51 protein-coding genes, 2 tRNA genes, 3 rRNA genes and 1 pseudogene (2 of these 57 cut by a window edge) are annotated in these 57,671 nt (G+C 28.1%); 37 read left to right on the top strand and 20 right to left on the bottom strand.

Annotation, left to right across the window (positions count from 1 at the left end; translation table 11 throughout):
* The 9 genes in view from ACBT_RS01835 to ACBT_RS01795 are tightly spaced (at most 9 nt apart) and all read left to right on the top strand, a layout consistent with a single transcriptional unit that may run on beyond the window.
* On the top strand, positions 1-2,221 hold the 3' portion of the coding sequence (locus ACBT_RS01835) for an NADH-quinone oxidoreductase subunit G (RefSeq protein ID WP_084031365.1). 110 nt of this gene lie to the left of the window's left edge; the window shows 2,221 of its 2,331 coding nt (coding positions 111-2,331); its start codon lies off the left edge, out of view; its stop codon occupies positions 2,219-2,221.
* Position 2,222: 1 nt separating this feature from the next.
* Positions 2,223-3,212 carry an NADH-quinone oxidoreductase subunit NuoH gene (gene nuoH / locus ACBT_RS01830; RefSeq protein ID WP_024775822.1) on the top strand — a complete coding sequence of 330 codons (990 nt, stop codon included), beginning with the start codon at positions 2,223-2,225 and terminating at the stop codon, positions 3,210-3,212.
* Positions 3,213-3,221: 9 nt separating this feature from the next.
* On the top strand, positions 3,222-3,815 hold the full coding sequence (nuoI, locus tag ACBT_RS01825) for an NADH-quinone oxidoreductase subunit NuoI (RefSeq protein ID WP_034218787.1): 594 nt from the start codon (positions 3,222-3,224) through the stop codon (positions 3,813-3,815).
* A gap of 8 nt (positions 3,816-3,823) precedes the next feature.
* Entirely contained in the window at positions 3,824-4,405 is a 582-nt protein-coding gene (locus ACBT_RS01820) for an NADH-quinone oxidoreductase subunit J (RefSeq protein WP_024775824.1), read from the top strand.
* Positions 4,402-4,701, top strand: a complete 300-nt coding sequence (gene nuoK, locus ACBT_RS01815; RefSeq protein WP_024775825.1) for an NADH-quinone oxidoreductase subunit NuoK — start codon at positions 4,402-4,404, stop codon at positions 4,699-4,701. Before ACBT_RS01820 ends, nuoK begins: the two co-directional genes overlap by 4 nt.
* Position 4,702: 1 nt before the next feature.
* Positions 4,703-6,556, top strand: coding sequence for an NADH-quinone oxidoreductase subunit L (gene nuoL, locus ACBT_RS01810; protein WP_024775826.1), 1,854 nt, complete (start codon positions 4,703-4,705; stop codon positions 6,554-6,556).
* Between the two features lie 9 nt (positions 6,557-6,565).
* On the top strand, positions 6,566-8,095 hold the full coding sequence (locus ACBT_RS01805) for an NADH-quinone oxidoreductase subunit M (protein ID WP_024775827.1): 1,530 nt from the start codon (positions 6,566-6,568) through the stop codon (positions 8,093-8,095).
* On the top strand, positions 8,088-9,587 hold the full coding sequence (gene nuoN / locus ACBT_RS01800; protein ID WP_024775828.1) for an NADH-quinone oxidoreductase subunit NuoN: 1,500 nt from the start codon (positions 8,088-8,090) through the stop codon (positions 9,585-9,587). The genes ACBT_RS01805 and nuoN overlap by 8 nt, the downstream gene beginning before the upstream one ends.
* Positions 9,587-10,075: a transglycosylase SLT domain-containing protein gene (locus tag ACBT_RS01795; protein WP_024775829.1), complete on the top strand. Its 489-nt coding sequence runs from the start codon at positions 9,587-9,589 to the stop codon at positions 10,073-10,075. Before nuoN ends, ACBT_RS01795 begins: the two co-directional genes overlap by 1 nt.
* On the opposite strand, the gene ACBT_RS01790 is transcribed toward ACBT_RS01795, so the two are convergent.
* Complete coding sequence (locus tag ACBT_RS01790) at positions 10,070-10,333, bottom strand: HP0495 family protein (protein WP_024775830.1); 264 nt, start codon at positions 10,331-10,333, stop codon at positions 10,070-10,072. The two genes, ACBT_RS01795 and ACBT_RS01790, sit on opposite strands and share 6 nt — an antisense overlap.
* Positions 10,330-10,800: a cyclic pyranopterin monophosphate synthase MoaC gene (moaC, locus tag ACBT_RS01785; protein WP_024775831.1), complete on the bottom strand. Its 471-nt coding sequence runs from the start codon at positions 10,798-10,800 to the stop codon at positions 10,330-10,332. Before moaC ends, ACBT_RS01790 begins: the two co-directional genes overlap by 4 nt.
* Before the next feature lie 115 nt (positions 10,801-10,915).
* Here moaC and rpsU point away from each other — a divergent pair, with 115 nt between their 5' ends.
* From rpsU to ACBT_RS01755, 6 genes are all read left to right on the top strand, one after another.
* Positions 10,916-11,128: a 30S ribosomal protein S21 gene (gene rpsU / locus ACBT_RS01780; RefSeq protein ID WP_024775832.1), complete on the top strand. Its 213-nt coding sequence runs from the start codon at positions 10,916-10,918 to the stop codon at positions 11,126-11,128.
* A 106-nt stretch (positions 11,129-11,234) separates the two neighbouring features.
* Complete coding sequence (locus ACBT_RS01775) at positions 11,235-12,101, top strand: menaquinone biosynthesis family protein (RefSeq protein ID WP_024775833.1); 867 nt, start codon at positions 11,235-11,237, stop codon at positions 12,099-12,101.
* Entirely contained in the window at positions 12,098-12,877 is a 780-nt protein-coding gene (locus ACBT_RS01770; RefSeq protein WP_024775834.1) for a UDP-N-acetylmuramate dehydrogenase, read from the top strand. Before ACBT_RS01775 ends, ACBT_RS01770 begins: the two co-directional genes overlap by 4 nt.
* A 74-nt stretch (positions 12,878-12,951) precedes the next feature.
* A complete protein-coding gene (gene topA, locus ACBT_RS01765; RefSeq protein ID WP_024775835.1) occupies positions 12,952-15,285 on the top strand; it encodes a type I DNA topoisomerase in 2,334 nt (777 codons plus the stop codon).
* A complete protein-coding gene (locus ACBT_RS01760) occupies positions 15,286-15,798 on the top strand; it encodes a metallophosphoesterase family protein (protein ID WP_024775836.1) in 513 nt (170 codons plus the stop codon).
* Positions 15,788-16,636 (top strand): biotin synthase, encoded by an 849-nt coding sequence (locus ACBT_RS01755; protein WP_024775837.1) that lies wholly within the window; start codon positions 15,788-15,790, stop codon positions 16,634-16,636. Before ACBT_RS01760 ends, ACBT_RS01755 begins: the two co-directional genes overlap by 11 nt.
* A gap of 21 nt (positions 16,637-16,657) precedes the next feature.
* On the opposite strand, the gene ACBT_RS01750 is transcribed toward ACBT_RS01755, so the two are convergent.
* The 5 genes from ACBT_RS01750 to ACBT_RS01730 all read right to left on the bottom strand — a co-directional run bounded on the left by ACBT_RS01750 (position 16,658) and on the right by ACBT_RS01730 (position 20,389).
* Complete coding sequence (locus ACBT_RS01750) at positions 16,658-17,356, bottom strand: AMIN domain-containing protein (RefSeq protein WP_024775838.1); 699 nt, start codon at positions 17,354-17,356, stop codon at positions 16,658-16,660.
* Positions 17,353-17,562, bottom strand: a complete 210-nt coding sequence (locus ACBT_RS01745) for a septum formation initiator (RefSeq protein ID WP_228130318.1) — start codon at positions 17,560-17,562, stop codon at positions 17,353-17,355. Before ACBT_RS01745 ends, ACBT_RS01750 begins: the two co-directional genes overlap by 4 nt.
* Before the next feature lie 32 nt (positions 17,563-17,594).
* Positions 17,595-18,872 (bottom strand): phosphopyruvate hydratase, encoded by a 1,278-nt coding sequence (eno, locus tag ACBT_RS01740; RefSeq protein ID WP_024775840.1) that lies wholly within the window; start codon positions 18,870-18,872, stop codon positions 17,595-17,597.
* Positions 18,873-19,042: 170 nt separating this feature from the next.
* Positions 19,043-20,092, bottom strand: a complete 1,050-nt coding sequence (gene recA / locus ACBT_RS01735; RefSeq protein WP_024775841.1) for a recombinase RecA — start codon at positions 20,090-20,092, stop codon at positions 19,043-19,045.
* A gap of 87 nt (positions 20,093-20,179) precedes the next feature.
* Positions 20,180-20,389, bottom strand: coding sequence for a hypothetical protein (locus tag ACBT_RS01730; protein ID WP_024775842.1), 210 nt, complete (start codon positions 20,387-20,389; stop codon positions 20,180-20,182).
* A gap of 104 nt (positions 20,390-20,493) precedes the next feature.
* On the opposite strand from ACBT_RS01730, the gene ACBT_RS01725 reads away from it, so the two are divergent.
* The 17 genes from ACBT_RS01725 to ACBT_RS01645 all read left to right on the top strand — a co-directional run bounded on the left by ACBT_RS01725 (position 20,494) and on the right by ACBT_RS01645 (position 37,971).
* Positions 20,494-21,684 carry a UDP-N-acetylglucosamine 4,6-dehydratase gene (locus ACBT_RS01725; protein ID WP_024775843.1) on the top strand — a complete coding sequence of 397 codons (1,191 nt, stop codon included), beginning with the start codon at positions 20,494-20,496 and terminating at the stop codon, positions 21,682-21,684.
* A gap of 1 nt (position 21,685) precedes the next feature.
* Positions 21,686-22,822 carry a LegC family aminotransferase gene (locus ACBT_RS01720; protein WP_034218803.1) on the top strand — a complete coding sequence of 379 codons (1,137 nt, stop codon included), beginning with the start codon at positions 21,686-21,688 and terminating at the stop codon, positions 22,820-22,822.
* Entirely contained in the window at positions 22,822-23,397 is a 576-nt protein-coding gene (locus ACBT_RS01715; RefSeq protein ID WP_024775845.1) for a NeuD/PglB/VioB family sugar acetyltransferase, read from the top strand. Before ACBT_RS01720 ends, ACBT_RS01715 begins: the two co-directional genes overlap by 1 nt.
* Positions 23,394-24,392 carry an N-acetylneuraminate synthase gene (gene neuB / locus ACBT_RS01710; protein ID WP_024775846.1) on the top strand — a complete coding sequence of 333 codons (999 nt, stop codon included), beginning with the start codon at positions 23,394-23,396 and terminating at the stop codon, positions 24,390-24,392. The genes ACBT_RS01715 and neuB overlap by 4 nt, the downstream gene beginning before the upstream one ends.
* Positions 24,389-25,438, top strand: coding sequence for a PDDEXK nuclease domain-containing protein (locus ACBT_RS01705; protein WP_024775847.1), 1,050 nt, complete (start codon positions 24,389-24,391; stop codon positions 25,436-25,438). The genes neuB and ACBT_RS01705 overlap by 4 nt, the downstream gene beginning before the upstream one ends.
* Before the next feature lie 78 nt (positions 25,439-25,516).
* On the top strand, positions 25,517-26,239 hold the full coding sequence (locus tag ACBT_RS01700; RefSeq protein ID WP_024775848.1) for a class I SAM-dependent methyltransferase: 723 nt from the start codon (positions 25,517-25,519) through the stop codon (positions 26,237-26,239).
* Between the two features lie 10 nt (positions 26,240-26,249).
* Positions 26,250-27,152, top strand: coding sequence for an NAD-dependent epimerase/dehydratase family protein (locus tag ACBT_RS01695; protein ID WP_024775849.1), 903 nt, complete (start codon positions 26,250-26,252; stop codon positions 27,150-27,152).
* Positions 27,139-28,260, top strand: a complete 1,122-nt coding sequence (locus tag ACBT_RS01690) for a DegT/DnrJ/EryC1/StrS family aminotransferase (protein WP_024775850.1) — start codon at positions 27,139-27,141, stop codon at positions 28,258-28,260. Before ACBT_RS01695 ends, ACBT_RS01690 begins: the two co-directional genes overlap by 14 nt.
* Positions 28,257-29,294 (top strand): ATP-grasp domain-containing protein, encoded by a 1,038-nt coding sequence (locus tag ACBT_RS01685; protein ID WP_024775851.1) that lies wholly within the window; start codon positions 28,257-28,259, stop codon positions 29,292-29,294. The genes ACBT_RS01690 and ACBT_RS01685 overlap by 4 nt, the downstream gene beginning before the upstream one ends.
* A gap of 3 nt (positions 29,295-29,297) precedes the next feature.
* Positions 29,298-29,948 carry an HAD family hydrolase gene (locus ACBT_RS01680; protein ID WP_024775852.1) on the top strand — a complete coding sequence of 217 codons (651 nt, stop codon included), beginning with the start codon at positions 29,298-29,300 and terminating at the stop codon, positions 29,946-29,948.
* Positions 29,945-31,111 (top strand): UDP-N-acetylglucosamine 2-epimerase, encoded by a 1,167-nt coding sequence (neuC, locus tag ACBT_RS01675; protein WP_024775853.1) that lies wholly within the window; start codon positions 29,945-29,947, stop codon positions 31,109-31,111. The genes ACBT_RS01680 and neuC overlap by 4 nt, the downstream gene beginning before the upstream one ends.
* Entirely contained in the window at positions 31,108-31,767 is a 660-nt protein-coding gene (locus ACBT_RS01670) for a PIG-L deacetylase family protein (protein WP_024775854.1), read from the top strand. The genes neuC and ACBT_RS01670 overlap by 4 nt, the downstream gene beginning before the upstream one ends.
* Positions 31,764-32,810 carry a nucleotidyltransferase family protein gene (locus ACBT_RS01665; protein WP_024775855.1) on the top strand — a complete coding sequence of 349 codons (1,047 nt, stop codon included), beginning with the start codon at positions 31,764-31,766 and terminating at the stop codon, positions 32,808-32,810. The genes ACBT_RS01670 and ACBT_RS01665 overlap by 4 nt, the downstream gene beginning before the upstream one ends.
* A complete protein-coding gene (locus ACBT_RS01660) occupies positions 32,811-33,719 on the top strand; it encodes a Gfo/Idh/MocA family oxidoreductase (protein WP_024775856.1) in 909 nt (302 codons plus the stop codon). It begins immediately after the preceding gene.
* Positions 33,716-34,420 carry an acylneuraminate cytidylyltransferase family protein gene (locus ACBT_RS01655; RefSeq protein WP_024775857.1) on the top strand — a complete coding sequence of 235 codons (705 nt, stop codon included), beginning with the start codon at positions 33,716-33,718 and terminating at the stop codon, positions 34,418-34,420. Before ACBT_RS01660 ends, ACBT_RS01655 begins: the two co-directional genes overlap by 4 nt.
* Positions 34,413-35,183, top strand: coding sequence for an oxidoreductase (locus ACBT_RS01650; RefSeq protein ID WP_024775858.1), 771 nt, complete (start codon positions 34,413-34,415; stop codon positions 35,181-35,183). Before ACBT_RS01655 ends, ACBT_RS01650 begins: the two co-directional genes overlap by 8 nt.
* Before the next feature lie 751 nt (positions 35,184-35,934).
* Positions 35,935-37,971 carry a motility associated factor glycosyltransferase family protein gene (locus ACBT_RS01645; RefSeq protein ID WP_024775859.1) on the top strand — a complete coding sequence of 679 codons (2,037 nt, stop codon included), beginning with the start codon at positions 35,935-35,937 and terminating at the stop codon, positions 37,969-37,971.
* Between the two features lie 109 nt (positions 37,972-38,080).
* On the opposite strand, the gene ACBT_RS01640 is transcribed toward ACBT_RS01645, so the two are convergent.
* The 6 genes from ACBT_RS01640 to ACBT_RS01615 all read right to left on the bottom strand — a co-directional run bounded on the left by ACBT_RS01640 (position 38,081) and on the right by ACBT_RS01615 (position 44,708).
* On the bottom strand, positions 38,081-38,923 hold the full coding sequence (locus ACBT_RS01640) for a flagellin (protein ID WP_024775860.1): 843 nt from the start codon (positions 38,921-38,923) through the stop codon (positions 38,081-38,083).
* Between the two features lie 434 nt (positions 38,924-39,357).
* A 5S ribosomal RNA gene (gene rrf / locus ACBT_RS01635) occupies positions 39,358-39,473 on the bottom strand.
* A gap of 166 nt (positions 39,474-39,639) precedes the next feature.
* Positions 39,640-42,553 (bottom strand): 23S ribosomal RNA (locus ACBT_RS01630).
* 371 nt (positions 42,554-42,924) lie between these two features.
* Positions 42,925-43,000: transfer RNA gene (locus tag ACBT_RS01625), tRNA-Ala, on the bottom strand.
* A 10-nt stretch (positions 43,001-43,010) separates the two neighbouring features.
* Positions 43,011-43,087, bottom strand: a tRNA-Ile gene (locus tag ACBT_RS01620).
* Between the two features lie 103 nt (positions 43,088-43,190).
* Positions 43,191-44,708 (bottom strand): 16S ribosomal RNA (locus tag ACBT_RS01615).
* The 16S, 23S and 5S rRNA genes sit together here with 2 tRNA genes alongside, the layout of an rRNA operon.
* Positions 44,709-45,635: 927 nt before the next feature.
* On the opposite strand from ACBT_RS01615, the gene ACBT_RS01610 reads away from it, so the two are divergent.
* From ACBT_RS01610 to ACBT_RS01600, 3 genes and pseudogenes are all read left to right on the top strand, one after another.
* Positions 45,636-45,878: a helix-turn-helix domain-containing protein gene (locus ACBT_RS01610; protein WP_034218383.1), complete on the top strand. Its 243-nt coding sequence runs from the start codon at positions 45,636-45,638 to the stop codon at positions 45,876-45,878.
* Positions 45,879-45,881: 3 nt separating this feature from the next.
* Positions 45,882-46,120, top strand: a pseudogene (locus ACBT_RS01605) (HipA N-terminal domain-containing protein); the annotation flags it as partial.
* A gap of 18 nt (positions 46,121-46,138) precedes the next feature.
* Complete coding sequence (locus ACBT_RS01600; RefSeq protein ID WP_407647541.1) at positions 46,139-46,618, top strand: HipA domain-containing protein; 480 nt, start codon at positions 46,139-46,141, stop codon at positions 46,616-46,618.
* A 485-nt stretch (positions 46,619-47,103) separates the two neighbouring features.
* Here ACBT_RS01600 and ACBT_RS01595 read toward each other — a convergent pair whose 3' ends face one another.
* The 3 genes from ACBT_RS01595 to ACBT_RS01585 form a co-directional block, all read right to left on the bottom strand.
* Entirely contained in the window at positions 47,104-47,481 is a 378-nt protein-coding gene (locus ACBT_RS01595; protein ID WP_024774265.1) for a hypothetical protein, read from the bottom strand.
* A gap of 1 nt (position 47,482) precedes the next feature.
* A complete protein-coding gene (locus tag ACBT_RS01590) occupies positions 47,483-48,763 on the bottom strand; it encodes a type II toxin-antitoxin system HipA family toxin (protein ID WP_024774264.1) in 1,281 nt (426 codons plus the stop codon).
* A gap of 206 nt (positions 48,764-48,969) precedes the next feature.
* On the bottom strand, positions 48,970-49,317 hold the full coding sequence (locus ACBT_RS01585; protein ID WP_024774263.1) for a hypothetical protein: 348 nt from the start codon (positions 49,315-49,317) through the stop codon (positions 48,970-48,972).
* A 226-nt stretch (positions 49,318-49,543) separates the two neighbouring features.
* Here ACBT_RS01585 and ACBT_RS01580 point away from each other — a divergent pair, with 226 nt between their 5' ends.
* The gene (locus ACBT_RS01580; RefSeq protein WP_024774262.1) at positions 49,544-49,810 is read left to right on the top strand and encodes a PH domain-containing protein; all 267 of its coding nucleotides are present in this window, start codon (positions 49,544-49,546) and stop codon (positions 49,808-49,810) included.
* 57 nt (positions 49,811-49,867) lie between these two features.
* On the opposite strand, the gene ACBT_RS01575 is transcribed toward ACBT_RS01580, so the two are convergent.
* From ACBT_RS01575 to ACBT_RS01560, 4 genes are all read right to left on the bottom strand, one after another.
* A complete protein-coding gene (locus tag ACBT_RS01575) occupies positions 49,868-51,193 on the bottom strand; it encodes a DnaB-like helicase C-terminal domain-containing protein (RefSeq protein WP_024774261.1) in 1,326 nt (441 codons plus the stop codon).
* A 14-nt stretch (positions 51,194-51,207) separates the two neighbouring features.
* Positions 51,208-52,719, bottom strand: coding sequence for a replication initiation protein (locus ACBT_RS01570; protein WP_024774260.1), 1,512 nt, complete (start codon positions 52,717-52,719; stop codon positions 51,208-51,210).
* A gap of 1,909 nt (positions 52,720-54,628) precedes the next feature.
* Positions 54,629-55,645 (bottom strand): ParB/RepB/Spo0J family partition protein, encoded by a 1,017-nt coding sequence (locus ACBT_RS01565; RefSeq protein WP_024774259.1) that lies wholly within the window; start codon positions 55,643-55,645, stop codon positions 54,629-54,631.
* A 12-nt stretch (positions 55,646-55,657) separates the two neighbouring features.
* Positions 55,658-56,572 carry a ParA family protein gene (locus ACBT_RS01560; RefSeq protein WP_024774258.1) on the bottom strand — a complete coding sequence of 305 codons (915 nt, stop codon included), beginning with the start codon at positions 56,570-56,572 and terminating at the stop codon, positions 55,658-55,660.
* A gap of 244 nt (positions 56,573-56,816) precedes the next feature.
* Here ACBT_RS01560 and ACBT_RS01555 point away from each other — a divergent pair, with 244 nt between their 5' ends.
* Positions 56,817-57,671, top strand: partial view of a RecQ family ATP-dependent DNA helicase gene (locus ACBT_RS01555; protein WP_024774257.1) — the 5' portion only. 3,945 nt of this gene lie beyond the right edge of the window; only the first 855 of its 4,800 coding nucleotides appear in the window; the start codon lies at positions 56,817-56,819; its stop codon lies off the right edge, out of view.

Here is a 57,671-nt window from a genome sequence, read left to right as displayed (position 1 = left end):
TTATTTAAACTCATGTTCTGCAACCTTGGCTTGTAGGCTTTGTTTGGTTGAAGTAGATGGGAAACAAGTATATGCTTGTAATGCAAAAGCAAAAGAAAATATACAAATAGTTACAAGTAATCCTAGTATTGAAAAAGAGCGAAATGCAATAATGCAAGTTTATTGTGTAAATCACCCTTTACAGTGTGGAGTTTGCGATAAAAGTGGAGAGTGTGAACTTCAAAACTATACTTTATATATGCAAGTAACAGAACAAAATTACTCTATAAAAGATACTCATAAACCAAAACAACATTGGGGAGTTATGAACTACGACCCAGCTTTGTGTATAGTTTGTGAAAGATGCGTAACAGTTTGTAGTGATATTATTGGCTCAAATTCTTTAAGCACTACAAAAAGAGGTGGAAACGAACTTGATAAAAATCTAAAAGAGAGCATGCCAAAAGATGCTTATGCTATGTGGAATAAACTAAATAAATCACTCATAGCACATAATAGTGATTCTTGTATTAGCTGTGGAGAGTGTATTGCTGTTTGTCCAACAGGTGCTATGATTAGTAACAATTTCCAATACACTTCAAACGCTTGGGAACTAGAGAAAATTCCAGCAGCAAATCCTTTTTATAGTGATTGTTCATTTATGTATTATGAAGTTAAACAAACAAGTATTGATGATACCCGCAAGAGAGTATATAGAGTAACAAATGAGTTTCATTTTCAAGAACTTTGTGGAGCAGTTAGGTTTTGTTTTGATTATGAAAATAAAGATGCAGTAAAAAATGAAGTTGCTTTTAACAATATAATAAATGCTTTAAAAAAAGCAAAAAATATAATTTTCAACTCATATATTACAAATGAAGAGGCATTTATTCTTCAAGAAATTTCAAATTTTACGAAAGCAAAACTAGTAAACAATGAAGCAAAACTATATAAAGAATTTTTAGAAAACTATTCAAAAACAGCTGGTGAATCTTTATACAATGGTTCACTAGAGAGTATAAAAAATAGTGAATTTATAATAAGTATTGGAAGTTTTTTAAAAACAGATGCTCCAAGTATCAAAAATGCTATAAACAATAGTGTAAAAGTAAATAAAGCAAATGCACTATTTTTTCATCCCTTAGTTGATACAAATTTAGAATTAATTGGAAAAAAAGGAAAAAATACAGAGTTCATCTATCATAAACCAAATATGCAAGAGTATATTTTTATTCTTTTATTAAAAAAATATGCCTTTAATCTTCCAAGTAAATTTGAAAATTTGATAGATTTTGAAGACTCTTTTTTACTTCAAAAATTAGAAAAAGATGAAAGTTTTATTGAACTATTAAACAATTTTAGCAACGATAAAAAGAACTTCACTTTAGTTATTGGTGAAGATGTTATCACTCATAAAAATAGAGAGTTTTTAGCAAAAATTATTGGATTAATTGCAAAATACACAAACTTCAAAGTTTTAATAATTCCACCAAAAACAAATAGTTTAGGAGTATCATTAATTTGTAATTTAGAAGATAAAGTTAATGGTTTTAGTATTGGATACAATGAATTAGCAGATTTTACGATAGCTTCATTTGGGAAAAAAGATTTAGATATGCCAACACTTCTTGAACAAGAAGGAACTTTTACAAATTTAGATAAAAGAGTAGTTCCTACAAATGCTGCTTTAAAATATAATGGTTACACTTTAAATGATATTGCAAATGCTATTTTAAATAAAGATATAGAACATACTATTGAATATACAAAAACTCTTCCTACAAACAAAGGTTTCAAAGAAGTAGAATTTGATGATTTACCAAATAAGTTTTTAAATAGTGGTTTTGAAGATAGAGGTTACTTACTAAATAGTTTTAATGTAATTTATGAAAATAAAATAGAATTGCCTCAAATAGAAGAGAAAGTTTTAAATGAAAATGAGATTTTTATATATAGAAAAAATCCTCTAAATCAAGTAAATGAGTTTACAAGTGTCTCAAAAGAGTTCAAAGATAATATAGAAGATGGTATTTTCTTTTCAAAAGAAAAGTTTTCAGATTTAAATCTTGAAAAAGATTCAAAAGTTGAAGTTTCTACAAAAAATAAAACTCTTATTTTAAATGCTTACATAGATAATCAATTATCTGGGAATATTCCTTATGTTTCTACTTTTCTGAAAAATGAGAACAGAGAGTTGTTTTTAGAAGATAGATATGAAATAGCAAAGATAAGAAAGGTTTAAAATGGAAGCAATTATCATTGAAACTATCATAAAAATCTTTGTTGTTCTTGCTGTTTTTGGATTTTTGGCAGCTTTTACAACATATATAGAAAGAAAGATTTTAGCATTTTTTCAACGAAGAGTAGGACCAAATATTGTTGGTCCATTTGGAATATTTCAACTTCTAGCAGATGGAATTAAACTCTTTACAAAAGAGGATGTAGTCCCAGCAAATGCCAATAAAACTATTTTTATGATTGCTCCATTAATTACAGTTTCTACAGCGTTTATTGCTATGAGTGCTGTTCCATTTTTACCTGAATTTACAATATTTTCACATACAGTAAAACCTATAATAAGCGATATAAATGTTGGTCTTTTATTTGTTTTAGCTGTCTCTTCAGCGGGTCACTATGGAGCACTTCTTGGTGGTATGAGTAGTGCTTCAAAATGGGCATTACTTGGAGGAGCAAGAACTACAATTCAGCTTTTATCTTATGAAGTAATTTCAGGACTTGCTTTAATTTCTCCACTGATGATGATAGGAAGTTTATCTTTAATTGATATAAACAACTACCAAAGTGAAGGCTTATTTTCTTGGGTTGTATTTTCACAACCAATAGCTTTTATTATGTTCGTAATTTCTGGATTTGCACAAACAAATAGAACTCCTTTTGATTTACTAGAGCATGAAGCTGAATTGGTCGCAGGATATGCAACAGAGTATTCAGGACTTAGATGGGGTATGTTTTTTATAGGAGAATATGCAAATTTATATACTATATCTTTCTTAATTGCTTTAATTTTTCTAGGTGGATTTAATCCTCTTTGGATTATTCCAGGAGGAATTGCAATAGTTTTAAAAGTTATGCTTTTAATTTTTGTATTTTTATGGACAAGAGCAACTTGGCCACATATTAGACCAGATCAATTAATGTGGCTTTGCTGGAAAATTTTAATGCCTTTAGCATTTTTAAATATTTTGATAACGGGCTTTGCCCTTATGTTTTAGGAAATTATGATGAATGAAAAAAATTACAAAATTGTAGTAGAAGATGATTATCCTAAGTCAAATTGGGATATTTTCAAGCAAATTATAAAAAGATCACTTAAAGGTGAACTTCTTGTTGGTCTTAAAATAACTATTGGAATATTTTATAGAACTCTATTTAAAAATGAAAGTGCAACTGTACACTATCCAAAAGAAAAACTTCCCTTGAGTCCAAGATATAGAGCAGTTCATAAACTTCTAAGACTTTTGGAGTCTGAAAATGAAAGATGCATTGGTTGTGGACTTTGCGAAAAAATATGTATCTCAAAATGTATAAAAATGGATACAAGAATTGATGAAAATTCAAGAAAAGAAGTTCTAGAGTACACAATAAACATGGGAAGATGTATTTTTTGTGGATATTGTGCAGAAGTTTGCCCTGAATTAGCAATTGTTCATGGACAAAGATATGAAAATGCTAGTGAACAAAGAGCTCATTTTACTCTAAAAGAAGATATTTTAACTCCTAAAAATAGTTTAAAATGGCAAATAGAGTATGATGGTTTTGGAAGCGTTTCAAAAGATGCTGATAAAAAAATCAAAAAAACTCCACTATCTTATTAGGATGAAAAATGTTTGAAATAGTAGCCTTTACTCTTTTTTCAATTTTAACAATATCTATGTTTTTAATTACAGTTTTAACAAATAATACTTTATATGCTCTAAGCTCACTTGCAGCTGGAATGATTTTTATCTCTGGGTTTTTCTTTTTACTTGATGCTGAATTTTTAGGAGTTGTTCAAATAGTTGTTTATAGTGGAGCTGTTATGGCTTTATATGCTTTTGGAATGATGTTTTTTGACACACTTAGTGAAGTCGAAGAAAAAATCAATAATCCTAGGCTGACATTCTTTCTATCTGGAGTTATTGCATTAATTGTTGTAATTATATTAATAGCCCCTATTTTAGGACAAAATATAGAAGCTCAAAATCCAGTAAATAATGAAGTTTCAAACAGTGTAAATATTGGAATGACTCTATTTACTAAATACCTTTTACCTTTTGAAATGGCTGCACTTATGCTTTTAATTGCAATGATTGGAGCGATTGTTCTAGCAAGTAAAAAAATGAATATCTCTTTTTCAGAACTAGAAGAAAAAGATATTGACAAGCTTCTAGAAGATAAAGAAGCTTCTAAGAGAGGTGAAATATGAGTTTAAACTACTACTTAATTCTAAGTGCTCTACTATTTTTTATTGGAGTTTTTGGAGTAATTAGAAGAAAAAATCTATTAATGCTTTTCTTTTCAACAGAGATAATGTTGAACGCAGTAAATATAGGTTTTGTGGCTATTTCAAAATATTACAATGACCTTGGTGGTCAAATGTTTGCATTTTTTATAATAGCAGTTGCTGCTAGTGAAGTTGCTATTGGACTTGGTCTTTTAATTCTATGGTATAAAAAATCTGGCTCTTTAAATCTTGATGATTTAGCAAAAATGAGAGGATAAGATGGAGAATTTTTTATATATAGCACTCTTTTCACCACTCATAGCTACTCTATTCTCAGCTTTATTTGCTTTTTCAAAACCATTAAAATTTATTGGTTTTTTAAACTCTACTCTTATTTTAATCTCAATGATTTCAAGTTTTTATCTATTTTCTTATATTTATGAAAATGATTTTGCTATAGAGATTTTTTTATTTGATTGGATAACTATTGGAAATTTAGATTTATCATTTTCATTTAACCTAGACCATGTTAGTGTTGTTATGCTTTTGGTGGTTACTATTGTTTCAACAATGGTTCACTTTTACTCTATTTGGTATATGGAAGATGATATTGGTTTTAATAGATTTTTTAGCTATTTATCTCTTTTTGTTTTCTCAATGCTTGTACTAATATTAGCTGATAATTTTGCTGTTTTATTTATTGGTTGGGAAGGTGTAGGAGTTTGTTCTTATCTTCTAATAGGATTTTATTATAAAAAAATCAAAGCCTCTAAAGCTTCTAATGAAGCATTTATTGTAAATAGAATTGGTGATATGGGATTAATGATTGCAATGTTTTTAATCTATTGGAATATAGGAAGTTTAAATTTTGATATAGTTTTTAAAACTATATCTTATTTAGATAACTTTACCGTTCTTTTAATTGGAATTTCTCTTTTTGTAGCTGCTATGGGAAAATCTGCTCAATTTCCTCTTCATACTTGGCTTGCCAATGCTATGGAAGGTCCAACTCCAGTTTCTGCATTAATTCATGCAGCAACGATGGTAACAGCAGGTGTTTATCTAATCATAAGATGCAATGAAATATATTTTTTAATTCCAAATCTAAGTTTTATAATTGCTTGTTTAGGCTCTTTTGTTGCAATATTTGCAGCTTCTATGGCTTTAGTAAACAATGATTTAAAAAGAATAATAGCTTACTCAACTCTATCTCAATTAGGTTATATGTTCGCAGCTGTTGGAGTTGGTGCATATAGTATTGCCCTATTTCACTTATTTACACATGCATTTTTTAAATCGGCTCTATTTTTAGGAGCAGGAAATGTAATGCATGCAACAAATGGAAATTTGGATATTAGAAAAATGGGGAATTTATACCCTAAAATGAAAGCAACTGCAATTATAATGATTATCTCATCACTAGCATTAAGTGCTATTTTCCCATTAGCTGGATTTTTCTCAAAAGATAAAATTTTAGAAAGTGTTTATAATCAAAACTACTTAATTTTATATATTACATTAGTAATCACAGCATTTCTAACAGCTTTTTACTCTTTTAGATTAATTATGAGAGTGTTTTTTGTAAAAGCAAATTATGATGAAAAAAATTCAAATATTCATGAAGCAAAAAGTTTAGCTATATTTTCTATTCTACCACTATTATTTTTAACAATAATTTCTGGATGGAGTTCAAAATATTTTGAAGAGTTTGTAACAAGGCTACTTCCTGCTTTTACAATAAATTTAAATCATGAACAAATTTGGATTTTAATTTTAATTGCTAGTTTTACATCAATATTTGGGATTTTATTTGCAATTCTTAAATACAAAAATAGCCAAACAAAAGAAGAAAATATAGGAATCATCAAAAATATTTTACTAAAAGAGTATTTTATTCCAAAAATTTATAAGGCTTTTATAGTAAAACCTTACTATAGATTTTCAGTTCTTTTAAATAGATATATAGAGATAAAATTAATAGATAATACAATAGATAAAATCGGTTACTTTGTATATAATTTAGGTGCAAAACTAAGACCTATTCAATCTGGAAATTTATCAACATCACTAAGACTTATGATATTTGGGCTTTTATCAGCTCTTTTATTTATCATAGTTTTATTAGTTTATTAAAGGTTTTTTATGGAACATATTTTAACAATGCTTATATTTTTTCCAGCAGTCGCAGCCATTTTAGGATTTTTAATAGATAAAGACTCTATGAGACAATTTGCAATAGTGGTTACTTTTGTTGAGTTTGTTTTATCTATGATTTTATATTACAACTTTGATGTAAATAGTGCTGATGTTCAATTTATGGTAAATATCCCAATAATTAGCTCTTATGGAATTAACTATTTAATAGGAGTCGATGGAATCTCTTTATTTTTAATAATTATGATTACATTTATGACGATGATTGCTGTTATTGGCTTGACTGAAAAAAGAGATGTAAAAAACCTCATCATTACTATGTTATTTTTAGAGATGACAATGGTTGGAGTTTTTGCAGCATTTGACGTCATCTTATTTTATATATTTTGGGAACTTACTATTATTCCAATGTTTTATATTATTGGGTTTTGGGGTTACAACAAAAGACTTTATGCAGCCGTAAAATTCTTTTTATATACATTTACAGGTTCACTAATAATGCTTGTAGGAATACTATACTTTGGTTATGTTTACTATCAAGCAACTGGTGTTTGGAGCTTTGCTTTATATGATTGGATGAATATAAACTTACCTTTTGATTTACAACTTTGGCTTTTTATAGCTTTTTTCTTTGGATTTGCTGTAAAAATGCCAATGTTTCCATTTCATACGTGGCTACCTTTAGCTCATGGACAAGCACCAACAATTGGTTCAATTGTTTTAGCGGCAATTTTATTAAAAATGGAAACTTATGGATTTATTAGATTTTCTTTAGGACTTTTCCCTGATGCTAGTGTATATTTTGTTCCTTTACTAGCAACATTAGGAATAATTGCAATAATCTACACTGCGATGATAGCTTATGCTCAAGAAGATATGAAACAACTAATTGCGTATTCATCAATTTCACATATGGGAATTATTACAATTGGAGTATTTGCTTTAAATGTTGAAGGGGTTTCTGGAGCTGTTTTTCTAATGATTGGACATGGTATTGTATCTGGAGCTTTATTTATGTGTGTTGGACTTTTATATGATAGAACTGGGACAAAACTAATCAAAAAATTTGGTGGTTTAGCTTCTAATATGCCTTTATTTGCAACACTTTACTTAATTGTTCTTATGGCATCTATTGGCCTTCCTTTAACAGTTGGATTTGTAGGAGAATTTTTATCACTTTTAGGATTTTTCAAATACTCTCCTATTCTAGCATCAATTGCAGTTTTAACAATAGTTTTAAGTGCAGTTTATATGCTAAATATGTATAAACAATCATTTTTTGGAAGATTAAAAATTATAAATATGAGTCTAAAAGATATTTATGGAAGAGAACTTGTAGCATTAGGCTCTTTAGTTATTTTGATTATCTTTTTAGGAATTTATCCAAAAATAATTCTAGACCCATTAAATGTTTCAGTTACAAATCACCTACAAATTATGGAGAGTAAAGCTATAAAAATTGAGACAAAAGATAAATTAAATGAACTAAACTCTATAAAAGGAGCTTTAAATGAGTGAAATTAATATTAGTTTAGACTCTTTAAATTTAAACTCTATTGCTCCTATGGCAATAGCTATTATTGGTGCATTGAGTATTATTTTAACTGATATTTTTAATAAAAATAAACATAAATCTTTATATGTATTTTTAGTTGTTCTATTTTTAGTTTTTGATTTATTTACACTAATTGCATATAACGCAGACAAAAGGGGTATGTTTGATTTAATACTTCTTGATGGGGTATCAATACTAGCTCAAATAATTATCATATTAAGTGCTATTATATTTATTTTTTTTGCTATGTCAAAACTTAGATTCCAAGAATATAGAATGGCTGAATATTTTGCTTTATATCTTTTTGTAATAGCCTCTTTCCAATTTATGGTTAGTAGTGATTCTTTAATTTTGATTTTTATAGCACTTGAAAGTTCATCTTTAGCTCTTTATGTATTAATTGCAATGCATAATAAAATGGCTAGTTTAGAAGCAAGTATAAAATATTTTACAATGGGTTCAATTGGTGGAGCTTGCTTTGTATTTGCAAGTATGCTTTTATATGCAGTTACAGGAACACTTGAACTTGATGGAATTGCAACAGTTATTACAGCTGAAGGTTTTTTAACAAAAGATAACTTTTCAAACTATATTTTAGTTTTAAGTGCATTTTGTTTTATGTTAGTATCTTTGGGATTTAAGCTATCACTTTTCCCATTCCATGTTTGGGTTCCAGATGTTTACCAAGGTTCAACTTCAGTAATGGCAGGATTTTTATCGATAGTTCCAAAAATGGCTGTATTTATTGTGGCTTTAAGATTTTTTGAAATATTCATACAAGTTGATGACAAAATAATAAACGCCCTGCTTTATACTATTGTGGTTTTAACAATGACTATTCCAAATCTAATAGCTCTACATCAAACTGATGTAAAAAGAATGCTAGCATATTCATCTATTGCAAATACAGGTATGGCAATGGCTACATTAGTAATAACAACACACCAAGCAACGGTTACTTTATTTTTGTATTGGATACTATTTGCAATAACAAATATGGGTGCTTTTGGAATGCTTTGGATAAATAGGGGAAAAGGTTTTACAGATTACACTTCTCCATATCATTTTAAACATTTTAGTGGATTTGTTAAAGTATCTCCAGCAACTGCTTTAATTCTTGGAATGTTCCTTTTTTCTCTTGCAGGACTTCCTCCTTTTTCACTATTTTGGGCAAAAATGTATTTAATTGGAAGTGCAATAAATGCAGACCAAATAGCATTAGCAATTATTATTGTAATAAACTCTGTTATTGCAGCTTTTTACTATTTAAGACCTGTTGGGGCAATGTTTTTAAAAGATCCCGATGAATTTACAAAAAAAGAGTTTATGCAAAATGCGACAAATGTTACAAGATCTATAATAGCTTTAGTTGTTATTCTTTCAATAATCTCTATATTATTAATTGAACCACTTTTAGGTATAATTGAACACTATTTAAAGGATTCTCTATTTTAATGGCAAGGTTTATAGTTTTATTTTTAATATTTTTGAATTTTAGTTTTGCAAACTCTTTAGGGCTTACAAAAACTGATTTAGTAATTTTAAATAAAATAAAATCCTTAGCAGATGAACCTATAATGAAATATTCTTTGATGGCCATTGCAATAAAAGAGTCAAGTGTTGGAAAAAATATGGCTAATTTTTCAAGTAATGACTTTGGGCTTTTCCAATCAAACATAAAAACTGTTTTAAGTAGACAGTATATAAAAGACACTCCACAAAATAGAAAATATTACGCACTAAAACTTATGAATAATGTCGGATTTGCAACTGCAAATGCAATTATTGAGTTAGAATATTGGAGAGAAGTGCATAAAGATAACTGGATTAAAATATGGTCAAGCTACAATACAGGCTTTTCATATAGAAGTGACACAGGTTATCTTTATGCAAAATCTATTTTAGAAATTACAAAGAAATTAAAACAAGAATATGGTTTATAAAACCATTTTTATCTCTTCATGTTCTCCTAAAAGTCTAAAAAGTTCTGTTCTATCATCATCATTGTGAACAAGAAGTTTTAGATTGTAACTTTTGAATTTTCCTTTTGCACTTGTTTTTGAAGGATTTATTGAATATTCTCTTTCATAAATCACTTCTTTTACACATTTTTTAATATTACAAGTCTCTAAAACTACAAGTTTATATTCCCAAGAACAAGGATAATTTAACTCTAATTTTTTATCACTTAAATCTATCATCTTTTAAAATCTCCACTTTTACCACCACTTTTTTCTTCAAGTTGTATATTTGAAATAACCATTGATTTATCAATAGCTTTCACCATATCATAAATTGTAAGAAGTCCAACGCTAACACCAGTTAATGCTTCCATTTCAACTCCAGTTTGACCATTTAATTTAGCTGTTACAAAAAGTTTAAAACTGTATTCAGAAGAAATCTCTTCAATTTCGCAATTAATTCCAGTCAATAACAAAGGATGACACATTGGAATTAAATCACTAGTTTTTTTTGTTCCCATAATAGCAGCAATAACTGCAGTCTGAAGAACCGGTCCTTTCTTCACAATATTCCCTATAATAGCTTCATAAGCCTCTTTACTCATTGTAATTTTACCACTTGCAACAGCAACTCTTTTTGTATCATTTTTATCTGAAACATCAACCATTTTAGGTCTATTATTATTATCAAGATGTGTTAAATTCAAAGCTTATCCTTACTAAAATTTATATTTTATTCTATATAAATGTAGGTTAAATAGATATTAAGAATAGTTTAAATATAATCCGATCCTAAATTTTAAAAGAAAGAGGGTGATTTTAGTGCCAGGCATTAAAGTTAAAGATAACGAATCTTTTGACGAAGCGTATAGAAGATTTAAAAAACAATGCGACAGAAACCTAATCGTTACTGAAGCAAGAGCTAGAAGATATTTTGAACCAATGACTGAAATCAGAAAAAAACAAAAAATTTCTGCTAGAAAGAAAATGTTAAAAAAACTATACATGTTAAGAAGATACGAGTCAAGATTATAAGATTTGTTATTTCCAAACAAAAAAGCCCAGACCTTTTGGTTTGGGCTTTTTTTATTTTAAAGCCAATCTTGATACAATCCTCACAAGAAAATTTAAAGGATAAGAATTGAAAAAAATTAGTGTTGCTCACTCACCAGATGCTGATGATATTTTTATGTATTACGCTATAAAATTTGGTTGGATAGATATAAATGAAACTAAATTTGAAAATATCGCTGCTGATATAGAGACACTAAATCAAGCTACTTTAAAAGGTATTTATGACATTTGTGCAATCTCATTTGCCTTATACCCTTTTGTAAAAGATGATTATGCTCTACTAAAAACTGCTGTTTCATTTGGTGAAGGCTATGGTCCAAAACTAATTAAAAGAAAAAATAGTACTCTAAAAAGAAATTTCAAAGTAGCTTTAAGTGGAGAATTCACTACAAACGCCTTACTTTTTAAAATCGCATATCCTGATGCAAGAATTACTTATATGAATTTCTTAGATATTGAAAAAGCTGTAATTGATGGTGTTGTTGATGCTGGAGTTTTAATTCATGAATCTATTTTAACTTATAGTAATGAATTAGAGGTTGAAAAAGAGATTTGGGATATTTGGGTAGGTCTATGCGATGGTGAAAAGTTACCACTTCCACTTGGAGGAATGTGTCTTCGTCGTTCAATTCCACTTCATGATGCAATAAAATATGAAAAAGCTTTAATAAAAGCTGTTGATGTTGCAAATAAAAATAGAAAAACTTTAGCACCTATGCTACTTGAAAAAGGTTTAATTAGAGTTGATGCATCAACTTTAGATAAATATTTAGACCTTTATGCAAATGATAATTCTGTAAAACTGAGTGAAATTCAATATAAAGCAATAGATAAATTATTTGAATTAGGTTATAAACATGGACATTATCAAAATTTAATTAAATCAGAAGATTTTTTAATTCCTGAAAATTATGAAGAGTTAAGAGCTAGATGAATTACAAAACAGTTGACTTTAAAAGATACTCATCTATTCACATAGGTCCAATAAAAAATGTTTTTATAATAGATGAAATAGGCGATTTTAAAGATTTCCAAATAATAGGAAGAGCCAATAACTTATTAATATCTTCAAATTGTAAAAAAAAATTTGCTATTTTAGGTGAAAGCTTTGATTATATAAAAGAAGAAAATGGTCTTTTATATGTTGGTTGCGCAACAAGTAGTGGAAAACTTCTAACTTATACTAGAAAAAATGACATAGCAAATTTAGAATTCCTAGCAAAACTTCCTGGAAATATTGGTGGGCTAGTTAAAATGAATGCTGGATTAAAATCTTGGGAAATTTTTAACTATTTACATAGTATTAAAACAAAAGATGGCTATATTGAAAAAAAAGATTTGGATTTTTCTTATAGACACACAAATATTGATTCAATCATTTTTGAAGCTGTTTTTCATATTGAAAAAGGTTTTAGCAAAGATATGCAAAATGAATTTGTAAAAATGAGAGATAATCAACCACAAATTGCTAGTGCTGGAAGTTGCTTTAAAAATCCAAAAGGTGATTTTGCTGGAAGATTAATAGAAGCAGTTGGATTAAAAGGTCACAGAATTGGTGATATGGAGTTTTCAAATACTCATGCAAATTTTTTAGTAAACCATGGAAATGGTACTTTCGAAGATGCGATACATCTAATTGATTTAGCAAAGAAAAAAGTAAAAGAAGAATTCAATATAGATTTAGAAGAAGAAATTATTATATTCAAATAAAATAATTTTTTTATCTCTTTAATAAAATTATGTTAGAATGCAAACTCTTAAAAAAAGGTTAGAAGGTAGTATCAGTGAAAAATTTAGTAATAGTGGAATCTCCAGCGAAAGCCAAAACAATATCAAAATTCTTAGGTTCTGATTATGTAGTTATGGCTTCTATGGGACACGTAAGAGATTTACCAAAATCAACTTTAGGCTTTGACCCTGAAGATAATTTCAAACCAAATTATCAAGTGAGTACAGACAAAAAAAAGGTCATAGCTGATTTAAAAAAACAAATCTCGAAAGATACAACTATATACCTAGCAGCCGATGAAGATAGAGAGGGAGAAGCTATTGCATGGCATTTAATTCCTGCTCTAAAAATTGAAAAAAATCCAATAAAAAGAATAGTTTTTCACGAAATTACAAAAGATGCAATACTTAAAGCATTAGAAAATCCAAGAGATGTTGACCAAAATCTAGTAGATGCTCAACAAGCAAGAAGAATTTTAGATAGAGCAGTTGGATATGAACTTTCACCACTTTTATGGAAAAAAGTAAGATATGGTCTTAGTGCAGGACGTGTTCAAAGTGTTGCTGTAAAAATAATAGTAGATAGAGAAAATGAAATTAGAGCCTTTGTTCCAGAAGAGTATTGGAGAATAAAAGCTGATTTTATAAATCCAGAGTTATCTAGTGAATTAGCAAAAAAAGATGGAAAAAACATCAAAGTTAGAAATGAAAAAGAGGCTAGAGAAATTGAAGCTTCTTTAAATAGTGGAAATTTTACTTTAGTAGACATTGAAGAAAAAGATAGTCTAAGGAATCCTGCTGCTCCATTTACAACTTCAACTCTTCAGCAAGAGGCATCTAGAAAACTTGGTCTTAGTGTTGCTCAAACAATGATGATAGCACAACAACTATATGAAGGAAATACAGCAAATATTCCAAATCATACAGGTGGTTTAATCACTTATATGAGAACTGACTCTTTAAACTTATCAACAGTTGCTACAACTGCAGCTAAAAAAGTTATTGAAGAGGAGTATGGAAAAGATTACTCTTTAACAAAACCAAGAAGTTTTAAATCAACTGCAAAAGGTGCTCAAGAGGCTCACGAAGCAATAAGACCAGTTGATATGAGTCTAAAACCAACTATGGTTAAAGATTATTTAGATCCTTCTCAATACAGACTTTATAGTTTAATTTGGAAAAGAACAATTGCAACTCAAATGGCTCAAGCTAAAATTGCAAATACAACATATAAAATAGAAGCTGGAAAAAATAAAGAGTTTGAATTTCAAACAAAAGGTCAAAGAATTATTTTTGCCGGATTTATGAAAGCTTATACAGAAGGAAGTGATAATCCAGAAGCTGCACTTGATAGCACTGAGAAAATCCTTCCAAATATAAAAGTTGGAACAATTTTAGAATTAGGAAATTTATCAAGTGAACAAAATTTCACAAAACCACCTTCAAGATATACTGAAGCTTCTTTGGTAAAAAAACTTGAAAGTGAGGGAATCGGAAGACCTTCAACTTATGCTCCTACAATTTCAACTATTCAAGCAAGAGAGTATGTTGTAAAAACAGAAGATAAAAAGCTAGCTCCAACTCAAACGGGAGAGATTGTAAATAGTTTTTTAACTGATCACTTCTCAAATATTATTGATTTAGGATTTACTGCAAAAATTGAAGAACAATTTGATGACATCGCAGAAGGTAAAAAAGCTTGGGTTGATGTAATGAAAAATTTTTATGGAGACTTTAAAGAGACTATAAAAGATAAAGAAGAAAACATTAGTAAATCTGACTACTCTCAAGTAAGAGAATTAGGAATTGATCCAAAATCTGGAAAACCTGTAAGTGCAAGAGTTGGAAGATTTGGACCATTTGTTCAAATTGGAACAAAAGATGATGAAGAAAAACCTAAATTCGTAGCAATTCCTGATAATTTAAATATGGACTCAATAACACTAGATGAAGCTCTATTTTTATTTAATTTACCTAGAGTAGTTGGCGTTGATAATGAAGGAAATGAAATAAAAGCAAATATTGGAAGATTTGGTCCATATTTACAAGTAAAATCAAAATACTATTCACTAAAAACTGATGACCCATACACGGTAGATGAAACAAGAGCAAAAGAGATTATCAGTGAAATAGATGAGGCAAAAAGTAAAGCTTTAATTAAAGAGTTTGCTAAAGAAAAAATACAAATTTTAAATGGTACTTATGGTGCTTATATAAAACAAGGTAGAAAAAATTTCAAAATTCCAAAAACAAAAGAAGCTGAAAATTTAACTTTAGAAGAGTGTTTAGATATTATTGAAAAAGATAGTAAAACATCTAAAAAACCTGCTAGAAAAACAGCAGCAAAATCAACTACTACGAAAAAAACTACAAAAGCTAAAAAAGAGTAGATGAATATAGGATTGATCTCAGACAGTCACCATAAAATAGAATATTTAAAAGCTTGTATAGATTTTTTAAAGCAAGATGGCTGTGAATATCTAATCCATGCTGGAGATATATGTTCTTTAGAAGGTTTAAATATTTTAAAAGATTCAAATTTAAAATATATTGCTATTTTTGGAAATAATGATAGAAATCTTTTTGAATATAGTTCTAATTTTAATATAAAAACTGAACCATATTACTTCAAGATAAAAGATATTAGTTTCAAGCTCATGCACATTCCAAACTATTTGGTTCCTGACTCAAATATTGTAATTTTTGGTCACACTCATAAATTTCATTGTGAATATATAAATAAGACACTATTTTTAAATTCAGGTGAAGTGTGTGCTAGAGAAAAACCAATTATTGAGTGTGCAAAACTTGAAATTAATACAAATCAATATATAATCACACACTATTTTAAAAATACAAATGAAAATAATTTTATGAAAGAAGAGTTTAAATATGAGCAATAATCAAATATATTTATGTGCAATATCAAATATTGAGAGTGGTACTTGCAACGAAGATTGTAAATTTTGTACACAAAGTGTTAAGTACAAAGCAAATATCGAAAGATATAGAAGAAAAGAAATTGAACAAATAGTTGAAGAAGCAAAAAGAGCAAGAGCAAATAAAGCTGTTGGATTTTGTCTTGTTACTGCTGGAACAGGATTAGATGATAAGAGATTGGATTATGTATGTAGAGCTGCTGATGCTGTAAGCAAAGCTGTTCCTGATATTTCAATTATTGCATGTAATGGTTTAGCAACTTTTGAACAATTAAAAGAGCTTAAAAAACATGGTGTTGAAAACTACAATCACAATCTAGAAACAGCTAGAGAGTTCTATAACACAATTTGTACAACTCACTCATGGGATGATAGATATAACACTTGTCTTGATGCAAAGAAAGCTGGTCTACATTTATGTACTGGTGGTATTTTTGGTCTTGGAGAAACTCAAGAAAATAGAATTTCTATGCTTGAAGCAATTGCAAGTTTAGAACCAATGTCTGTTCCTATTAATTTTTTCCATCCAAATGAAGCATTACCAATTGTAAAAAATCCTTTATCAAAAGAAGAAGCATTTAAATTAGTTGAATTATCAAGAAGTTATTTACCAAATCAGATGCTTATGATTGCAGGGGGAAGAGAACTTATGTTTGGTGATGAACAATATAATGTTTTTAAACATGGAGCAAATGCTATAGTAGTTGGAGATTATTTAACAACTGGTGGAGCTAGTGCAGAAGATGATATAAAAGCTGTAACTGCTTTAGGTTATGAAATAGCTGTTGCTTGTCATCAATAAATAACTAGAGAATTTCTCTAGTTACTTTTTAGTTATTGAAATTATTGAATCATTGTAGTCAAAATTGTAACTACTTGGTTTAGAAGCCAATTCAATCACTATTCTATAAAAACCATTTGCTGCATGATTTCCTGTAGATATAGCTTTAAAATTAGCCGAATTTAAACTATGTTTATTTGCAGTAAAGTTCTTTTTACCTTTAAAATCTATTACTAATTTATTTTCATTGTTGATTGAAAACTTTTTTGAAACTGCATCTTGAGTAGCAATTAAAAGCTTATTATCATTGTAGTCTACTTTTATAAAAGGTAAAATATTTTTTGAAATAAGTGTTTCATCTGTAGCAGCATCAGCTCTAGGTTTTACATATACAACTTGTTCTGGCTCTTTAGTTAGCTCTTTTTTAACAAGTGCTTTTGCTTTTTGCTCTGCTTCATACTTAGTTTTTAACATCAAAGAGTCAACCTCTTTTTTAGAGTAAGATTTTTCCTGAACTTGCGCAGGAGCTCTTTGTTCAGATTCTTGTTCTGGATTTTTTAATTTATTTTGATAATCTCTTATAAATTGTTCTTCTTCTAAATCTGTTACATTTTTCACTTTTGGAGGAGATTCAATAACTTTTCCAGTCTTCTCTTCATATAAAATAAAAGGGTTTTCTCTAGCTTGTAGGCTTATAGATAAAAAGGCTGCTATAGTTGTAGATAGTAATAGAGTTCTCATTCTTCTGGCTCCAAATTTTTTAGTTCAAAATACTCTTTTTGTAAATAGGCATTCTCTTTTTGCAGTCTTAAAATTTCGTTTTCTAAATACTCTTTTTTATATTTTAAAGAGTTATATGTCTGCAAAGAGTTATCACCAAAAAGAACATTTGTTACATAATATGAAAAATATATTGTTGCTAATAGTGATAAAATCACTACTAGCACAAAAATTCCTAAACCACTTCTTTTTTTCTTCATTATTTTTTAGAAAATGGCTCTTTCCCTAAATACTCCGCATATCCAATTTCTGAACCAATTTCAAGTAATCTATTGTATTTTGCAATTCTATCACTTCTTGCTGTACTTCCAGTTTTGATTTGTCCACAATTTAATGCAACTGCAAAATCAGCAATAAATGCATCTTCACTCTCACCACTTCTGTGACTCATAATACAGTTGTAGTTATTTCTTTGAGCAAGCCTAATTGTTTGCATTGTTTCACTTACACTTCCAATTTGGTTTGGCTTAATTAATACTGCATTGGCAATACCTTTTTTAATACCTTCAGCCACAATTGCAGCATTTGTTACAAATAAATCATCTCCAACTAATTGAACTTTATTTCCTAATCTTTGAGTTAATGTTTGCCAACCATCCCAGTCATCTTCACTTAATCCATCTTCAATTGAAACGATTGGATATTTAGAACATAACTCTTCATAGTATGCAACCAGTTCAGAACTACTTAATTCTCTATTTTCACCTTTAAGTACATATTTACCTGCATCATTTATTAACTCACTTGCAGCTACATCAAGTGCAATAGAAATCTGCTCACCAGCTTTATATCCAGCTTTTTCAATAGCTTCCATAATAACTGCTATTGGCTCTTCATTTGATTTTAAATTTGGTGCAAATCCACCCTCATCTCCAACTGCAGTACTTTCACCCATTTTATCAATGATTTTTTTAAGATTTTGGTAAATCTCAGCAACTGCTCTTAGACCTTCATTAAAATTTTCAATTCCAGTTGGCATAATCATATACTCTTGGAAATCAACTGAATTATTTGCGTGCTCTCCACCATTAATTATATTAAACATAGGAACAGGCATAGTCATAGCATTTGCCCCACCTAAATATCTATAAAGTGGCATATTAAGAGAAGCTGCAGCAGCTCTTGCAGTAGCCATAGAAACACCTAGAACAGCATTTGCTCCCAAGTTAGAATAATTATGAGTTCCATCTAACTCTTTCATTATTGCATCTACTTCAGCTTGATTAAATGGGCTTTGTCCAATTAATTCATCTGCAATTCTAGTGTTTACATTTTCAACTGCTTTTAAAACACCTTTCCCCATAAATCTATTATCACCATCTCTTAGTTCTAAAGCTTCTCTTTTTCCAGTACTTGCACCACTTGGAACTATTGCACTAGCTTTTGTACCGTCACTTAAGATTACTGTTGCTCTTACTGTTGGATTTCCTCTTGAATCCATTACTTCATCAGCATAAACATTATCTATATATACCACTTAGGTCTCCTAAATTTATAATTTGCTTTGATTATATCTAAAAAAAATTTGTTGTTTGCTTTTGTGAAAAAAATATTTAATTTATGTAGTTTGACATAGGGAATAATTCCCATAGTCAATTTAAAATATTAGGTAAAAAAGTTTTATTTGAATAAATTCAAATTATTTAATCAATCATCCAGTCCAGAAATATCATCAGCATCATCACTTCCACCTGTAATAATTGCATCATTTATTCCCATAGAATTTAAAATTTTATCCTCTATCTCTTTAGCAATTGCTGGATTATCTCTTAAAAATAGTTTTGAATTTTCTCTACCTTGTCCTATTTTAGTATCACCATAACTAAACCAAGCACCTGCTTTATCAATAATATCAAGTTTAACACCATAATCAACAAGTTCTCCAGTTTTTGAAATACCCTCTCCAAACATAATATCAAACTCAGCTTGTTTAAATGGAGCAGCAACTTTATTTTTTACTACTTTTACTTTTACTCTATTCCCTATAGAATTTTCACCTTGTTTAAGTGTTGCGATTCTTCTAATATCAAGTCTAACTGAAGAATAGAATTTAAGAGCATTTCCACCTGTTGTTGTTTCTGGGCTTCCATATCCAGTCATACCTATTTTCATTCTTATTTGATTAATGAAAATTACTGTACAGTTCATTTTACTTAAAAGACCTGTTACTTTTCGTAATGCTTTACTCATAAGTCTTGCTTGAACTCCAACTTGTTGGTCATCCATATCCCCATCTATTTCAACTTTTGGAGTTAGTGCTGCAACAGAATCCACAACTACTAAATCAACAGCTCCACTTCTAATAACTGTTTCAAGAATCTCTAAAGCTTGTTCTCCAAAATCTGGTTGAGAAACAAGTAAATTATCTGTATCAACTCCTATGTCTTTCGCATATTTTACATCCAGTGCATGTTCTGCATCAATAAATGCACAAACTCCACCAGCTTTTTGAGCTTCAGCAATAGCATGTAAAGTTAAAGTTGTTTTCCCTGAACTTTCCGGTCCATATATTTCAATAACTCTTCCTTTTGGTAATCCACCAACACCAAGAGCCAAATCAAGTCCTAAAGAGCCAGTACTTATTACTTCAGTTGGGATTACTTCCTTATCCCCAAGTCTTATCAATGTACCTTTTCCAAAAGCTTTATCTATTTGTTTTATTGCAAGTTCAAGTGATTTTTTTTGATTTTCATCCATAAATTTTTACCTCGTCTTTTATTTTATATTGGAATCTTAGCAGAATTTTTCATAAGGACTGAAAAGTATTGCAAATTGTAATATTTTTTATTTAAAAATATTTTCAACCCCTTTTTTTTCAATATTTTCAACAACCTCAATTGATTTTATATGAGAATTTACTCTTTTTTGCATAGTGTGAGTTTTTATATGCTTTGCTAAAATTTTTGTATATTTCTTGTAATTTCTTGAATCTTTCTCGAAAGTTGCAAGTTTTTTTTGTATTTTCAGTATGTCTTGTGGAATTGTGTTTTGCATATTTACCTCAAAATATTATTATTTTATTATTACATATAATTTGTTAAAATGCAAAGTAAACAAAATGCAGATATAATTCAAAACTTTAAAAATGGAACTATTTGATGGATAATTTATTAAATCTAATTGGGCGAATGGAAGAACTCTTTTTAAGAGATATACAAACTCATGAAAAAGAGCTTTCAAATATAGTTTCAAACTCAACATTTTTAGTTATTGGTGGAGCAGGAAGCATTGGTCAAGCAGTAACAAAAGAGATATTCAAAAGAAATCCTAGAAAACTTCATGTTGTTGATATAAGTGAAAATAATATGGTTGAGCTTGTTAGAGATGTAAGAAGTAGTTTCGGATATATTGATGGAGATTTTCAAACATTTGCTTTAGATATTGGAAGTAGCGAATATGATGCATTTATAAAATCTGATGGAAAATATGATTATGTGCTAAATTTATCAGCACTTAAACATGTAAGAAGTGAAAAAGATCCTTTTACTCTTATGCGAATGATTGAAACAAATATTTTTAATACAGATAAGACATTGGAACAATCAATTGAAAATCGAACTAAAAAATATTTTTGCGTAAGCACAGATAAAGCTGCAAATCCAGTAAATATGATGGGTGCTAGTAAAAGAATTATGGAAATGTTTGTAAACAGACGTTCAAAACAAATAGATGTTTCAATGGCAAGGTTTGCAAATGTTGCTTTTAGTGATGGTAGTTTACTTCATGGATTTAATCAAAGAATTCAAAAAAATCAACCAATAGTTGCTCCAAATGATATAAAAAGATATTTTGTAACTCCTCAAGAGTCTGGTGAGCTTTGTCTTATGTCTTGTATTTTTGGTGAGGATAGAGATATTTTTTTTCCAAAACTTAGTGAAAATCTGCATCTAATTACTTTTGCTGATATTGCAGTAAAATATCTTAAAAATTTAGGATATGAGCCATATTTATGTAAAGATGAAGATGAAGCAAGAGAATTGGCAAAAACTTTACCCTCTAAAGGAAAATGGCCTTGTCTATTTACTGCTAGTGATACAACAGGTGAAAAAGATTTTGAAGAGTTTTTTACAGATAAAGAAGTTTTAGATATGAGTAGATTTGAAAATCTTGGCGTGATTAAGAATGAAGCAATATATGATGAAAAACTTTTAAATGATTTTGAAAATACAATTAAAAAATATAAACAAAATTTATATTGGACGAAAGATGATATTGTAAAAGAGTTTTTTAAAATGATTCCAGATTTTGGACACAAAGAAACAGGTAAATATCTTGATGGGAAAATGTAATATGCAAAATATAGTTAATTTTATAAAACAGACTTTCAAAACAAATGAATTTATACCTTTACATGAACCAAGATTTATAGGCAATGAAAAAAAATATTTAAATGATTGTATAGACTCTACATTTGTATCAAGTGTTGGAAAATATGTAGATACATTTGAAAAAGAGTTCGCTAAAACTGTAGGAAGTAAATATGCAATAGCTACTGTAAATGGAACAGCTGCACTTCATATATCTCTAATTTTAGCAAATGTAAAAACAGATAATGAAGTTATCACACAACCTCTTACATTTATAGCTACTTGTAATGCTATCTCATATATTGGAGCAAAACCTATATTTGTAGATGTGGATCTAGATACAATGGGTTTAAGTCCAGATTCTTTAAAAAACTTTCTAGAGCAAAATTGTGAAATTATAAATAATCAATGTGTTAACAAAACAACAAAAAAATTGATAAAAGCTTGTATTCCTATGCATACTTTTGGACATCCATGCAGAATTGAAGAGATTAAAAACATTTGTGATATTTGGAATATTACTTTAGTTGAAGACGGAGCTGAAAGCTTAGGCTCTTTTTATAAACATAAACATACTGGAACTTTTGGAAAAATTGGAGCATTTTCTTTTAATGGAAATAAGATCATAACTTCAGGTGGTGGTGGAGTAATTGTTACTGATGATGAAGTATTAGCAAAAAGAGCAAAACATATCACAACAACTGCAAAAATTCCTCATCCTTATGAATATGTACATGATGAAATAGCTTATAATTATAGATTACCAAATATAAATGCTGCCTTACTTGTAGCTCAACTTGAGCAATTAGAAAAATTCTTAGCTTTAAAAAGAGATTTAGCAGTAAAATATGAGGAATTTTTTACATCGAATAAGATAGATTTTATAACTGAACCAAAAGATTCAAAATCAAACTATTGGCTTCAAGCAGTTTTATTAGAAGATTTAAAGCAAAAAGATGAGTTTTTAGAATTTACAAATAAAAATGGTGTAATGACAAGACCTATTTGGAAACTTATGAATGAACTTGAAATGTATAAAGATTGCCAAAAAGCAGATTTAAAAAATGCAAAATATCTTGAAGAAAGAGTTGTAAATATTCCTAGTTCGGTGATTTTATAATGAAAGAAAAAATAGTTCTTATTGGTGGTGGGGGACATTGCCATAGTGTTATTGATGTTATTGAACAAACAAATAGATATGAGATAGTTGGAATAGTAGATACCAAAGAAAATATTGGTAAAAAAATTTTAGACTATGAAATAATTGCTTGTGATGATGATTTGGAAACTATCTTTAAAACTTGTAGAAAAGCAGTTATTACAATAGGGCATATAAAAACAAATGAATTAAGAAAAAAGTTATTTGGAAAAGCAAAAAATATAGGATTTGATTTTCCAACTATCATTTCACCACTTGCTTATGTTTCAAAACATTCATTTATAGATGAAGGAACAGTTATTATGCATCATGCTCTTGTAAATGCAAATGTAAAAATAGGAAAAAATTGTATAATTAATAGTAAATCCTTAATAGAGCACGATTGTATTATAGAAGACAACTGTCATATCTCAACTGCTAGTGTAATAAATGGTGGTGTAGTTGTAAAAGAAGATACATTTGTTGGAAGTAATTCTGTTTCAAAAGAACATATAGAAATAAATGGATTTATAAAAGCTGGGGGTTTAGCTAAGTGAAAAAAGTATTTATAATAGCAGAGGCTGGAGTTAACCATAATGGGAGTATTGAACTTGCAAAAAAGCTTATAGATGTAGCTAGTGAAAGTGGTGCAGATGCTGTAAAGTTTCAAACATTTAAAGCTGAAAAGCTTGTATCAAAAAATGCACAAAAAGCAGATTATCAAAAACAAACTACTGACAAATTAGAGTCTCAATTTGATATGATAAAAAAACTTGAACTAGATGTAAATACACATAAAGAACTTATCTCTTATTGTAAATCAAAAAATATCATGTTTTTATCTACTCCATTTGATCATGATAGTATCGAATTACTAAACGATTTAGGATTAGAAATATTCAAAATACCAAGTGGAGAAATTACAAATTTACCATATCTTAGACATATTGGAAGATTAGATAAAAAAGTAATACTTTCAACTGGAATGGCAAATATTGGAGAGATTGAAGATGCTTTGAATATATTAATAAATGCTGGAACAAAAAAAGAGAATATCATAGTTTTACATGCAAATACAGAATACCCAACTCCTATGGAAGATGTAAATTTAAAAGCAATGGTAACAATAGGAAATACCTTTGATATAGCTTTTGGATATAGTGACCATACTTTGGGAATAGAAGTTGATATAGCTGCTGTTGCTTTGGGTGCCTATTGTATAGAAAAACATTTTACTTTAGATAAAACTATGGAAGGACCAGACCATAAAGCTTCTTTAGAACCAGACGAACTAAAAGCTATGGTAAAAGCTATTCGAAATATAGAATTAGCTCTAGGAAGTAGTATTAAAAAACCATCTAAGAGTGAATCAAAGAATAAATCAATAGCTAGAAAATCAATAGTTGCAAAATGTGATATTAAAAAAGGTGAGATTTTATGCGAAAATAATCTTGCGATAAAAAGACCAGGAAATGGAATAAGTCCTATGAGATGGGATGAAATTGTTGGAACAATCGCTACTAAAGATTATAAAGAAGATGAGTTAATATGAAAGAATTAATAGACAATAAAATTTTAGTAGAAGACCTAAAAACTATTATATTAGCTACAAAAGAGCAAGTAGCTATTAGTGTAAATTCATCTTTGACTCTACTTTATTGGAATATTGGTAAAAAAATAGAAGAAGACATACTTAAAAACTCAAGAGCCAATTATGGAGAACAAATTGTGCATTCAGTGAGTACACAATTAACTCAAGAGTTTGGAAGAGGTTATTCTAAGAGAAATGTTATAAATATGATTAGATTTTATAAAATTTTTAATGATGAAAAGATAGTGCATTCGCTGAGTACACAATTAACTTGGACTCATTTAAAAACTTTAATTTATATAGAAGATGAGCTAAAAAGAACATTTTATATAGAAATGACAAAACTTTATAAATGGAGTACAAGAACACTAAATGATAGAATAGATTCAATGCTTTATGAACGAACAGTATTATCAAAAAAACCAGATGAATTAATATCTTATGAGATAGAAAAATTAAAAGAAGGTGTTGTAACTCCAAATATTATTTTAAAAGACCCATATATTTTAGATTTTTTAGAGTTAAACGATAGGTATTTAGAAAAAGATTTAGAAGATGCGATTTTAAGAGATATTGAAAATTTTATATTAGAACTTGGAAATGGCTTTAGTTTTATAGCACGACAAAAAAGAGTTCAAATAGGAAATGATGATTTTTATATAGATTTACTTTTTTATAATCGTAAACTAAAAAGATTGATAGCTATTGATTTAAAACTTGGTAAATTTAAAGCAGAGTACAAAGGACAAATGGAACTTTATTTGAAATATTTGGAAAAACATGAAAAAGAAGATGATGAAAACAGACCTTTAGGAATAATACTTTGTAGTGATAAAAATGAAGAACAAATAGAACTGCTAGAACTAGGAGAAAGCGATATTCATATAGCAAAATATCTTACAGTTTTACCTCCAAAAGATAAGTTTGAAAAACGACTTCATAGAGCAATAGAAAATGCAAAGCAGAAGTATAAAATAAAAAATTATAAAGAAGATGAGTTGATATGAAAAGAAAAGTTTGTGTAGTAACAGGAACAAGAGCTTAATATTTAATATATTAAACAAATTTAAAAGGAGTAAGAAAGAATGATTGAGATAAAAAAAGACAAATGGGAAGAGAGTTATGAACGAGGAGAAAATTTTATATACTACCCAAAAGAGGAAGTTGTTAAATTTTTAAATAGATTTGTTAAAAAAAGAAAGTCTACTGATGAATTTGTAAATTTATTAAACCTTAATGAACCATTAAAAGCTTTAGATTTTGGATGTGGTATTGGAAGAACGACTATATTATTAAGAGAATTTTGTATAGACAGTTATGGTATTGATATATCTCAAAATGCTATAGATGAAGCTATAAAATTAGGAAAACATTTTGGTTACGATTTAAAACAATCTGTAACAGTTTATGATGGTAATAAAATTCCATTTAGTGATAATTTTTTTGATTTTACAATTTCAGAAGGGGTTATGGACAGTATGACTTTTGAATTAGCAAAAAACTTAATTCTAGAGGTTGATAGGGTTACAAAAAAATATTTTTTTTTAAGTTTAATATCATCTGATAGTATTACTTTTATCAATAATCTAGAAGTAAATAGAGAATTTGTAGATGAGATAGAAGTTAACTCGGAACATGAGAATGGTACTATTCAATCTTTTTTTAATATTGAAAAAATAGAAGAATTAATAAAAAATACTAATTTTAAAATAAAATGGTGTGAAAAACACATTATCCAAAATATTATCACGAATAACAATCATGGAAGATATTATTTAGTGTTAGAAAAAACTAATAACTTATGTTGAGAAAATAAAAATGGCAATCTTAGTAGTAGGTGGTAGTGGTTTTGTTGGTAGTTCTTTAGTAAATTATTTATTATCTAAAAATTTAAAAGTTTTTGTTTACATTCATAATAGCTTTGGATTTTTAGAAGGAATTGAACATAATAATTTAAAATATATTAAAAATTTTAATGAATTATTTTTTGAAAAAGTTGAAATAAATACAATTTATCATGCGGGATCAAAGTTACCATCAGGAGCTCAGACTTATGAAGAATTTTATAAATCAAATGTTGAATTAACTTTAAAAATTATTGATTTAGCAAAAAAATTAAATGTTAAGCAATTTATTTATCTTTCAACAGGTAGCATTTTTTCAAAACTTGAAGACAATACAATATTCAATGAAGATATGACTCCAAATCCATCTAATTATTATGGACTAACAAAATATATTTCTGAAAAACTTTTGTTTATAGAGTTTGAAAAAACTGACATTCAAGTATCTATAATTAGGTTTCCATCAATATTTGGAAAAAATGACTCAGAAGGAATTGTAAAATTATTTCATAACAAGTCTACTAATAATGAAAATATTGAATTATACAGTAGAGGTGAAAGATATAGAAATTTAATATATATTGATAGCGTAGTTGATATTCTATATAAAGTTTATAAAAATAGACAAAAATTATCTAAATATGAAATTTTTATGGCAGGAAGTAGTAATTCTTTAACATTAGTTGATGTAGCAAAAGAGATTATAGAATTAACAAATAGTAACTCTAAAATAGTGTTAGTTGATAAATTTCCACCATTAGACTTTGATGTAATTATAGATACTACAAAAGCTCAAAAATTATTAAATTTTAAGCCTTTAAAAATAGAAGATGGATTAAAAAAATATATAGAGGATATGAAAAATGAAAAAATATAATACAGCATTTCCATATTTTCCAAAAGATGACATTGAAGAAATTTTAAAAGATACAAGAGAAATGTTAAATGGAAATAAAATGCTTACTATGGGTGAGAATGTTCAAAAGTTTGAAAAAGACTTTTCTGCATATTGTCAAACTAACTATGCAGTAGCTACAAATTCTTGTACTAGTGCTTTGGAGATTGCTTTATCTAGTCTAAATTTGACTAGTGAAGATGAAGTAATCGTCCCTGTTCAAACTTTTGTAGCGACTGGTTCTTGTGTTTTGAAAAATGGTGCAAAAATTGTTTTTTGTGATGTTGATGATGATTTTTTACTTGATTTTGAGTTTATGAAAAAACTTATTAATAAAAATACAAAAGCAGTTATAATAGTACATTTTGCAGGGATGATAAGTACAAATATAATAAGAATTAAAGAGTATTTAAAAGAAAGAAATATCATACTTGTTGAAGATGATGCACATGCTCACGGTGCAACTTTTGGAGACTTAAAAGCTGGAAATATTGGAGATATTGGTTGTTTCTCGTTTTATTCTACAAAAATAATGACTACTGGTGAAGGTGGAATGATAACAACGAATAATCAAGAGATTTATGAAAAATGTGCAAGCCTAAGAAACAGAGGAATGGATATAAACTACAAAGGTGAATTATTTATAAATCTAGGTTCAAATCATAGATTTACAGAATTTCAAGGCCTTTTAGGAATTTATCAATTAAAAAGGGTAGAAGAATTTTTAGAACATAGAAATAAAATAGCAAATATTTACAAAAATGAATTATCAAATTTGATAGATAAAGGTATTGTTCGTTTGCAAGTTCCTGCACAAAATAGTAGACATTCTTATTGGAGATTTATAATCTTTTTGAATAATCATGATAGAGATGAAATTATTCAAAAATTAAATGCTTTAAATATAAAAGCTGATGCACCATATTTTCCGCTATTACATAATCAGCCTCTATTTGAAAATATCGAAAAAGAAAATATGCAAAATGCTGAAAGGTTGTCAAAAACTCATATATCCTTGCCTATACATATGTTAATAAGTGAAGAGGATTCTATAATTATTGCAAAAAAATTAAAAGAGGTTCTAGTATGAAAAAAATAAATTTGTTAGTAACAACTGTTGGTGGTATGACTAGCCCTGATATATTAAAAGCATTTAGGAATACGAAAGATTATTTAATCAATATCATAGGTGTTGATGCATTTGAGTTTGCAGTTGGTAGAAACTTTGTTGATATTTTTGAAGTTTCACCAAATAGTACCGTGGACGAACTTGGATTTGTTGATTTTGTTGAAACTTTAGTAAAAAAACACAACATAGATATTATTTTACCTTGTGGAAATGAAGATAATTTGGCTATTTCTAAATATATAGATAAAATCTCTTGTAAAGTTATTGTTGGGCAGTATGAAGATTTGATAAAAGCTTACGATAAGGGAAAAGTTTATGAAGAGTTAAAAGAAAATATTCCAGAACATTGCCCTAAGTATTTTATTGTAAACAATTATCAAGATTTTATTGAATCAGTAAAAAAAATAGGCTATCCAAATAAAAAAGTTGTGATAAAACCTAGATTTGGAAGAGGAGGAAGAGGTGTTTATATTCTTAGTGATAAATTTGATTTTGAAAATATTTTTAAATCAAAACCTATAAATGAATATCCTTTTGAATTTTTCAATAATATTCTTAAAAATCAAAATAATTTTGATGATTTGATTGTAATGGAATATCTACAAGATCCATATTATAGTATCTATTCTATTTGTAAAGATGGAGAAAATTTTTTTACTATAAATCATACTAGAGAATGGGGTAATGCTTCTCAAACTTTCAGAGGTAAAGTTTATTATGATGAAAAAATAGAAGAACTTGCTTCAAAAATTATTAAAAAATTTAATTTATCTTATACCAATAATATGGAATTAGCTACAACAGATGATGGTAGAATTGTACTTTTTGATTTAAATCCAAGAATTGGAGCAAGCAGTGGAATTGATAAAGACATAGGTTTTAATTTTCCATTAGAAACTTTAAAACTTGCATTGGGAGATAAACTTGAAATAGATAAATCTAAATTTAAAATTTCAAAAACATTTGTTAGATATTTTGATCAAGTTTGGTTGTAATGTATGGTTAAAGCAGTTATATTTGATTTAGATAATACTCTTTATGATGAAAATTCATATTTCCTAAAGGTTTTTGAAGAATTCTCAAGGATTTATCATATAGACTTTAATTTATTTAAAAATATTTTTGATGATAGATTTATATTAGGGAGTAGAGATATTTTTACTGATATTTTGAAAGAAATAGATTTTTATTCACAAGAGAAGCAAAAACAACTATTTGAATTGTATAAGAGTATTGATTGTAATTTGAAATTGTATAGTGAAGCTTATGAATTAATAAATTATTTAAATAATAAAAATATAAATATTGCAATTATAACAAATGGGGTATTAGAAGCACAAAAAAATAAAGTTAGAGTTTTAGATATAGAAAGAATTACAAATAAAATAGTTTATGCAAGAGAGTTTGGGAAAGAGTTTGAAAAACCACATGAAAAACCATATATACAAACTTTAAAACTTTTAAATGTTAAAAAAGAAGATGTTCTTTTTATAGGAGACCATCCTTATACAGACATTATTGGAGCAACAAAAGTTGGAATAAAAGCTTTGAGATTTATGAATGGTTATGCTTCAAATATTGAGTTTCCACATAATTATAATATTAATAGCTTACTAGAAGTAAAGAATTTTTTGGGAGAAAATAAATGAAAAAAAAGATATTAGCAGTAACTGGAATTCGTTCTGAATATGATATTTTATATCCTGTTTTAAAAGAGTTACAAAATAGTAAAAACTTTGATTTAAAAATTGTTGTTACTGGTGCTCACCTTTCTGATTGGCATGGATTTACTTTAGAAAAAATAGAAGAAGATGGTTTTGAAATAGTTGAAAAAATTGATTATTTACTTATGACAAATAGAAAAACTCAAAGATCCAAAGGAGTAGGACTATTAATAGAAGGACTTACTCAAACTGTTGATAGGGAAAAACCAGATTTTTTAATTTTTGTTGGAGATAGAGAAGAAAGTATAGCAACTTGTGTTGTTGGTAATTATATGGATGTTTTAGTTGCCCATATTGGAGGAGGAGATCCTGTTTATGGAAATTCTGATGATCCAATAAGAATAGCTTGTAGTAAACTTGCTCATATTCATTTTGCTACAGCAAATACTTATGCAGAAAATATAAAAAAATTAGGTGAAGAAGAGTTTAGAATCTGTTTTAGTGGAAATCCTGCACTTAATAATATTTTAGAAACAAAAATAATTGATAGAAATGAGTTAAGTGATTTTCTAAAGATTGACATCGCCAATAATGAATATATAGTTGTTTTAAAGCATCCATTATCATCGGAAGTTAAAGATAGCTATGAACAAATGAATATATCAATGAAAGCAATCAGTGAATTTGCTATCGAGAAAAAAATTAAAGTAATAGGTATTTATCCAAATACAGATCCGGGTTCTTATGATATTTTAAAAGCTATAGATGATAATTGTAATGAAAACATAAAATTTTATAAAACTTTACCAAGAGAAATATTTGTTAATTTAATGAGAAATGCAAAAGTTTTAGTTGGTAATTCAAGTATGGGTATATTAGAAGCACCACTTTATAAATTGCCAGTTGTAAATATAGGAAATAGACAAAAAGGTAGGTTAAATGCTGGAAACGTTGAATTTGTAGGATATGATAAAATTATAATTAAGAATGCTATTAATAAAGCTTTTTACGATGAAGACTATAGAGAATTTGTAAAAAATTTAATAAATCCTTATGGAGATGGCTACGCTCACAAAAAAATTGTTAGTTTTTTAGATGAAATTAATTTAAATGATGAAAAATGGTATACGAAAAGAAAACTAATATGAAAAACAAAATTCTAGTAATAGCAGTTCATCCAGATGATGAAACATTGGGCTGTGGTGGAACATTACTTAAGCATAAAGCAAATGGAGATGAAATACATTGGCTTATATGTACAACCATAGATAAAAATCATAACTATTATGAAACAAGAGAAAAAGAGATTGACGAAGTATCAAAACTATATAATTTTGATAGTGTGCATAATTTAAGATTAAAAACTATGCAAGTAGATGAATATAGTATGAGTGAACTTGTAGGAAAAATCTCACAAGTGATAAATGAAGTTAAACCAAATATTATATATCTTCCATTTAAAGGTGATGTTCATAGCGATCATAGAAAAATATTTGAAGCAAGTTATAGTTGTACTAAATCATTTAGATACCCATTTGTCAAAAAAATATATATGATAGAAACTTTAAGTGAAACAGAGTTTGCCCCAAGCACTAAAGAAGATAGTTTTATTCCAAATGTATTTGTAGATATAAGTGAATACTTTGATAAGAAAATTGAGATTATGAAAGTTTTTCAAAGTGAAATAGCAGAACATCCATTTCCACGAAGTGAAAGAAATCTAAGAGCATTAGCAACACTTAGAGGTGCTACTTGTGGTTATGAATATGCTGAAAGTTTTGTGCTTTTAAAGGAAATCTTATGAAAAACATAGAAAATATAAAATTAAAACAAAATTCAACAATAAAAGAAGCATTGGAAATAATAGATAAAGGTTCGATGCAAATAGCATTAGTAGTTGATGAAAATGATAAATTGTTAGGTACTTTAACTGATGGAGATATTAGAAGAGGGCTTCTAAAAAATTATACTTTAGATGATACAATAAATGATTTATATTTTAAGAAACCTATTACATCTTTAAATACCGAGTCAAAAGATAAAATTATACAAAAAGCTATAAAAAATCAAATTTATCAAATTCCAATTATAGATAAAAATAATATTTTAGTTGATATAGTAAATTTATCAACTTTACTTAAAACTACAAATAAGAGAAATAGAGTTATTTTAATGGCAGGAGGACTTGGTACAAGATTAAGACCACTTACAGAGGATATTCCAAAACCAATGTTAAAAGTTGGAAATAAGCCTATTTTAGAAACAATTATTAAAAATTTTGCAAGTCATGGATTTGTTAATATTACAATTAGCTTAAACTATAAAGGTGATATTATAAAAAACTATTTTAAAGATGGAAGTGATTTTGGTGTAAATATAGATTATATTAAAGAAAATACAAGGCTTGGCACAGCTGGAGCTTTGAGCCTTTTAAAAGATAAACCAAATGAGCCTTTTTTTGTAATGAATGGAGATTTATTAACTGATGTAAATTTTTCAAATTTATTAGATTTTCACTCCTTTGCAAATGCAAACGCTACCATGTGTGTAAGAGAGTATGAGTATCAAATTCCGTATGGAGTAGTAGAAACAATTAATGATAAAATAATTTCAATAGTAGAAAAACCAATAAAAAAATTCTTTGTAAATGCAGGAATTTATGTATTATCTCCAAATATTTTTGAATTTATTCCAAAAAATGAGTTTTTTGACATGCCAACACTTTTTAATATATTGATAGAAAGAAAAAGAAAAATTTTATCTTTTCCTATTCACGAATATTGGTTAGATATTGGAAGAATGGAAGAATATAAAAAAGCAAATGAAGAATATGGATTGGTATTTTAATTGAAAGTTTTAGTTATAGGCTTTGGCTCAATTGGAAAAAGACATTATGACATTTTATCTAAACTATTTGGAGTTCAAAATATAGATTTGGTTACTAAACAAAATATTGAAAATAAAATTTGTTATAAAAATTTAGAAGTTGTAGATAAAATAAACCAATATGACTATTTTGTAATAGCATCAGAAACAAACAAACATTTCGAACAATTAAAATATTTAGAAGAAAATGTAAAAAATAAATTAATTTTTTGTGAAAAACCTCTATTCGAATCAAAAAAAGATTTAAGAATAATAAATAATAAAATATTTGTTGGTTATGTTCTTAGATTTCATCCATTACTTGAAAAATTAAAAGACTTGTTAAAAGATGAAAATATTATTTTAGCAAATGCAAAATGTGGACAATACTTACCATTTTGGAGACCAAATACAAATTATAAAGATTGTTATAGTGCAAAAAAAGAAGATGGTGGTGGAGTATTATTAGATTTAAGTCATGAAATTGATTATATTCAATGGTTATGTGGGCAAATAAATGAGATAAAAAGCTATCAGGTGAAAATTTCCGATTTAGAGATAAATTCTGATGATTTAACTATGTTAATTGGAAAGACATACAAAGATATTTTGGTAAACATTTCAATAGATTATATAAGTAAAAATACTCATAGAAGATTATTTGTTGAAACTTTTGAACATACTTATGAGTTAGATTTTATATCAGCTAAATTAACTAAAAAAAATAAAACTGGACTTGAAGAAATATATAGTTTTTCAAATTTGGAAAGAAACTATATGTTTGAAAAAATGCATTTAGATATTTTTAATCTACAAAAAAATATCTGTACTTTTAAAGAAGCTTTAGAAGTAATGGATACTATATCAACTATACAGGAGCAAAACAGATGAGTAATATCTTATGTACAATTTGTGCAAGAGGTGGTTCAAAAGGTGTTAAAAATAAAAATATCAAAGAATTAAATGGAAAACCGCTTATTGCTTATACTATAGAACAGGCAAAAGATTCAGGTCTTTTTGAACATATTGTAATTAGTACAGATAGTGATGATATCGCAAATGTAGCAAAACAATATGGAGCAGAGGTTTTTTTTAAAAGAAGTGAAGAAATGGCAAGTGATACTGCAGGTAAACTTGATGTTATAAAAGATGCTTTTAAAAGAAGTGAAGAACACTATAATAAAACTTTTGATTATTTGATTGATTTAGATGCAACTGCACCTCTTAGAAGTGTAGAAGATATAATAAACTCTTTTAAACAGTTTAAAGAAAATGACAATGATAATTTAATAACAGCAATGCCTAGTAGAAGAAGTCCATATTTTAATTTAGTTGAGCAAGATAAAGATGGAAAAGTATATTTATCAAAAAAACTTGATAATTCAATTGTAAGAAGACAAGATGCTCCAAAAAGCTATGATATGAATGCTTCAATTTATATTTGGAAAAGAGATATTATTTTAAATAAAGACTCTCTATTCTTAGAAAATACTGGGCTTTATGTTATGCCAGAAGAAAGATCAATAGATATAGATAATGAACTTGATTTTAAATTTGTAGAATTTCTAATGAAGGAAAAAAATAATGCTTAAAGAAAAAGTTGTAGTAATTACAGGTGGAGCAGGTCTTATAGGAAAAGAATTTGTAAAAGCTGTTGTTGAAAATGGTGGCATAGCAATAATAGCAGATATAAATAAAGAAATAGGATTAAAAGTAAAAGACGATTTATCAAAAGAGTTAAATACTATAAATATAGATTTTATAAAACTTGATATTACTTCAAAAAGTTCTTTAAATAATTGTATAGATTCTTTAAATGATAAATATCAAAGAATTGATGCTTTAGTAAACAATGCTTATCCTAGAAATAAAAACTATGGAAGACATTTTTTCGATGTTGAATATGAAGATTTTATACAAAATTTGGGATTAAATTTAGGAGGGTACTTTACTGCATCTCAACAATTTGCTCAATATTTTAAAAAACAAGGAAATGGAAATATTATCAATATTAGTTCTATTTATGGTATAGTTGCTCCAAAATTTGAAATATATGATAATACACATATGACTATGCCTGTTGAATATGCAGCTATAAAATCAGGGCTTATTCATCTTACAAAATATATGGCAAAATATTTTAAAGGTATGAATATCAAAGTAAATGCTTTGAGTCCAGGAGGAATTTTTGATAATCAACCAGAAGCTTTTTTAGAAAAATATAAAGAAAAATGTTTAAATAAAGGAATGCTTGATAATAGTGATTTAAAAGGAACATTAGTTTATTTATTAAGTGATATGAGTAAGTATGTAAATGGACAAAATATAATTGTTGATGATGGTTTTAGTTTATGATAAAAAAAACTAGTCTAAACTACTAGATTATGTAGCAGATAGTATTACTACTATTAATAATTCTTAAAACAAGATTGTATAGTATTACTTCGAGATACAGATGCAACTTAAATTAATACTTTATAAAACAATTTAAGTATTAATAGCTTTTAAAAAAATGAGGTCAAAATTTTAAAATAATAAAAATTTAATAAATATAAAAGAACCGTCTTATAAAGAATAACTTAAATAATCTCAACTATTTTTTAGAGTGTTCTTTATAATTTGATTTTTTGAGCATTTTTTAATAAAGTGTTCAAATGATCAAATTAAAATTGATACATTTTTTAGATCAAAGTTCTATAAAAATTTATTGTTCTCACAAATATTAAACTAACAAGTTTACTTTTTTTATATTAAATTAAATAGAATTCTCATTTCTATGCTTGCACTCACTTTGAAAAATGTTCCTATTGATTCAATATCGGTAAAATCTATATCCAAAGTTTTAGCTCTCTTATTCCTAAGATGTCTCTATAATTTGCAAGCTAAGTCTTTAGTCTTATCCAAAATATAAATATCGTGTCTTTTTTTACAATATCACCCCCCCGAAAAAAACATGATATAACAAACCTCCAAATTTATATATAGGTATTTAAATCATAAAAGGAAGAAAACTTGTTTATTAGCCTTTGTGAGAACTATGAGTTTCATAGAACTTCAATCCATATTTTAAACTTTGATTGATAAATGTATTATAACGAGGATAAACATGACAGAAGCCCAAATACAATTACAAAATGCACTCACAACTACATTTTTAGCAAATCTTGCTTTTTTAAGCGAGTACGACAACGAACTTTATCATAGAATAGATGAGCTATCAAGAATGATAGAAAACGGAACTTATGAAGAGAAGTATGCATTAGAATTTAATATGCAAGATGGTGATTTTGATATATTTGATATTGTAAATAATAAATATTTATATAATAAACAACCAAAAAAGAAGACTGATGAACTTGTAAGAAAAGTTGAATTAGATGAGAAAAATGCAATTTTAAATGTAGAGGAGCTTTTTTTATATAAAAATATATTTGATGTAAAGGCTGAAAATAGATTTAGTTTTAATAAAGATGAAACTTTAGCTTATTCTTCTAATAAAATGAAAGAGTATACAAATATTACAAAAGATTACCTAGATGATAAAAAGAAGAAATTAAAAAATATTAAGAAATTTATATTTTTAGGAACTCTTTTAGGAAGACATATTCCAAGAATATCAAAAAAGGTTAATGCTGATTTATATATCGTTTTAGAGAAAAACTTGGAAATTTTTAGACTCTCTTTATTTACAGTTGATTACAAGATTTTGGCACAAAAAGGTGTGATTTTCTCGATAATGGATGAAGCATATAAAGAAGAAGAGAAAATAGGGTTATTTTTAGATATATATAAGTATGATAATTATCTACTAAAATTTTCAACAACGGGAATAAATATAGATAGCTATATTTCAAGAATTTTAGGGATTATAGCTTCAAGTAAGCCAACAATTTATGACTATAATAGAATATTATATATATCTCTAAATAGAACAGCTAAAAGATTACAAGAAGAGTATAATTTCCCACAATTTGAGACTATTTCTAAAGAGTTTGATTACCTTAAAAATACTCCAGTTTTATATATAGCTGCTGGTCCATCTTTAGATGAAAATCTTGAGTGGATAAAACAGAACCAAAATAGATTTCTTATAGTAAGTATTGGAGCAGCTTATAAAAAACTTTTAGCAAATGGTATTAGAGTTGATATTATATCTACAGTTGATGAAATGCAAATAGTAAATGATGTTCAATTTAATGATGAAGCTATAAAAGATATACCAGCTCATACAATAATTCTAGCTTCAGCAATAACAAATGATAAAACATTAAATAAATTTGATAAAAATAGAGTTTTTACCTTTGAACTATTTAAAAAACTATTTAAAAATAATATTGCTTTTCATGGGTATAGTGTTGGAGAAATAACTCTTCATATACTAATGTTATTAAATGTTAAAGAGATTTATCTAATAGGTTTAGATTTAGCATTAAATCAAAAAACAGGAGAAACACACTCAAAAAATAGTGATTCTGTTAAAAAAATATTTGATTTAAATAGGATAGATAATAGAAACTCTTTTGGATTAAATCATAGCACTTTAAAAGTTAAAGGGAATTTCCAAGATGAAGTAACAACATCAGCACTATTTTATACCTCTATAAATTTTATAGATCAACAAATTTTAAGAGATAAACCAGATGATATAAATATTTATAACTTATCACAAAATGGTGCTTATTTTAAATCAACAATTCCAACTAAAATTGAAGATATAAACATAGAGAGTTTAAAAGAAATTGATATTAAAAATATTTCAATAAAAGATAGATTAAAAGCTTTTTCAAAAAATCGATTAGATGAGAATGAAATATTAGATTTAAATTCGGATATCAAATATATAGAAGATTTTATAAATATTAATTTAAAAGAGATAAAAGATAAACAATTCAAAGATTTTGAAGAGTTTTATGAAAATTGTGTAGAAAAGATATTTATTGAGTTAGATGCTGTTAAATTTAGGATATTAAGTTTAATATTAGATAAATACTATTTATTGATTATTCCTTATTTAAAATATTATTTTAATGAGAAAACAGTAAAAGATGAGACTAAAAAGGTAAATAAGATAAAAGAGGTATTTATTTTTCAATTAATAGATATTTTAGAAGATTATATAAATATAACAAAAAAATTAGTATGATAATTTAAAGTTTATGCTTAAAAGAATAAAGGAAGGATTAAAACCTTCCTTTAAAAAAAAAGAGTTATTGGAAGCAAGTGAAGGATCACTTGCTTAAAATAGGATAGACTTATTGTAAAAGTCTAGATACATTTTGTTGAACAGCATTAGCTTGGCTAATAGCATAAGAACCAGCTTGAGCGATAATGTTTTGTTTGTTGAAATTAGCACTTTCAGCAGCATAATCAACATCTCTGATAATAGATTCAGCAGCTTTAACATTAGTAGCTTGAGTCATTAAGTTTCTAACAGCAGATTCAACTTGGTTTTGAGTCGAACCTATGTCCCCTCTATATCCATTTAATGTTGTTATAGCTTTATCAACTATAGTTTGTTGAGCTGAAGCAACAGTTTTTGTTAAACCACTTGCTGCTAAACTTAATCCCGTTAAAGATAATCCTTGTGTATTAGATCTAATTCCAGTATTTGTAATAACATCAGTAGCTTTTTCACCAATTTGGAAATTTAATCCTCCTGAAATTGCATTACTTGTTGCTGAAGCTTGTAAAAGAGCTGTACCATTATAGTTAGTTTGAGTTGCAATATTATCTAACTGTTTTAAAAGTTTTGTAATATCTTTTCTAATAGCTTCTCTACCATCAGCAGAAGTAGTATCAGTATTAGCTTGAATTAACTTAGCCTTAACAGTATCAAGAATGTTAGACTGTTCACCCATAGATTTATCAGCGATTTGTAATAAAGCAACAGCAGAGTTACCATTAGCAATACCTTGATTAATTGAAGTTGCTTGAGTTCTTAACTTATCAGCAATAGCTAAACCAGAAGCATCGTCAGATGCCTTGTTAATTTTTAAACCAGTACTTAGTTTTTCTAAAGAACCAGTAATAGTTTTAGTAGTGTTTTGAGCAGCTTCTTGAGCTGTTAAAGATGAAACGTTTGTATTAATTCTCATAATAAATCCTTTTTATTAATGACACATTGTGAATTTCTCACAGCTAATTTACTTTCTTGCTTCTTAATAAAAGTCCCAAGCATAGGAGCTAAAATAATTCAGCCCTTCGGATTACATTTAACCCTAATTTGTATAATGAAATTATTGCGAAACATTTCTTAATTTTAGATTAATAACATATTTAAAATACTATTTCTTTAGAAATAAAAAAAACAAAATATCAATTCAAAAGTTTTTAGGATTATTAAATATAAAATAGTAGTTAATTTGAATTTAATTAATAAAAGAGATTTTCTAAATATATATTTATATATTAAAACCTAAAAAAACCCCATAAAAAAAGCCTTCACCAAACCACTAAAGAAAGCATTTGCATCTTAATAGTTTGATAAAGGCTAGAACTGGTACTTTTATACCATAATATTACTCAAATGAACTGGCAGCGACCTACGTTTCCACAAGGGGACCCTGCAGTATTATCGGCGATGAAGTGCTTGACTACCAGGTTCGGAATGGGGCTGGGTATTTCCACTTCTCTTTAACCACCAGCAAATTCGAGTGTTAAAAGCTTGAATAAACTCTTAACACTCAAATTGTGATTTTGAGAATCTAATGTTAAAGTCTTTATTTGTATTTCATATTTGTATCTATATTAATAAACACTAATTAAACATAATAAATATGCTTAATAAGATAGTAAACCAAAGAAAATTGTTTAAAATAAGCCAAACGTTCTATTAGTACTGGTCAGCTAAAGGGCTTACACCCATTACACATCCAGCCTATCAACCAGCTAGTCTTGCTGGGAACTTCAGGGAAAGTTCATCTTAGAGTTGGCTTCGAGCTTAGATGCTTTCAGCTCTTATCACATCCCAACGTGGCTACCCAACGATGCTCTTGGCAGAACAATTGGTACACCAGTGGTTGGTTCATCCCGGTCCTCTCGTACTAGGGACAAATCTCTTCAACTTTCCTACGCCCACGGAAGATAGGGACCGAACTGTCTCACGACGTTCTGAACCCAGCTCGCGTACCGCTTTAAATGGCGAACAGCCATACCCTTGGGACCGACTACAGCCCCAGGATGCGATGAGCCGACATCGAGGTGCCAAACCTCCCCGTCGATGTGAGCTCTTGGGGGAGATCAGCCTGTTATCCCCGGCGTACCTTTTATCCTTTGAGCGATGGCCCTTCCACGCAGAACCACCGGATCACTATGACCGACTTTCGTCTCTGTTCGACTTGTTGGTCTCACAGTCAAGCTAGTTTATGCCATTATACTCAACGATGGATTTCCAACCCATCTGAACTAACCTTTGTAAGCCTCCGTTACTATTTAGGAGGCGACCGCCCCAGTCAAACTACCCACCAGACATTGTCCTGAATGAGGTTAACTCATCGCAGTTAGTAACTCAAATATTCAAGGGTGGTATCTCAAGGATGGCTCCGACTCTACTGGCGTCTAGTCATCATAGCCTCCCACCTATCCTGCACATGAATATCCAAGCTACAGTGTCAAGCTGTAGTAAAGGTGCACGGGGTCTTTCCGTCTTTCCGCGGGTAGGAGGAATTTTCACCTCCACTACAATTTCACTGGATCCCTCTTTGAGACAGCTCCCATCTCGTTACGCCATTCATGCAGGTCAGTATTTAACTGACAAGGAATTTCGCTACCTTAGGACCGTTATAGTTACGGCCGCCGTTTACTCGGGCTTCGATCAAATGCTTCGCTTGCGCTGACATCATCAATTAACCTTCGAGCACCGGGCAGGCGTCACACCTTATACATCCACTTACGTGTTAGCAAAGTGCTGTGTTTTTGGTAAACAGTCGGGAGGGACTCTTTGTTGCAACCTCTTTAGCTTTTTGGAGCAAGTCCATATACCAAAGTAGGCACACCTTATACCGAAGATACGGTGCTAGTTTGCAGAGTTCCTTAAAGAGGGTTCTTCCACGCGCCTTAGAATACTCATCCCACCCACCTGTGTCGGTTTACGGTACGGGCAACATATAATATACTTAGTGGCTTTTCTTGGCACGACAGTATCATCGATTCTCCATCTCCTCCGAAGAGTGTCAAGAGCCTGTAAGATCTCGGTCTAACGTTAAGCGGATTTGCCTACTTAACAACCTACATCCTTCGAGCCACACTTCCATCCGTGACCTCGATTAACTCTATGCGTCCCCACATCGCGCTTATATGTTGGTATTGGAATATTAACCAATTTGCCATCGTCTACCCCTTTCGGACTCGACTTAGGACCCGACTAACCCTACGATGACGAGCATCGCGTAGGAAACCTTGGGTTTTCGGCGAACAGGATTCTCACCTGTTTTAACGCTACTCATGCCTGCATGCTCACTTCTATCCGCTCCAGCACTCCTTACCGGTATACCTTCAACGCTGAATAGAACGCTCTCCTACCACTCAATTAAAAATTGAATCTAAAGCTTCGGTGTACATCTTAGCCCCGTTATATTTTCCGCGCAGAATCACTAGACCAGTGAGCTGTTACGCTTTCTTTAAAGGATGGCTGCTTCTAAGCCAACCTCCTGGTTGTCACAGTAACTCCACATCGTTTTCCACTTAGATGTAACTTAGGGACCTTAGCTGTTAGTCTGGGTTGTTCCCCTCTTGACGACGGATTTTATCACCCACCGCCTGACTCCTGTGATTCCACATATAGTATTCATAGTTTGATAGGGTTTGGTACCGCGGTAAGCAGCCCTAGCCCATTCAGTGCTCTACCCCTATATGCTACAACACAAGGCTATACCTAAATATATTTCGGAGAGAACCAGCTATCACGAAGTTTGATTGGCCTTTCACCCCTATCCACAAGTCATCCCAAGACTTTTCAACGTCAGCGGGTTCGGTCCTCCACTGGCTCTTACACCAGCTTCAACCTGCTCATGGATAGATCACTTCGTTTCGGGTCTGCAGCATCTGACTATGTCGCCCTATTAAGACTCGCTTTCGCTACGGCTTCGCACTTGGCTTAACCTTGCCAGACACCACAACTCGCAGGCTCATTATGCAAAAGGCAGTCCATCACCCTGATAAATCATAGGGCTCTGAATGATTGTAAGCTAATGGTTTCAGGTTCTATTTCACTCTGCTCGCTGCAGTACTTTTCACCTTTCCCTCACGGTACTTGTTCACTATCGATCTGTAAGTAGTATTTAGGATTGGAGGGTGGGCCCCCCAGCTTCAGTCAAAATATCACGTGTTCCGACCTACTCAGGATACTATTAGCGTTATTGAGAATTTTAATTACAGGAGTATCACCTTCTATGCTCTAGCTTTCCAACTAATTCATCTATTCTCTTTAACTACACATTATAGTCCTACAACCCCCAATGCAAGCATTGGGTTTGTCCTAATCCGCGTTCGCTCGCCGCTACTGACGGAATCTCAATTGATTTCTCTTCCTCTGGCTACTGAGATGTTTCACTTCACCAGGTTCGCTCCCCGTAGGGTAATATAATTCTCATTATATTGGGTTGCCCCATTCAGAAATCCCCGGATCAAAGCTCTTTGGCAGCTCCCCGAGGCTTATCGCAGCCTAATACGTCTTTCATCGCCTCTTACAGTCAAGGCATCCACCATTAGCCCTTAATAGCTTATAAACGGAGCCTAAAAAAATCTTACGATTTTATTCAGGTTCCTTTTTTCTTGCCTAAAAGTTATAGTAAACTACAACTTCTAAATTTGATAATATTCTTTGGCTACTATCTTATTAAACATATTGTTCAATAATATAGTTGTGTTATCTATAGTTATATTTAATATCTCTATTAAATTTTTTAGATATGAAATTTTTTTATTTAAATTCAAATATCGCTATTCAAATTTACGAAAAAATTTTAAAGACTTTAACATTATATTTTTAAATATCATTTAGAAACCTATTTTTTTAAGTTCTAATATAAATCTTATAATCATATTATAAAACTTATATTAAAACTTTAAAAGCTCTTACACTCTTAAGTTTAATAGATGGTGGAGAATAGCGGGATCGAACCGCTGACCTCCTGCGTGCAAAGCAGGCGCTCTCCCAGCTGAGCTAATTCCCCAGATTATTTATGGTGGGCCTATCAGGACTTGAACCTGAGACCTCACGATTATCAGTCGAGCGCTCTAGCCAGCTGAGCTATAGGCCCCTTCACCTATTTTTTCAAATAATCTTTATAAACCGAACATATTATCTTAAATCTTCTTTGTTTTTCTGAATAGTTAAGAAACAAATCTTAACTTATTTCTCTGAAAGGAGGTGATCCAACCGCAGGTTCTCCTACGGTTACCTTGTTACGACTTCACCCCAGTCGCTGAATCCACTGTGGAAGGTAGCTACTTTAGCATCCCCGCTTCGAATGAGTTCAACTCCCATGGTGTGACGGGCGGTGAGTACAAGACCCGGGAACGTATTCACCGTAGCATAGCTGATCTACGATTACTAGCGATTCCAACTTCATGTAGTCGAGTTGCAGACTACAATCCGAACTGGGAGATATTTTATAAGATTTGCTCCACGTCACCGTATTGCGGCTCATTGTATATCCCATTGTAGCACGTGTGTAGCCCTGGACGTAAGGGCCATGATGACTTGACGTCGTCCTCACCTTCCTCCTACTTGCGTAGGCAGTCTCCTTAGAGTTCTCAGCCGAACTGTTAGCAACTAAGGACGAGGGTTGCGCTCGTTGCGGGACTTAACCCAACATCTCACGACACGAGCTGACGACAGCCGTGCAGCACCTGTATATAAGTTTCTGCAAGCAGACACCAATCTATCTCTAGAAAGTTCTTACTATGTCAAGTCCAGGTAAGGTTCTTCGTGTATCGTCGAATTAAACCACATGCTCCACCGCTTGTGCGGGTCCCCGTCTATTCCTTTGAGTTTTAATCTTGCGACCGTACTCCCCAGGCGGTACACTTAATGTGTTAACTGCATTACTGCAAGATCAAGTCTCACAACAACTAGTGTACATCGTTTAGGGCGTGGACTACCAGGGTATCTAATCCTGTTTGCTCCCCACGCTTTCGCATCTCAGCGTCAATAATGTTCCAGTAGATCGCCTTCGCAATCGGTATTCCTTCTGATCTCTACGGATTTTACCCCTACACCAGAAATTCCATCTACCTCTCCCACATTCTAGACTAACAGTTTTCAAAGCAGTTCTATAGTTAAGCTATAGGATTTCACTTCAAACTTATTAATCCGCCTACATGCTCTTTACGCCCAGTGATTCCGAGTAACGCTTGCACCCCCCGTATTACCGCGGCTGCTGGCACGGAGTTAGCCGGTGCTTATTCATATAATACCGTCATTATCTTCTTATATAAAAGGAGTTTACGCACCGAAATGTGTCATCCTCCACGCGGCGTTGCTGCATCAGACTTTCGTCCATTGTGCAATATTCCCCACTGCTGCCTCCCGTAGGAGTCTGGACCGTGTCTCAGTTCCAGTGTGACTGATCATCCTCTCAAACCAGTTATGCGTCATTGTCTTGGTAGGCCATTACCCCACCAACTAACTGATACAATACAGGCTAATCTCTTACCAATAAATCTTTCCCTTACTAACTTTAGTTAGTAAGGAGTATAAGGTATTAGCAAACGTTTCCATTTGTTATCCCTTAGTAAGAGGCATATTACCTATACATTACTCACCCGTGCGCCACTTAGCTGACAATTATAGCAAGCTATAACCCGTTCTCGTTCGACTTGCATGTGTTAAGCACGCCGCCAGCGTTCACTCTGAGCCAGGATCAAACTCTCCATAAATTATTGATTAATCTAATTAATCATTATGTAGTGTATGAAACTGACATTTTTGTTTTTTATTACTAAATTACAAAATTATCACTCAAATTTATAGACAAGAATTTGACTTCTTGTTCATTATTTTTTTGTATTGAATATTTAAGATTAACATATTCGGTTTACAAAGATTATTATCTTTACAAACTTACTTCATTTTTTAAAGATCTTAACTTAACCTCTCTCGGTCAAATTGGACGGGAATTATAATAGGATTTTTCTCAGTTGTCAAGAGCTATACGCTTAAATGTCGCTTAAATTTTGGAAATTTTGGATTTTACACTCTTAAATAATAATTTTAAATTAAACTTCATAATTTATTTACAAAGTAGCAACATAAAATCATTCAATTCACAATCGTTTCAATGTCAGTGCTTAATAAATAATCTTTTGTATTTCAATCTATATATCATAACTTCGAATTAATAATTTTTTATTTAATATTTTACTTTTAAGAATTTGTTATTAATTTCAATTTAATAAATTTTATTATTAGAGTTATCATATAATGCAAAATCAAATCTTCTACTATTTTTATTAATTGTAATATCTTAACTAAAAATATCTTTAATCTTTTTTTGAGTTGCTTGTGAAATATATTTAAAATTAGTGTTCAAATAAAAGTGTAAACACTGTTCAAGTCTTTCCGATTTTTGCACAATCCCATCAAATGGATTTGAATCTATAAGATTTGTGTAATATCAGTTTTTTAATTAAGCCATTTGTTATAATCAAAATAAATTATACTTTTGTATAATTTATAATTAATTACTGATTAAAATAGTATTATATTATACAAAAGTATAATTTTAAAGCTATAATTAATTATTCAATAAATAAAATATACATAAGTATAATTATAGATATAAAATCTATTTTCTAGGATTTATAATGGCAAAAAATGTAAAAATATCTACTATTCCTAACAACAATGTTATTACAGATGTAAAAGATTTTGGGAAACATCTAAAATATAAAAGAACAAGTCAAGGTTTGACTTTGGTTGAAGCAGCACAACTTTGTAATATTAATACTACAACTTTAATTAGGCTAGAAAAAGGCTCAGATGGTGTTAGATTATCAACAGCTTTATATGTGGCAAAAATGTTTGGCTTAAAACTAATATTGGAATAATAAATGACACAATTAAATATTTTTTATGATAAAGATGAAGTTGGGATATTAAAATATGAACCAATAGATGATGTTTTTTCTTTTGAATATAGTCATGATTGGAAAATAAAAGGTTTTGAATTATCTCCTTATATGAAATTTGATTCGATAATATCAAATAATGTAATTAAAAATTTTATAGAAATCTATTACCAGAGGGTAAAGGTAGAGAAATATTAACTAATATGTATCATATTTCTAAAAATAATCTATTTGCTCTTATTCAGCTAATTGGTAAAGATACAACAGGTGCATTAACTTTTAATTTAGAACATAATACATTTATAACAAGTTTTAGAGAAATTACAATTTCAGAATTATCACATAGAATAAAAGATAGAAAAAATGTACCTATTGCTGTTTGGGATGGAAATGTACGATTAAGTGTTGCAGGAGTTCAAGATAAATTACCAATTACAATTCTTGATAATAAATTTGGATTTGGAGAAGGAGAACTAGCATCAACACATATTTTAAAATTTGAATCAAATGATGATAATTTAGTTCTTAACGAATATTTATCTCTAAAATTAGCCTCTATTGCTGGATTAAAAACTCCAAATATTCAAATAGTAAATTTTGAAGATGAAATAGTCCTTCAAGTTGAAAGATTTGATAGAGAAATGATATCTAAGAACATATTTGAAAATAATATTATTCAAACACGTTCGGAATGTGGACATCAATATCGTTTTTCCTGACTTCATCAATGGGTCACCCAAATTAAAAATCTATAATATTTTGTATTTTTAGTTGTAAAAATTCAAAATTTATATTCTTTCTTTTGATTAATTTATTCTATTCTGTATATTGTTTAAAATGTTCAAATGCTTTTTTACTAACAAATTTTTGTCATAAATTTTTTCTATACTTATTTTACATTTTTTATAAACTTTATAAGAAATTATTGAATCAACTTAAGGCTTTTATACAATAATTCGATAAATATTGTATTTTAAGTAGTTAAATAATTATATTTTTGATTTATTTTATGAGATTTAAATAATAATACTACAATTTTAACTTCTTATTTTACGTATAAACATATAAAATTATATCGTGGGTCACCCAATTTTAAAATTAGAGGCCCATGAATTCGAGTTTTTGAGACCATTTTTTTAATAATTATGAAAAAGTGATGAAGTCAGGAGAGAAATGATATCTAAGAACATATTTGAAAATAATATTATTCAAACACGTTCGGAATGTGGACATCAATATCGTTTTTTTGTTTAACATCACTAGATTTTGTATCTTTTTTTGGTAAAGCCATTTCTTTAACATTTCTTTTTTTATTAAAAAAGTCTTCATCTTTTTTATTTAATAGTTCTTGGATATCTTCTAATACTTCTAGTCCTCTTAAAACATCAATGAATTTTTCTAAAGTTATCTTTCCACTTATTTCAAACTCTTGATATCTCCTACTTGTCATACCTATATGTTTAGCAAAATCTTTTTGGCTACCAAAATATTCTATTTCTCTTTTTCTCTTTTCTTTTGCTCTTTTACCTAATTCTTTTAATATCTCTTCTGTTGTTGCTAAGCTGAAATCTAATTCTGCCATTTTAAACTCCTTTAGTTAAAAGCTCATCTACAGCTTTTGTATCTTGTAATATATGTTTTGCAAAACTTTCTGGTATCTCATAATCTAAAAATGTTTTTACTAATTGACTATGCTTTAAATCTATCATTTTTTTAATTGTTTCTTTTAAAAAAGTATCACTAATACCAAAAGGCTTAACTTGCTCTTGTAACTTATCGTAAGTTATTCTATTTAAAACATTAACACCAACATACATCTGATGATAACCATTACTTGCATATGTTAAATCATATGCAGGAGCAAATGCCCATTTTCCAATATTATTCATAAGAAATGAAAAATTAGCTGCATGGTCATCTTTATTTCCAAATATTGCATTAAATAGCATTAGTTTTACAATTTGTTCTATTTGTGAACTTGAAATGTTTAATTTATTGGCACATCTTAAAAGGTCAATATAATCATTTGTTGTATCTGCTGGATCAATATGCATTAAACCAGCAAATGAGTGCATATGAAATCTTTGTTCTTTTATTCTATCAAATCTATAAGTTAAGAAGTGAGTATGACCTTCACAAACTAGCAGTTGACACTCACTCATTGTAATGTCTAATTGTTTAGCAAATAAATAGTATATATATTCTAACTTTGTAGGTATAGATGCATCTTTATATTTACTATCTAACATAGGATACATAGAGATATCTTTATCATCATATTTTATTATTACAGGTAAATATTCCTCTTTCAATTCATCTTGTTTTCGTAATAGACTAATAGTGTTATCTTTTTTATTAAACCCAACCGTTGCTTTTGCTCTAGCACCACCACCTGCAGAATTTGAAATGGCAATTAATGTTTTTAAAGCTGCTTGGGCATTGTTAAGTTCTTTATTCTCTTTATCTAATAAATTTTTAGATTCTTTATATAAATTAGAAATACTTAGTATCTCTTTATACTCATTTGTATCATACTCTGATGGATGAAACTCTAAAGCACCAATTGTATGAGTTCCTAAAAATTTTAGTCTTTCAAGTATAGTTGGCTTTCTTTTTAAATGTTCAAATAGAAATCTATCCATATATTCCATACCATATCTACCTGGTAAATTATCACTTATAAGACCAGGTAAACCATATTGATATTTAATATGACTAAAATTTTGCACACTTCTATTTCCTATTCGCATTTTAATAGGAGAAAATTCTAAAAGGTTCTCATCTGAATATTTAAATAAAATAGAACCTTTTTTATTATCAACAAGCTGTCCTACTTCTTTATCCCATGCTTTTACAATTACCATTGTTGCTCCATATATACTATTATCTGCGTATTATTACATATTTTATATAAAATATGTATATTATTTACGTATATTTAGAAAAGAATTTTTACAGGGCGATATAGAAATAGATTATGGGTTGCGTAAATGATTGATAGCACAAAGCCAATAGATGATGCAACACCACTTGACGATACATCAGGATTAAAACTTCCTAAAAATAAATCTTATTCTTTAAAAAAGATATATGTAAAGGAAGCTGAAAATATTGCAGATGCAACAATTAAATACTTATCTGTTTTTTTTCTTTTTTTTAGTTCATTATGCAAGTAATTACAATCTGGAAATACTTTTTTATTATCTAATTGAGAGATATTTGGAGTCTTTGGAAAGAGTAATTCTTCTTGTTTTTCAATACTTAGTTTTAGAAAATCATCAACATCTAAATTTAGATATTTAAACTTTTGACAATAATCACCAACACTACTTCTAGATACATTTAATGCACTTGATGTTTGTCTTACTGACAAATCTAATTTAAAATGCAGTCTAATAATTTCTGCAATCTTTTCCATTTTTATTTTCCTCATTTCTACTCCAAAAAATTCTATTTTTGAAGTATATAAATTTAGAAAATCTCATTTGCTGAATTTAATCTTAATTATCGGTTTTTACCTTTTAGTGTCCGGCTTCACTCCGACATTGGTGTCCAGTTCAGACCGATTTTTGCATATAAAATTACTAATATTCTTTTGCATCATACTATCTTTATTAACATTTGGAATAACTCTATTATTTGCTTTGTACTATATAATAATTCTTTATACAACGGAACAGGCTATTACAAATAAAAGAGTAGTATTTAAAAATGGTTTAATTGCTAGAAAAACAGAAGAAATGAATTTAAATAGAGTAGAAACTGTTGAAGTAGAACAAAGTATATTAGGTAGAATATTTGGATATGGTAATGTTAAATTAACAGGAACTGGATCTAGCTTTGTAATATTTAAATTTGTTGAAGATCCCTTAGAAGTTAGAAAAAGTATTACTGAAACATTATCTGAGTGAAATAAAATAAAATTATTTTGTTTTTTTCAAAACGACTGACTAGTGTATCTTAGCAAACTATTCAAACTCAATAATTGTAGGTTCATTTTCTACTTTATTGAGAAATCTTGCAGATTTTCCTTCAAAAGAAACTTTAGCCGTACCTACTCTACCATCTCTATTTTTCAAAATTAATATCTCTGCATCCTCTATATTGCCTTGACTAAACATGCTTGGTTTATTTTTTTCTTTTTTATAATAAGCATCTCTGTATAAACCTAAAACAATATCTGCATCTTCCTCAATGTTTCCAGAATTTTTTAAATCACTTAACATAGGTCTTTTATTTTCTCGTGACTCTAATGATCTATTTAATTGTTGAAGTAAAAAAACTCTAATGTTATAATCTCTTGCAATTTTCTTTAACATTGCACTAATATGACCTATTTCTATATCTTCCCTAGTTTTTCCTAATAGTTGAATTTTACCTGTATGATCAATAAATACATTTTTTATATTAGGATTTTTTCTTAAAGTTACTTTTATTCTATTTTGGAGTTCTAAAATTGTTGGATATGCTTTATCATGTATAATTAATTCAGAATTTTCGTAAAAATCAACTGCTTCATTAAAGTTATCAATATTTCTAATTAATCCTTTTTTTAAATCAGTTAAACTTTCTCCAGATTTTGATGCAATTAATCTACTTACAATTTTTTTTCTAGGCATTTCTAAAGATTCTATTAATACACCATTTTTATCTTTTAAAGCTTGTGTTGCTATTGTTGAAATAATACTTGTTTTACCCATAGAAGGTCTTGCTGCAATTACAATTAAATCTCCATCTTCAAAAGCACCAATAATATTATCTAAAGCATCTAATCCACTGCTTTGTCCCAAAATTTTAGATCCATTTAGTGAAGCTTTTTTCATATCTTCTTTGATCTCTTTAATCGTATCTTTTATTGAAGGAATCTTTTGTAAAGTTTCATTTTCAATATTTTCTATATTAATATGAATATTAGTAATAATATCTTGACTATTTTTTTCATTACTTATATTAACTATAATATTTTTAGAAAGATACTCTAATTTTCTTAATTTAGAACTCTCTTTAAGCTCCAAAGCATAAGCTTGTGGTTCTGTAATTGGTTTTGAGCTTACTATATCTAATAAAATATTTTCATTGAAATTCTCTCTTGAAATTCTATTTCTAATAAACTCCTCATCAATTGGTAAACCCTCTTCCTGTAGATTTAACATGACCTCATATATGTCTTGATGTGCTTTTAAATAAAAATCATCTTTTTTTAAAATTAATGAAACTTCAAAAATCTGTTCATAGTCAAAAATAATTGAACTTAAAATCAATCTTTCAATATTTAGTATATTTGTAAAATCCAAATTATCCCCTATTTTTATTCGTTATATGACGAGTAATTTTTTTCAACGCTATTTTCTTCAATAAATAACTTAATTTGCTCAAATGTTAAAAGTGATTTTGATTTCTCAACATCTTGAGTTGGATCCTCTAGATTATTTATATGTAATCTGTATTTTGTTATACCTTTGCTATCTAACTCTTCTTTTATATCCGTTACAACATATTTTATACTCTCTTTGTTTCCAAAAGAGTCGTTTTTTGTAATATATATAATTTTATTAATAAACTGTTCTATATTATTAATAAACTCTGGTTTTATTATTTGTACTTGCCCTACTTTATCTTTATTGTTGTATAGATATTTCCAAATTACTAAACTTTCTTCTTTAGTAATAATTTTTCCAGTTTCAGTATTAAATAAATAACCACTATCTTCATCTATTTTGAATATTGTATCTTCATCAAATCCTGGCATATTATTACCAATTTCTTTACCTCTAAATTTCTCAACAACTTTTGATTTAAAGGCTCTAAAATCTTTTATTGCACTTAATCTTTCAATTTCATCTAATTCTGTATCTTTACTATCTTGAACAAAATCATTAGGAAATAGTTTTTTAAGTTGTTCTTCTAATTTATCTCTATTTTCACAAACTATATTTGTTTGATTATTTGAATGTTGCTCTTTTAATACTATTAGATTATCTTCTAAAGTAACACTTTGCACTGTATAATATTTTCCTAAATATTTACACTCTTTTTCATATAAGTATGAATATGGTCTACTTTCACTAATTGAACCTTCTAATAAAACATCACTATTTATTCTAGTTACATGAAATATAATATATTCAACTTTTGGTCCAATTTTTTCTTCAGAGTATTTCAAATAAAGAGTATTTGAACTAGTATTAATTTCATCAATAATTACTTCAATTACATCTTTTTTAAAGTTAGTATATCTAATATACTTATTTTTTAAATCCAATATCTCTTTAATTGTCTCTACTTTTAGTTTGATTACATTTAAAGAATTTGATTTAAAATATTCATAAAGTTTTAAAGTATGTTTATATTTAAAATTAACAATATCTATTAAATCGTACATGAAGAAATTTTTCTTTAAATTTATTAAGTATTCACTCATATCATCATTAAAATTAATTAATATCTTCTTTGAATACTTATCAAATTTAAAATCATTTCTAATAAGCCCTACTTCTCTAAAAGAGTTTTCTTCTTCAAAAGTAATATAAATATTAGCTAATCTTTTTAAAGATTTTTTTGTTTCACTGTATAAATGCTTTTCGTTAATGTTGAGATGTCTAATTTCATCAGTTGTTATTTCATAAAAATCTTGAAAAAGAGAATCTTTACTATCTACTTTTGATATGATAAGCTTGAATATTTTTAAATCATTTACTGTAAAGGGAGAGACATCACCTTTTATAAATTTATTAAGTTGAACAACTTTTCTATTTTTAAACAGTTTTTTTTGCTCTTCCGCTAATAGTTGTTGCTTTGTCATTAAAACATCTTTTTTCATATCGTCTCTTTTTCTTAAAATGTTATTGTATATTATCAAATCTTTCTTAAATTTCTCAAAAAATATGCTAAAGGATAGATATTTTTCTCAAAAAATTAGTTTTTATAGTTTTTCTTCTCATTTTATATGTTATATATGCCTATTAGCATATGATTTGAGAATATTATCAATTCATTGAGAGTTTTTTTATCTTATTTCTCAAATTATATGTTAGTTGAATATTTCAGTATTTATAAGTAATTCCATTATTACGATTACCTATTAAAATTTATTACTTCCATCATATTTACATTTCTCATTTTATATGCTAAAGACTGCCTATTAACATACAATTTGAGAAAAATTGTTTTAATTCTCTCATATTTAATGATAAGTCTAAAACTTCTCATTTTATATGTTATATCTATTTATAAACTATTTATTCTGATTAAATGCCCCCTATTCCCTAGTTTATAAGCTGATACTATATTCGTTTTATAAAATTATTGATCTTATTTAACTTTATATTTTCTCATTTTATATGTTATATATGCCTATTAGCATATGATTTGAGAATATTATCAATTCATTGAGAGTTTTTTTATCTTATTTCTCAAATTATATGTTAGTTGAATATTTCAGTATTTATAAGTAATTCCATTATTACGATTACCTATTAAAATTTATTACTTCCATCATATTTACATTTCTCATTTTATATGCTAAAGACTGCCTATTAACATACAATTTGAGAAAAATTGTTTTAATTCTCTCATATTTAATGATAAGTCTAAAACTTCTCATTTTATATGTTATATCTATTTATAAACTATTTATTCTGATTAAATGCCCCCTATTCCCTAGTTTATAAGCTGATACTATATTCGTTTTATAAAATTATTGATCTTATTTAACTTTATATTTTCTCATTTTATATGTTATATATGCCTATTAGCATATGATTTGAGAATATTATCAATTCATTGAGAGTTTTTTTATCTTATTTCTCAAATTATATGTTAGTTGAATATTTCAGTATTTATAAGTAATTCCATTATTACGATTACCTATTAAAATTTATTACTTCCATCATATTTACATTTCTCATTTTATATGCTAAAGACTGCCTATTAACATACAATTTGAGAAAAATTGTTTTAATTCTCTCATATTTAATGATAAGTCTAAAACTTCTCATTTTATATGTTATATCTATTTATAAACTATTTATTCTGATTAAATGCCCCCTATTCCCTAGTTTATAAGCTGATACTATATTCGTTTTATAAAATTATTGATCTTATTTAACTTTATATTTTCTCATTTTATATGTTATATATGCCTATTAGCATATGATTTGAGAATATTATCAATTCATTGAGAGTTTTTTTATCTTATTTCTCAAATTATATGTTAGTTGAATATTTCAGTATTTATAAGTAATTCCATTATTACGATTACCTATTAAAATTTATTACTTCCATCATATTTACATTTCTCATTTTATATGCTAAAGACTGCCTATTAACATACAATTTGAGAAAAATTGTTTTAATTCTCTCATATTTAATGATAAGTCTAAAACTTCTCATTTTATATGTTATATCTATTTATAAACTATTTATTCTGATTAAATGCCCCCTATTCCCTAGTTTATAAGCTGATACTATATTCGTTTTATAAAATTATTGATCTTATTTAACTTTATATTTTCTCATTTTATATGTTATATATGCCTATTAGCATATGATTTGAGATGTAGATATTCTCTATTCATATGCTATAACATCTCATTTGAGATGATGAAATTCACATATTATATGTAAGTAAATAGCTTCTAATATCGATACAGTAGGACTTAGAGAGATTCATATAAATACTTTATAAAAAGTCTTATAAAAATAAATAAACTCTCTAAGAAAAAAAGAGATTATTTTTCTATTTTTGAATTAATAGTTAAATAAATTTTTTCTATCTCTTTTAATTTTAAATCTATAAATAATTTATCTTCTTGGGATAATGAAGAATAAACTTTTTTAGATAATCTTTTAGAGTAATAATTAACTTTATCAAAAATATTTTTATTTACAGGTTCATCTTTAGTTGTCGATTTTTTTAAATTATCTATATAAATTTTTAACTCATTTACAGATAATTTTTTATTTTTCAATAATTCTAAAATTTTTGTTATTTCATTAGGATTTTTTAATTTAGATTTTAATACTTTAGCTTGACTGTAAGTTATTTGTTCATCTATTAAAGCTTGTTTAATTAAAGGATCTAATTTTAAGACAGATAATCTATCAACAAATGTAATAATATCAAATCGCCCTATTTTTTCAAAAACATCACTAACATTTTTATGTAGAATCTTTTCCTCTTCATTTAAACTACTTTTTCCAGCTTGAAAGTTTTTAACTTTATTTAAAAAACTTTTAACACTTTCAATATCTTTAAAGTTACATGCCAGTTGAATATGTTCTAAAATAGATAATGTTTCATCATAAGTATTTAAATCTTCTCTATTTAAATTTTCACTAGATCTCATAAATCTTGCAAGTTCATCACTTACATTCTCCAAAATAATTGCAGGCACTTGTTTTGAACCATTTAATTTCAAAGCTCGAATTCTGTTTTCACCATGGATTCTCTCTAATTTACCATCTTTTTTTCTTAACATAACAGGATTTAGTAGACCTGTTCCTAAAATACCTGTGCCTTCTTTTGCTAGTTTTGATATATTTTCAGCTAGTTCAAGTAATTTAGATTTTGAATAAGAAATACGATTGTGCATCAATATATCATTTTCTAATTTTAGTTCATGTATTAGATCTATATCAACTAGAGTAACAGTTGTATTATTTTTTAGTACAATTTCTTGCTCAGCTTTTAACTCGTCTATAGTGTTATTTATAGAAGTGATTCTTTGAGGTTTAACTTTTGCCATATTGTTATATCCTTAATTTAATTCATCAGCTATGTTATCAATCATTAAAATTAAATCTTGATTTTGTGATCTTTGAAAGTCCATTATATATGGAACTAAAAAATATTTTAAGCTAGGAGCTTCTTGAACACAAGATTTTTGTGGAAATGGATTCATAACTTTACATTTTATATTTCTAAGATTTTGAGTTTCATGAAGTAGGGTAGGTATTCTTTTAATTTCTGCAAGAGTTTCTTTTGCATCACTAATTCTTTTATCAAACATATTAGGAACTAAAACAATTTTTTCTAGATTATTTAAATTTTCAGATATAAAAATTTTATCTAAGGTTCTAAAAAAACCAACCATTCCATCAGTATCAACATTTTTAGTTGGAATAGGTATTAAAATAGATTTTGCACATTTTAATATTGCAGTTGTAATTATTCCAAAAGAAGGTGGGGCATCAATAATAATTTTATCATATTTAGATTTTAAATTATTTATAAAATTTGATAATATAGTTATCTTTTCATCTCTTTTAAAATCATCTGATTCTGTTAAGTTTAATAGTTGAAAATTTGATGGGAAAAAGTCAATTTCAATTGTATCCTCAAGATAATGTGGTTGTAACATTTTACCTTTATTAGGATTATCAATATATTTAGTAGTTTTAATAGAAATAGGGCTTACATTTTCATTTCTAAAAACATTTGTTATATTACTTACATCATATTTAATTACACCATTTTCTTCAGTATATGTAAATGCACCATAAGAATATCCAAAAAATGCGCCTGAAAGAGTTGCTTGAGGATCTAAATCTATTAATGCTGTTTTATAACCTTTATTTGCATAAGAGTATGCTAATGCTTGTGAAAAAGTTGATTTACCAACACCACCTTTTTGAACTGTAACACCTATAACTTCACCAAGATTTTTTTCCATTTTTTTCCTTTATTCGTTATATAACGAGTAATATTTGTTTAATATTAGCATAAATATTTTTATAAAACAAGTAATACACGAAATGTTTATGATATAAATATTTATTACTCGTTACATAACGAATAACTATAGTTTTTAAATTAAAATATTGATTAAAAGTATTTTAAATGTAATATTTTTACAAAAATATTACATTTAATTGTTATTATAAAAATCAACCATAGTTTAAAATTTAGGATGAATTTTGAATAATATAATTTTTTGTGATATTGAAGCTAGTATTAAAACTAAAAAAATAAATGAAGTAGGACTAGTTTATAAAAATTCTAATTTTAAAACATCTTCAATAGAAGAAGCAAAAAAATTTATTAGTATTTGTAAAACAGATTTTATTTCAGGACATAATTTCATCGATTTTGATTTAAATATATTGAAATATAGTAGTTTATACAAAGATATAGTAAATTATAAAATAATAGATACTTTACCATTGTCTTTACTACTTTTTAATGAAAAAACAATCCATAGCTTACCAAAAAATTATAAGAATGAAGATGATTTTGATAATAATCCAGTTGAAGATTCTAAAATTACTGCTATATTATTTGATAAATTATTAGAACGATTTAATGAAATACCAAATGATACTAAAAATATATTTTACTCACTTCTTAAAAATAATCAATATTTTAGTGGTTTTTTTGAATATATATGTTTAAGTACTAAATTGATAGATTTAAATTTTGAAGATTTATTCAATTTAATAAAAAATAAACATAATAAAACTATTGTTAATTTTGAGTATTTGAAAGATGTATTGATTTCAAATAAAGTTGAATTAGCTTATATATTAGCTTTATTGACTCCATATATTGAAATTAAAGCTCATCCTCCAAAGATTTTATTTTCTTATCCAAATATTGTTGAAATCCAAAAAAAACTTTGTTTTGATAGGGAATTATCAAATAAAATTTTAAGTGATTTTTCAAAAGAAGTTTTTGGATTTGGTACATTTAGAGAATTTCCACGATTGAATGCCAATATTCTTGATAATCCATCTATTTCACAAAGAGAAATAGTAGAAGCTTCTTTAAGAGAT

The organism is Aliarcobacter cibarius, assembly GCF_013372265.1.
Classification (GTDB): Bacteria; Campylobacterota; Campylobacteria; order Campylobacterales; family Arcobacteraceae; genus Aliarcobacter; species Aliarcobacter cibarius.
Note: the sequence above shows the minus strand (reverse complement) of the source record. Positions and strands in the feature narration are given on the sequence as shown.

Bases quoted from the DNA above. Each gene is read 5' to 3' on its own strand.
- nuoH (WP_024775822.1), top strand. From the start codon at position 2,223: ATGGAAGCAATTATCATTGAAACTATCATAAAAATCTTTGTTGTTCTT.
- nuoI (WP_034218787.1), top strand. From the start codon at position 3,222: ATGAATGAAAAAAATTACAAAATTGTAGTAGAAGATGATTATCCTAAG.
- ACBT_RS01820 (WP_024775824.1), top strand. From the start codon at position 3,824: ATGTTTGAAATAGTAGCCTTTACTCTTTTTTCAATTTTAACAATATCT.
- nuoK (WP_024775825.1), top strand. From the start codon at position 4,402: ATGAGTTTAAACTACTACTTAATTCTAAGTGCTCTACTATTTTTTATT.
- nuoL (WP_024775826.1), top strand. From the start codon at position 4,703: ATGGAGAATTTTTTATATATAGCACTCTTTTCACCACTCATAGCTACT.
- ACBT_RS01805 (WP_024775827.1), top strand. From the start codon at position 6,566: ATGGAACATATTTTAACAATGCTTATATTTTTTCCAGCAGTCGCAGCC.
- nuoN (WP_024775828.1), top strand. From the start codon at position 8,088: ATGAGTGAAATTAATATTAGTTTAGACTCTTTAAATTTAAACTCTATT.
- ACBT_RS01795 (WP_024775829.1), top strand. From the start codon at position 9,587: ATGGCAAGGTTTATAGTTTTATTTTTAATATTTTTGAATTTTAGTTTT.
- ACBT_RS01790 (WP_024775830.1), bottom strand. From the start codon at position 10,333: ATGATAGATTTAAGTGATAAAAAATTAGAGTTAAATTATCCTTGTTCT.
- ACBT_RS01770 (WP_024775834.1), top strand. From the start codon at position 12,098: ATGAATTACAAAACAGTTGACTTTAAAAGATACTCATCTATTCACATA.
- ACBT_RS01760 (WP_024775836.1), top strand. From the start codon at position 15,286: ATGAATATAGGATTGATCTCAGACAGTCACCATAAAATAGAATATTTA.
- ACBT_RS01755 (WP_024775837.1), top strand. From the start codon at position 15,788: ATGAGCAATAATCAAATATATTTATGTGCAATATCAAATATTGAGAGT.
- ACBT_RS01750 (WP_024775838.1), bottom strand. From the start codon at position 17,356: ATGAGAACTCTATTACTATCTACAACTATAGCAGCCTTTTTATCTATA.
- recA (WP_024775841.1), bottom strand. From the start codon at position 20,092: ATGGATGAAAATCAAAAAAAATCACTTGAACTTGCAATAAAACAAATA.
- ACBT_RS01730 (WP_024775842.1), bottom strand. From the start codon at position 20,389: ATGCAAAACACAATTCCACAAGACATACTGAAAATACAAAAAAAACTT.
- ACBT_RS01725 (WP_024775843.1), top strand. From the start codon at position 20,494: ATGGATAATTTATTAAATCTAATTGGGCGAATGGAAGAACTCTTTTTA.
- ACBT_RS01720 (WP_034218803.1), top strand. From the start codon at position 21,686: ATGCAAAATATAGTTAATTTTATAAAACAGACTTTCAAAACAAATGAA.
- ACBT_RS01715 (WP_024775845.1), top strand. From the start codon at position 22,822: ATGAAAGAAAAAATAGTTCTTATTGGTGGTGGGGGACATTGCCATAGT.
- ACBT_RS01705 (WP_024775847.1), top strand. From the start codon at position 24,389: ATGAAAGAATTAATAGACAATAAAATTTTAGTAGAAGACCTAAAAACT.
- ACBT_RS01700 (WP_024775848.1), top strand. From the start codon at position 25,517: ATGATTGAGATAAAAAAAGACAAATGGGAAGAGAGTTATGAACGAGGA.
- ACBT_RS01695 (WP_024775849.1), top strand. From the start codon at position 26,250: ATGGCAATCTTAGTAGTAGGTGGTAGTGGTTTTGTTGGTAGTTCTTTA.
- ACBT_RS01690 (WP_024775850.1), top strand. From the start codon at position 27,139: ATGAAAAAATATAATACAGCATTTCCATATTTTCCAAAAGATGACATT.
- ACBT_RS01685 (WP_024775851.1), top strand. From the start codon at position 28,257: ATGAAAAAAATAAATTTGTTAGTAACAACTGTTGGTGGTATGACTAGC.
- ACBT_RS01680 (WP_024775852.1), top strand. From the start codon at position 29,298: ATGGTTAAAGCAGTTATATTTGATTTAGATAATACTCTTTATGATGAA.
- neuC (WP_024775853.1), top strand. From the start codon at position 29,945: ATGAAAAAAAAGATATTAGCAGTAACTGGAATTCGTTCTGAATATGAT.
- ACBT_RS01670 (WP_024775854.1), top strand. From the start codon at position 31,108: ATGAAAAACAAAATTCTAGTAATAGCAGTTCATCCAGATGATGAAACA.
- ACBT_RS01665 (WP_024775855.1), top strand. From the start codon at position 31,764: ATGAAAAACATAGAAAATATAAAATTAAAACAAAATTCAACAATAAAA.
- ACBT_RS01655 (WP_024775857.1), top strand. From the start codon at position 33,716: ATGAGTAATATCTTATGTACAATTTGTGCAAGAGGTGGTTCAAAAGGT.
- ACBT_RS01650 (WP_024775858.1), top strand. From the start codon at position 34,413: ATGCTTAAAGAAAAAGTTGTAGTAATTACAGGTGGAGCAGGTCTTATA.
- ACBT_RS01645 (WP_024775859.1), top strand. From the start codon at position 35,935: ATGACAGAAGCCCAAATACAATTACAAAATGCACTCACAACTACATTT.
- ACBT_RS01640 (WP_024775860.1), bottom strand. From the start codon at position 38,923: ATGAGAATTAATACAAACGTTTCATCTTTAACAGCTCAAGAAGCTGCT.
- ACBT_RS01610 (WP_034218383.1), top strand. From the start codon at position 45,636: ATGGCAAAAAATGTAAAAATATCTACTATTCCTAACAACAATGTTATT.
- ACBT_RS01595 (WP_024774265.1), bottom strand. From the start codon at position 47,481: ATGGCAGAATTAGATTTCAGCTTAGCAACAACAGAAGAGATATTAAAA.
- ACBT_RS01590 (WP_024774264.1), bottom strand. From the start codon at position 48,763: ATGGTAATTGTAAAAGCATGGGATAAAGAAGTAGGACAGCTTGTTGAT.
- ACBT_RS01585 (WP_024774263.1), bottom strand. From the start codon at position 49,317: ATGGAAAAGATTGCAGAAATTATTAGACTGCATTTTAAATTAGATTTG.
- ACBT_RS01570 (WP_024774260.1), bottom strand. From the start codon at position 52,719: ATGAAAAAAGATGTTTTAATGACAAAGCAACAACTATTAGCGGAAGAG.
- ACBT_RS01565 (WP_024774259.1), bottom strand. From the start codon at position 55,645: ATGGCAAAAGTTAAACCTCAAAGAATCACTTCTATAAATAACACTATA.
- ACBT_RS01560 (WP_024774258.1), bottom strand. From the start codon at position 56,572: ATGGAAAAAAATCTTGGTGAAGTTATAGGTGTTACAGTTCAAAAAGGT.